The sequence below is a fragment of the Psychrobacillus sp. genome, from assembly GCF_032154225.1.
Lineage (GTDB): Bacteria > Bacillota > Bacilli > Bacillales_A > Planococcaceae > Psychrobacillus.
Genome location: NZ_JALDYF010000017.1, coordinates 1 through 57,671 on the forward strand (window position 1 = coordinate 1; position 57,671 = coordinate 57,671).

The 57,671-nt window shown below is 34.5% G+C and carries 57 protein-coding genes and 5 pseudogenes (1 of these 62 running past the window's edge); 18 read left to right on the plus strand and 44 right to left on the minus strand.

The window, feature by feature from the left end:
• Positions 1-190 precede the first annotated feature (190 nt).
• Genes RUH95_RS17060 through RUH95_RS17070 form a run of 3 tightly spaced genes read right to left on the minus strand, consistent with a single transcriptional unit; the run spans position 191 to position 3,009 of the window.
• Positions 191-925 (minus strand): urease accessory protein UreH domain-containing protein, encoded by a 735-nt coding sequence (locus RUH95_RS17060; protein WP_313894106.1) that lies wholly within the window; start codon positions 923-925, stop codon positions 191-193.
• Between the two features lie 30 nt (positions 926-955).
• Positions 956-1,633, minus strand: coding sequence for a response regulator transcription factor (locus tag RUH95_RS17065; protein ID WP_313894107.1), 678 nt, complete (start codon positions 1,631-1,633; stop codon positions 956-958).
• Between the two features lie 14 nt (positions 1,634-1,647).
• A complete protein-coding gene (locus RUH95_RS17070; protein WP_313894108.1) occupies positions 1,648-3,009 on the minus strand; it encodes a HAMP domain-containing sensor histidine kinase in 1,362 nt (453 codons plus the stop codon).
• Positions 3,010-3,191: 182 nt separating this feature from the next.
• Between RUH95_RS17070 and resA the strand changes: the two genes are divergently transcribed.
• Complete coding sequence (gene resA, locus RUH95_RS17075; protein ID WP_313894109.1) at positions 3,192-3,725, plus strand: thiol-disulfide oxidoreductase ResA; 534 nt, start codon at positions 3,192-3,194, stop codon at positions 3,723-3,725.
• Between the two features lie 741 nt (positions 3,726-4,466).
• Here resA and RUH95_RS17080 read toward each other — a convergent pair.
• Genes RUH95_RS17080 through RUH95_RS17090 form a run of 3 tightly spaced genes read right to left on the minus strand, consistent with a single transcriptional unit; the run spans position 4,467 to position 7,717 of the window.
• On the minus strand, positions 4,467-5,375 hold the full coding sequence (locus tag RUH95_RS17080; RefSeq protein ID WP_313894110.1) for an ABC transporter ATP-binding protein: 909 nt from the start codon (positions 5,373-5,375) through the stop codon (positions 4,467-4,469).
• A gap of 23 nt (positions 5,376-5,398) precedes the next feature.
• Positions 5,399-6,586, minus strand: a complete 1,188-nt coding sequence (locus RUH95_RS17085) for an ABC transporter permease (protein WP_313894111.1) — start codon at positions 6,584-6,586, stop codon at positions 5,399-5,401.
• A 12-nt stretch (positions 6,587-6,598) separates the two neighbouring features.
• Entirely contained in the window at positions 6,599-7,717 is a 1,119-nt protein-coding gene (locus RUH95_RS17090; protein WP_313894112.1) for an ABC transporter, read from the minus strand.
• Between the two features lie 308 nt (positions 7,718-8,025).
• On the opposite strand from RUH95_RS17090, the gene RUH95_RS17095 reads away from it, so the two are divergent.
• Positions 8,026-8,523, plus strand: coding sequence for a DUF2798 domain-containing protein (locus RUH95_RS17095; RefSeq protein WP_313894113.1), 498 nt, complete (start codon positions 8,026-8,028; stop codon positions 8,521-8,523).
• 56 nt (positions 8,524-8,579) lie between these two features.
• On the opposite strand, the pseudogene RUH95_RS17100 reads toward RUH95_RS17095, so the two are convergent.
• Positions 8,580-9,218, minus strand: a pseudogene (locus tag RUH95_RS17100) (O-methyltransferase).
• Positions 9,219-9,325: 107 nt separating this feature from the next.
• Positions 9,326-10,578 (minus strand): annotated as a pseudogene (locus RUH95_RS17105) (MFS transporter).
• Between the two features lie 146 nt (positions 10,579-10,724).
• On the opposite strand from RUH95_RS17105, the gene RUH95_RS17110 reads away from it, so the two are divergent.
• Positions 10,725-11,639, plus strand: coding sequence for a LysR family transcriptional regulator (locus RUH95_RS17110; RefSeq protein ID WP_313894114.1), 915 nt, complete (start codon positions 10,725-10,727; stop codon positions 11,637-11,639).
• A 50-nt stretch (positions 11,640-11,689) separates the two neighbouring features.
• On the opposite strand, the gene RUH95_RS17115 is transcribed toward RUH95_RS17110, so the two are convergent.
• From RUH95_RS17115 to RUH95_RS17165, 11 genes are all read right to left on the minus strand, one after another.
• Complete coding sequence (locus tag RUH95_RS17115) at positions 11,690-12,589, minus strand: NAD(P)/FAD-dependent oxidoreductase (protein WP_313894188.1); 900 nt, start codon at positions 12,587-12,589, stop codon at positions 11,690-11,692.
• Positions 12,590-12,746: 157 nt separating this feature from the next.
• Positions 12,747-13,376 carry a class I SAM-dependent methyltransferase gene (locus RUH95_RS17120; protein WP_313894115.1) on the minus strand — a complete coding sequence of 210 codons (630 nt, stop codon included), beginning with the start codon at positions 13,374-13,376 and terminating at the stop codon, positions 12,747-12,749.
• Positions 13,377-13,425: 49 nt separating this feature from the next.
• Complete coding sequence (locus tag RUH95_RS17125) at positions 13,426-13,848, minus strand: Rrf2 family transcriptional regulator (RefSeq protein ID WP_313894116.1); 423 nt, start codon at positions 13,846-13,848, stop codon at positions 13,426-13,428.
• Between the two features lie 93 nt (positions 13,849-13,941).
• Complete coding sequence (locus RUH95_RS17130; RefSeq protein ID WP_313894117.1) at positions 13,942-14,328, minus strand: hypothetical protein; 387 nt, start codon at positions 14,326-14,328, stop codon at positions 13,942-13,944.
• 217 nt (positions 14,329-14,545) lie between these two features.
• Entirely contained in the window at positions 14,546-15,676 is a 1,131-nt protein-coding gene (locus RUH95_RS17135; RefSeq protein WP_313894118.1) for a serine hydrolase domain-containing protein, read from the minus strand.
• Positions 15,663-16,265 carry a GNAT family N-acetyltransferase gene (locus RUH95_RS17140; protein WP_313894119.1) on the minus strand — a complete coding sequence of 201 codons (603 nt, stop codon included), beginning with the start codon at positions 16,263-16,265 and terminating at the stop codon, positions 15,663-15,665. Before RUH95_RS17140 ends, RUH95_RS17135 begins: the two co-directional genes overlap by 14 nt.
• 19 nt (positions 16,266-16,284) lie before the next feature.
• Entirely contained in the window at positions 16,285-16,713 is a 429-nt protein-coding gene (locus RUH95_RS17145; protein ID WP_313894189.1) for a GNAT family N-acetyltransferase, read from the minus strand.
• A gap of 129 nt (positions 16,714-16,842) precedes the next feature.
• Entirely contained in the window at positions 16,843-17,121 is a 279-nt protein-coding gene (locus RUH95_RS17150) for a CD3324 family protein (RefSeq protein ID WP_313894120.1), read from the minus strand.
• A 241-nt stretch (positions 17,122-17,362) separates the two neighbouring features.
• The gene (gene lpdA, locus RUH95_RS17155; protein WP_313894121.1) at positions 17,363-18,757 is read right to left on the minus strand and encodes a dihydrolipoyl dehydrogenase; all 1,395 of its coding nucleotides are present in this window, start codon (positions 18,755-18,757) and stop codon (positions 17,363-17,365) included.
• Positions 18,744-19,616: an alpha/beta hydrolase gene (locus tag RUH95_RS17160; protein ID WP_313894122.1), complete on the minus strand. Its 873-nt coding sequence runs from the start codon at positions 19,614-19,616 to the stop codon at positions 18,744-18,746. The genes lpdA and RUH95_RS17160 overlap by 14 nt, the downstream gene beginning before the upstream one ends.
• 55 nt (positions 19,617-19,671) lie before the next feature.
• Positions 19,672-20,274 carry a TetR/AcrR family transcriptional regulator gene (locus tag RUH95_RS17165; protein ID WP_313894123.1) on the minus strand — a complete coding sequence of 201 codons (603 nt, stop codon included), beginning with the start codon at positions 20,272-20,274 and terminating at the stop codon, positions 19,672-19,674.
• Positions 20,275-20,500: 226 nt separating this feature from the next.
• Between RUH95_RS17165 and RUH95_RS17170 the strand changes: the two genes are divergently transcribed.
• The 3 genes from RUH95_RS17170 (at position 20,501) to RUH95_RS17180 (ending at position 23,784) form a co-directional block, all read left to right on the plus strand.
• Entirely contained in the window at positions 20,501-21,175 is a 675-nt protein-coding gene (locus tag RUH95_RS17170) for a response regulator transcription factor (RefSeq protein ID WP_313894124.1), read from the plus strand.
• Positions 21,172-22,539 carry a sensor histidine kinase gene (locus RUH95_RS17175; protein ID WP_313894125.1) on the plus strand — a complete coding sequence of 456 codons (1,368 nt, stop codon included), beginning with the start codon at positions 21,172-21,174 and terminating at the stop codon, positions 22,537-22,539. Before RUH95_RS17170 ends, RUH95_RS17175 begins: the two co-directional genes overlap by 4 nt.
• A gap of 303 nt (positions 22,540-22,842) precedes the next feature.
• A complete protein-coding gene (locus RUH95_RS17180; RefSeq protein WP_313894126.1) occupies positions 22,843-23,784 on the plus strand; it encodes an alpha/beta fold hydrolase in 942 nt (313 codons plus the stop codon).
• A gap of 168 nt (positions 23,785-23,952) precedes the next feature.
• On the opposite strand, the pseudogene RUH95_RS17185 reads toward RUH95_RS17180, so the two are convergent.
• The 6 genes and pseudogenes from RUH95_RS17185 to RUH95_RS17210 all read right to left on the minus strand — a co-directional run.
• A pseudogene (locus RUH95_RS17185) lies at positions 23,953-24,350 on the minus strand (type 1 glutamine amidotransferase family protein).
• A 75-nt stretch (positions 24,351-24,425) separates the two neighbouring features.
• Positions 24,426-25,388 (minus strand): helix-turn-helix transcriptional regulator, encoded by a 963-nt coding sequence (locus tag RUH95_RS17190; protein WP_313894127.1) that lies wholly within the window; start codon positions 25,386-25,388, stop codon positions 24,426-24,428.
• Positions 25,389-25,593: 205 nt separating this feature from the next.
• Positions 25,594-25,926, minus strand: a complete 333-nt coding sequence (locus tag RUH95_RS17195) for a hypothetical protein (RefSeq protein ID WP_313894128.1) — start codon at positions 25,924-25,926, stop codon at positions 25,594-25,596.
• A 35-nt stretch (positions 25,927-25,961) separates the two neighbouring features.
• Positions 25,962-26,669, minus strand: a complete 708-nt coding sequence (locus RUH95_RS17200; protein WP_313894129.1) for a DNA alkylation repair protein — start codon at positions 26,667-26,669, stop codon at positions 25,962-25,964.
• Positions 26,670-26,741: 72 nt separating this feature from the next.
• On the minus strand, positions 26,742-27,779 hold the full coding sequence (locus RUH95_RS17205) for a serine hydrolase domain-containing protein (protein ID WP_313894130.1): 1,038 nt from the start codon (positions 27,777-27,779) through the stop codon (positions 26,742-26,744).
• Between the two features lie 82 nt (positions 27,780-27,861).
• A pseudogene (locus RUH95_RS17210) lies at positions 27,862-28,158 on the minus strand (GNAT family N-acetyltransferase); the annotation flags it as partial.
• A gap of 331 nt (positions 28,159-28,489) precedes the next feature.
• On the opposite strand from RUH95_RS17210, the gene RUH95_RS17215 reads away from it, so the two are divergent.
• Genes RUH95_RS17215 through RUH95_RS17225 form a run of 3 tightly spaced genes read left to right on the plus strand, consistent with a single transcriptional unit; the run spans position 28,490 to position 30,173 of the window.
• A complete protein-coding gene (locus tag RUH95_RS17215; RefSeq protein ID WP_313894131.1) occupies positions 28,490-28,807 on the plus strand; it encodes a PadR family transcriptional regulator in 318 nt (105 codons plus the stop codon).
• Positions 28,800-29,372, plus strand: a complete 573-nt coding sequence (locus RUH95_RS17220) for a DUF1700 domain-containing protein (RefSeq protein ID WP_313894132.1) — start codon at positions 28,800-28,802, stop codon at positions 29,370-29,372. The genes RUH95_RS17215 and RUH95_RS17220 overlap by 8 nt, the downstream gene beginning before the upstream one ends.
• A 3-nt stretch (positions 29,373-29,375) precedes the next feature.
• Positions 29,376-30,173 carry a DUF4097 family beta strand repeat-containing protein gene (locus RUH95_RS17225; protein ID WP_313894133.1) on the plus strand — a complete coding sequence of 266 codons (798 nt, stop codon included), beginning with the start codon at positions 29,376-29,378 and terminating at the stop codon, positions 30,171-30,173.
• A gap of 200 nt (positions 30,174-30,373) precedes the next feature.
• On the opposite strand, the gene RUH95_RS17230 is transcribed toward RUH95_RS17225, so the two are convergent.
• The 5 genes from RUH95_RS17230 to abc-f form a co-directional block, all read right to left on the minus strand.
• Positions 30,374-31,153, minus strand: a complete 780-nt coding sequence (locus tag RUH95_RS17230; protein WP_313894134.1) for a DUF7683 domain-containing protein — start codon at positions 31,151-31,153, stop codon at positions 30,374-30,376.
• 451 nt (positions 31,154-31,604) lie between these two features.
• Positions 31,605-31,976: an iron chaperone gene (locus RUH95_RS17235; protein WP_313894135.1), complete on the minus strand. Its 372-nt coding sequence runs from the start codon at positions 31,974-31,976 to the stop codon at positions 31,605-31,607.
• A gap of 156 nt (positions 31,977-32,132) precedes the next feature.
• Entirely contained in the window at positions 32,133-32,282 is a 150-nt protein-coding gene (locus RUH95_RS17240) for a hypothetical protein (protein ID WP_313894136.1), read from the minus strand.
• 216 nt (positions 32,283-32,498) lie between these two features.
• On the minus strand, positions 32,499-32,642 hold the full coding sequence (locus RUH95_RS17245; protein ID WP_313894137.1) for a hypothetical protein: 144 nt from the start codon (positions 32,640-32,642) through the stop codon (positions 32,499-32,501).
• Between the two features lie 405 nt (positions 32,643-33,047).
• Positions 33,048-34,514, minus strand: a complete 1,467-nt coding sequence (abc-f, locus tag RUH95_RS17250; RefSeq protein WP_397469522.1) for a ribosomal protection-like ABC-F family protein — start codon at positions 34,512-34,514, stop codon at positions 33,048-33,050.
• A gap of 370 nt (positions 34,515-34,884) precedes the next feature.
• On the opposite strand from abc-f, the gene pyrF reads away from it, so the two are divergent.
• The 3 genes from pyrF to RUH95_RS17265 all read left to right on the plus strand — a co-directional run bounded on the left by pyrF (position 34,885) and on the right by RUH95_RS17265 (position 37,249).
• Complete coding sequence (gene pyrF / locus RUH95_RS17255) at positions 34,885-35,808, plus strand: orotidine-5'-phosphate decarboxylase (RefSeq protein ID WP_313894139.1); 924 nt, start codon at positions 34,885-34,887, stop codon at positions 35,806-35,808.
• A gap of 105 nt (positions 35,809-35,913) precedes the next feature.
• Positions 35,914-36,462, plus strand: coding sequence for a sigma-70 family RNA polymerase sigma factor (locus RUH95_RS17260; RefSeq protein ID WP_313894140.1), 549 nt, complete (start codon positions 35,914-35,916; stop codon positions 36,460-36,462).
• Complete coding sequence (locus tag RUH95_RS17265; protein WP_313894141.1) at positions 36,446-37,249, plus strand: hypothetical protein; 804 nt, start codon at positions 36,446-36,448, stop codon at positions 37,247-37,249. Before RUH95_RS17260 ends, RUH95_RS17265 begins: the two co-directional genes overlap by 17 nt.
• A 456-nt stretch (positions 37,250-37,705) precedes the next feature.
• Here the strand turns inward: RUH95_RS17265 and RUH95_RS17270 are convergent, their stop codons facing one another.
• The 8 genes from RUH95_RS17270 to RUH95_RS17305 all read right to left on the minus strand — a co-directional run bounded on the left by RUH95_RS17270 (position 37,706) and on the right by RUH95_RS17305 (position 43,758).
• Positions 37,706-38,245 carry a PadR family transcriptional regulator gene (locus RUH95_RS17270; RefSeq protein WP_313894142.1) on the minus strand — a complete coding sequence of 180 codons (540 nt, stop codon included), beginning with the start codon at positions 38,243-38,245 and terminating at the stop codon, positions 37,706-37,708.
• A 66-nt stretch (positions 38,246-38,311) separates the two neighbouring features.
• Complete coding sequence (locus tag RUH95_RS17275) at positions 38,312-39,472, minus strand: YhgE/Pip domain-containing protein (protein ID WP_313894143.1); 1,161 nt, start codon at positions 39,470-39,472, stop codon at positions 38,312-38,314.
• A 541-nt stretch (positions 39,473-40,013) separates the two neighbouring features.
• Positions 40,014-40,166, minus strand: coding sequence for a DUF418 domain-containing protein (locus RUH95_RS17280; RefSeq protein WP_313894144.1), 153 nt, complete (start codon positions 40,164-40,166; stop codon positions 40,014-40,016).
• On the minus strand, positions 40,157-40,708 hold the full coding sequence (locus tag RUH95_RS17285) for a DUF418 domain-containing protein (protein ID WP_313894145.1): 552 nt from the start codon (positions 40,706-40,708) through the stop codon (positions 40,157-40,159). The genes RUH95_RS17280 and RUH95_RS17285 overlap by 10 nt, the downstream gene beginning before the upstream one ends.
• Positions 40,705-40,953: a hypothetical protein gene (locus RUH95_RS17290; RefSeq protein ID WP_313894146.1), complete on the minus strand. Its 249-nt coding sequence runs from the start codon at positions 40,951-40,953 to the stop codon at positions 40,705-40,707. The genes RUH95_RS17285 and RUH95_RS17290 overlap by 4 nt, the downstream gene beginning before the upstream one ends.
• Before the next feature lie 156 nt (positions 40,954-41,109).
• Positions 41,110-41,934, minus strand: a complete 825-nt coding sequence (locus RUH95_RS17295; RefSeq protein ID WP_313894147.1) for a pirin family protein — start codon at positions 41,932-41,934, stop codon at positions 41,110-41,112.
• A 154-nt stretch (positions 41,935-42,088) separates the two neighbouring features.
• Positions 42,089-42,529 (minus strand): cell wall hydrolase, encoded by a 441-nt coding sequence (locus tag RUH95_RS17300; protein WP_313894148.1) that lies wholly within the window; start codon positions 42,527-42,529, stop codon positions 42,089-42,091.
• Positions 42,530-42,600: 71 nt separating this feature from the next.
• On the minus strand, positions 42,601-43,758 hold the full coding sequence (locus RUH95_RS17305) for a DUF418 domain-containing protein (protein WP_313894149.1): 1,158 nt from the start codon (positions 43,756-43,758) through the stop codon (positions 42,601-42,603).
• A 714-nt stretch (positions 43,759-44,472) separates the two neighbouring features.
• Here RUH95_RS17305 and RUH95_RS17310 point away from each other — a divergent pair.
• Positions 44,473-44,685, plus strand: a complete 213-nt coding sequence (locus RUH95_RS17310; protein WP_397469521.1) for a DUF3955 domain-containing protein — start codon at positions 44,473-44,475, stop codon at positions 44,683-44,685.
• A 702-nt stretch (positions 44,686-45,387) separates the two neighbouring features.
• Here RUH95_RS17310 and RUH95_RS17315 read toward each other — a convergent pair.
• From RUH95_RS17315 to RUH95_RS17330, 4 genes are read right to left on the minus strand one after another with little or no spacing between them, the layout of a single operon-like run.
• Positions 45,388-46,521, minus strand: coding sequence for a GerAB/ArcD/ProY family transporter (locus RUH95_RS17315; RefSeq protein WP_313894150.1), 1,134 nt, complete (start codon positions 46,519-46,521; stop codon positions 45,388-45,390).
• A 24-nt stretch (positions 46,522-46,545) separates the two neighbouring features.
• Complete coding sequence (locus tag RUH95_RS17320) at positions 46,546-46,779, minus strand: hypothetical protein (protein WP_313894151.1); 234 nt, start codon at positions 46,777-46,779, stop codon at positions 46,546-46,548.
• A gap of 7 nt (positions 46,780-46,786) precedes the next feature.
• Positions 46,787-47,974, minus strand: coding sequence for a Ger(x)C family spore germination protein (locus RUH95_RS17325; RefSeq protein WP_313894152.1), 1,188 nt, complete (start codon positions 47,972-47,974; stop codon positions 46,787-46,789).
• A gap of 22 nt (positions 47,975-47,996) precedes the next feature.
• Entirely contained in the window at positions 47,997-49,547 is a 1,551-nt protein-coding gene (locus RUH95_RS17330; RefSeq protein WP_313894153.1) for a spore germination protein, read from the minus strand.
• A 500-nt stretch (positions 49,548-50,047) separates the two neighbouring features.
• On the opposite strand from RUH95_RS17330, the gene RUH95_RS17335 reads away from it, so the two are divergent.
• From RUH95_RS17335 to RUH95_RS17345, 3 genes and pseudogenes are all read left to right on the plus strand, one after another.
• Positions 50,048-50,431 (plus strand): BlaI/MecI/CopY family transcriptional regulator, encoded by a 384-nt coding sequence (locus RUH95_RS17335; protein WP_313894154.1) that lies wholly within the window; start codon positions 50,048-50,050, stop codon positions 50,429-50,431.
• The gene (locus RUH95_RS17340) at positions 50,428-52,041 is read left to right on the plus strand and encodes a M56 family metallopeptidase (protein ID WP_313894155.1); all 1,614 of its coding nucleotides are present in this window, start codon (positions 50,428-50,430) and stop codon (positions 52,039-52,041) included. The genes RUH95_RS17335 and RUH95_RS17340 overlap by 4 nt, the downstream gene beginning before the upstream one ends.
• 483 nt (positions 52,042-52,524) lie before the next feature.
• Positions 52,525-53,145, plus strand: a pseudogene (locus RUH95_RS17345) (polysaccharide deacetylase family protein); the annotation flags it as partial.
• A gap of 578 nt (positions 53,146-53,723) precedes the next feature.
• On the opposite strand, the gene RUH95_RS17350 reads toward RUH95_RS17345, so the two are convergent.
• Positions 53,724-54,200 carry a VOC family protein gene (locus RUH95_RS17350; RefSeq protein ID WP_313894156.1) on the minus strand — a complete coding sequence of 159 codons (477 nt, stop codon included), beginning with the start codon at positions 54,198-54,200 and terminating at the stop codon, positions 53,724-53,726.
• Between the two features lie 657 nt (positions 54,201-54,857).
• Between RUH95_RS17350 and RUH95_RS17355 the strand changes: the two genes are divergently transcribed.
• Both RUH95_RS17355 and RUH95_RS17360 read left to right on the plus strand, forming a co-directional pair.
• A complete protein-coding gene (locus tag RUH95_RS17355; protein ID WP_313894157.1) occupies positions 54,858-55,445 on the plus strand; it encodes a DUF6037 family protein in 588 nt (195 codons plus the stop codon).
• A 298-nt stretch (positions 55,446-55,743) separates the two neighbouring features.
• Positions 55,744-57,450, plus strand: coding sequence for an ATP-dependent nuclease (locus RUH95_RS17360; RefSeq protein WP_313894158.1), 1,707 nt, complete (start codon positions 55,744-55,746; stop codon positions 57,448-57,450).
• 117 nt (positions 57,451-57,567) lie between these two features.
• Here RUH95_RS17360 and RUH95_RS17365 read toward each other — a convergent pair whose 3' ends face one another.
• Positions 57,568-57,671 carry the 3' portion of a tyrosine-type recombinase/integrase gene (locus RUH95_RS17365; RefSeq protein ID WP_313894159.1) on the minus strand. The gene runs 1,021 nt beyond the window's last position, so 104 of the gene's 1,125 nt are visible here — the last part of the coding sequence; its start codon lies off the right edge, out of view — the gene reads right to left on this strand; the stop codon is at positions 57,568-57,570.

Consider the following 57,671-nt stretch of genomic DNA (forward strand, 5'->3'; position numbering starts at 1 on the left):
CTAGCGACCGAGGAGGCTCACCGCCCGCCCCACGGAAAGCGTCCTCCCTGTAGCGTAAATCCCTGCCGAAACTCTCTATTAAGACGCATTTTATGTAGAAAGCGAACGAAAATACATAATTGAATAAAAGGGTTAATCAACAGGCGTGATATTACAAAAAAACTTACTCCTTAGTGGAATAAGTTTTTAATTAGATCCCCCAATAAGTAATCGTGTCAAAAATTCCGATAAGGATAAGAATAACTCCTGCAATTCGTTGCGCAACTCTGCCCATCTTCACACTTTTTTTCATCAATAATTGCTTAATATCGAAAAACCACAATAATGCAAATAAAAGAATGAGTGGAATAGAGGTAGCAATACCAAAAACTGCTGGTAGGATAAAACCATAGGAAGTAGACACTACAGTTGGCATAAGCCAAGCAAAAAAGAGTATAAACATAGTTGGACAGAAAGCGAGAGAAAAACTAGCTCCCAACATAAAAGAACCGAGCTTCCCTTCCTTCAATACCATTGGAACATGCATCGTTAAACGATTAAGAAATCTTAACTTTAAGACACCTATTAATACAAATCCCGTAACAATCATTAAAGGACCAATCACTTGACGAAAGAAAGGAAAATACGCGGTCATTTTCGTTTCAAATGATTGACCAAATAACCAAGCAAACAATCCAATTAAACTAAACACAACAACCTTTCCAATGATGAAAAATAGAATTTCTCCGAAGTTATCTTTCATTTGAACAGTACGACTTCCGTAAAAAGTAATGGCACTCATATTTCCAGTAAGTTGACATGGTGCAACAGCCCCTATCAAACCAAGCAAGAGTGCAACGACAATTGGATAATGTTCAAAAGAGTTTAAAAAAAGAGTAACTGGCTCACTAATTGTTTGACTGATCTTCGACATCAAACTATACATCTATGAAACACCTTCCACTTTCTTATTTTATTAGCTCCACTTATAGCCAATTCCCCATACAGTCTTCAAAAATTCATCAATAGGAAATCCAGAACTTTTCAGCTTGTCTCTTAAATTACGAATATGCGAATCCACAGTCCTCGTATCTGTATATGTGCCATATTCCCACGCAGCATCTAATAGTTCCTCTCGCGTATACGTCTTTTTAGGACGAGATATTAAAGCTTCTATTATAAAAAATTCTTTTAAAGTAAGTTGGACATTCAAATCATGATAATGTAAAGAATACATTTCTTTATCTAACTTAAACTCATCGTAAATAATCTCTACCTGCTTCGTCTCATCGTCAGAGATTCTGCGTAAAATAGCATTTACTCTTGCTACTAACTCTTTTTCATCAAAAGGCTTCGTAATATAATCGTCCGCCCCTGTGTTTAACCCTTTTACTAAATCTTCCTTATTAGCCCTTGCAGTTAACATAATAATCGGTACATCAGAAAATTGTCGTATTTTTTCACATACCTCCCAACCGTCCATCTCGGGCATCATAACATCTAATAAAACAAGATTTATTTTCTCCTGCTTTAGTATTTCTAACGCTTTCTTTCCACTTGTTTCTTTCACACATTTATAGCCAAGCGGCAAAAGAAATAATTCGATTAAATTCAACATTCGTTGTTCATCATCTACTAATAAAATCGTCCGCATCTATTTTACCCCCATTAAATCGTTACAGTAAATGTGCTTCCTTCTCCTACAACACTTTTTACTTCAATACTTCCCCCATGCGCCTCCACTAACTCTTTCACGACTGCGAGACCAATTCCTGATCCCCCAAAAGAACGTGACCGTGACTTTTCCACTCGGTATAATTTCTCAAAGATAAAACCTAATTCATCTGCCGGAATACCAATTCCAAAGTCAATAACTGAAATAATTGTCTTCTCTTCTTTTTTATACACTTTCAAAGTAACCGTTGTGTTTTCTTTCGAATATTTCAATGAATTATCCAATAGATTAAGTACTATTTGCTCCAATCGTAAAGAATCCGCATACAGTTGAACATTTTCCTCACACACTAAATTTAGCTGAAGTCCCTTTAGTTCAAAAGAATGCTCTACAAGTTGGAAAATATCTTCTAAAAATGGGCGTGCACCAAAATAGTCTTTTGACACTGTGAACGTATTCTCGTCCATTTTTGCTAAATCTAATAAGTTTTTTACAAGTTCCTTCATTCGTTCTGACTCTTCTGCAATAATGGCAAGATAGTTTTCTCTTTCCTTTTCACTTACTTCTTTTCTCATAGCCACTTTCGTATATCCGATTAAATACGTCAAAGGTGTACTTAATTCGTGCGCAATCGAAGCCAAAAATTCATTTCTTTCCGTTTTTAAACGCTCCAGATCATTCGCTAACTTTTGAATCGAACCCGACAACTCGCCAAGTTCGTCTTTACCGATGAATGGGAGACTCACGTCGAAATCCCCTTCACTCAATTTCTCCGTTGCTTCTTTCATGCGAATTAAAGGTCGTGTCAGAATTTTAGATAAGCCAAAGTAGATGATAAAAAGCACGACAACACTTGTCCCTCCTGCCATTCCAAAATGCATGTTCAACTCACTAACTAACTGCTCAATGGAACGTGTGCTTTGAAACATAACGACATAACCTGTGTTTCCTGTATCTGATATATACGGATGTGCACTAACAATATAAGGATTTTCCTCCCAATCTGAAATTAATATTGTATCGGTTGTTGGATAGTTATCCTTGAGCAAAGAAAGTGTTTCTTTCAGCGATATAATCTCTTCGTCCGAGCTATTTGTAACATTCCCGTTACTATCCGTTATCACAACTTCTCTTTCTTCGCCCTTTTCCATCAATACAATATGCTTCATTGTTATGTCTGAATAATGCCCGATAAGTACATCTCGATGATTCGATCCACTCGCCAACAACTGGGAGAATTCTTCTTCTGTTCTTGTTTGAATGATATTTTGATGAAGATAAAAGATAAGAAATGATTCCATTATTAAAACGACTATAAAAAAATAAGCTGCTAACTTAGTCGATATTCGATTCATCCAAACACTCGCCTCTCTCCTCTAAAATAGTATAGAGAATAAATATGAAGAAAATATGCAGAAAACATTTTCCGAACATCTTTATGACACTTTAGTGTCTGCACACATTTTTGATATTTCTTTATTATAATATGAATGATGTCAATTACCTTTTGTTATTAAATTGGAAGGAGTAATTTTATATGAACAACAAGAAAGAAACACGTGCTAAAATACGATTCGCTATTTTAAGCATATTAACTATCGCCATCGTCTTTACTATATATAGCAGCTTAACGAAAGACAAAAACGAAGTACTACAAGTAGGCGACTTAGCACCCGATTTCGTTTTAACTGATTTAGAAGGTGTAAGCCATCAACTATCTGACTATAAAGGACAAGGGGTCTTTTTAAACTTTTGGGGAACATGGTGCAAACCATGTCAAAAAGAGATGCCTGCCATGGGAAGACAATACGAAGTTTATAAAGATCAAGGCGTTCAAATTTTAGCCGTCAATATTGCAGAATCTGACTTTAAAGTGAGATCTTTCGCCGAACAATACGGCATGACATTCCCAACTTTAATCGATTCTACAAAAAAAGTAATGCAAACGTACAATATCCGTCCATTACCTACAACTCTCCTCATAAATCCAAAAGGAAAAATTACTAAAATCATTACAGGTGAAATGAGTGAATCAGATATTCAAGGGTATATGGAGAGTATTAAGCCATGAATATAAAAAAAACGGGCAAAGTAACGCCCAGTCCTTTAAAAGCAAAGTGTACGGGAACACTACAGTTTCCTGCTCGCTTCAGGCTTTGCAAATAGGCTATAAGATGATTGGGAAAATTTTTAAAGCATGTTGAAAGTGGCTGCGCCTCTTCCGACATGCTTTTTAGTCGGTCATCGTATAGCAATTGTTCGCCTTCCGTTCTCTGGAAACTTCCGTGCCAAGTAGTTAAATACTTTTGGCAATAGAAGGATGCAGGTGACATTCTATCTACTTTGAAAGCAGCCAAAGATACAACTTTGGCTGCTCTTGTGTTTTTTGCACAGATACACTTCTATAATTTGATCCAGTGTATAGAAAGAATATGATTACATTCTTCTAAACTAGTTGAATGAAGTGGAAAGCGGCGACTCAGGCGAGAACAGCGCGAGCTGAAAACCCCGCAGGAACGTCTTTTTGCGACGAGGAGATTGAAACCGCGCCCGCCGAACGCGTCCGCTTGAAACGGAATCCATTCTTATACATTCACACACTTTCTTAGTCTTAAAATGACTCTAAACCCATTGTTCATAGTACATTTTCATATACTTTCTTATCTTTTAAGAAAAGCGTAAGCGCCTATGTCTGCCCCGAGGGGCTAGACGCTGAAGCTAGACAGTTACTAAGTAGGAAAGTTTATACTTTCTTATCTGTTAAAAAAATACGCCTTCTTTCTTAAGAAGAGCATCTAATTTTCGTATATCCTCAACCTTCTTGATAATACATTGAATACAAGTCATTTAATGTTACTTTCCCAAAACTAAACTCTGTTAGTTGATTTTCTTGAAGAAATTCAACAATACTTCCCAGTTTTTCTGCATCGTATCCGCGGACATCTATTAAAGTAGCACCATTTGCCAATGATTGTATGTTTGTTTTTGGAAACTCTTTTGAAAACTTTTCTTTTATCTCATCTGTCATTCTCGTTACTCGAACGGTTGTGATTTTCTTTTCTTCAAATCCCGGGGATAGATCATTAACAAGTATTAACTCGCCATTTTTTATAAAGAATATGCGATCCGCATATTTCTCTAGGTTTTCTAATAAATGCGAAGCTACAATAATCGTTTTTCCTTCAGACTTCTTTTTAACTAATATTTGTGAAATCAACTCGACATGAGTAGGGTCCAACCCATTCATCACTTCGTCCATTAACATCACTTGCGTATCCGATACAATTTGCATCGCAAAACAAAGTCTTTGGCGCATACCTAAAGAATACGTTCCTGTGTGCTTGTTTATATAGGACGTCATTCCAAGTTCTTTTATTGTGCGATCAATCAATTTTTGATTACTGCTCCACATAGAAGAATAAATTTTTAAATGCTCTTTTCCAGAAATCTGATTATATAAGTCACTTTGATCAGGCATCATGGATACTAGTTGATGGATTTTCACTTCATTCTTTTTATTTGTATATTCTAACTTCTGATTTAAAATGACTTTACCGCTTTTTGGATTGATATAATTCATGATGACATTCATAAGCGTTGACTTCCCAGTTCCGTTTGGGGCTACCAAACCAATAATTTCCCCTTGATTGAACATCTCAGAAACATCTTTTAAAATGACTTTACCCGAAAACTGGACGCCAATATTTTTTAACTCAATCATACCTTCCCTCCATCCGTATGAAACTAAAGTAGTTTAAATTTTCTATGGTTACTCATTAAGAAAATTAAAAACAGAAAAACACATGTACATAACCCCATTACGACAAGCCCACTTCTTAATGAGAGTGCATCGGAAACATAGAGATAATTCCGGTATCCCGAAATGATTTGCCCTACTTGAACGTAGCTTGTCGGGTACCACTGCGCATTCCATTCGATACCAATTCCTCTACTAAAGTAGATAAATTCAGCAAAAAGAAACACACAACCTACCAATAGATTTGCAAACTCGTTTTTTAGCATCACACTTACAAGTAGCAAAAGAGATATGATAAAGAAAAACCAAACGACTATGAATAACAGATTTTGAATTAAATATTCACCCATCGTTATCGTTGAGAACAGATCTTCACTAAAAGAGTAATTAGGAACAGGTAAATTAAAATGACCAAACCCATATTGACTACCAATTATTAACAGACCTACAAGGAGTGGAATAATTGCTAAAATACTACCTAGTAAAGAAACCCCTCCTTTAACGATCAACTTTCTCCAATCCGAAAGTGGTAAACCTTGCAACAGAGTTGGATTCTGTCGATCTTTCAACACGATATCCACTGTGAAGAGAATACAACTAACAAGAAGAATTAACGGCAAATAGGAGTGCAACAAACGCTGCAATGTTTGTAACGCTGTCCTTTCCTCGAAAACATTTACAGATAAATCCGATTTCCCTTCTGTATAGTCTTCGTAACGACTTGCAGAAGACAAATACGCATAATGTCCATCCATAACAGCGTAACTATTTCCATACGTATAATACCCGGGATTGTAGTATAGAACTTCACTTTCAAATGTGAATTTATCGGAGTACGTATACCACTTGGATGTAGCCTCTGCATACTCTTCTAAGTTGTTTTTTTCGATAGCATCCAATCTTGCTTTATCATATTCATTCCATTCTGGGAATATAGAAACTGCAAAAGCCGTTAAATAATGCATCCCTTCCCTAATCACCACATTATCTAAAAATTCCTCCCTCGTTAAGTATCTTGCCTCTATTTCAAGTACATCTACTTTTTCAATAGGATCATATTCCGGAGCTATTTTTAGGGCATAGTAACAAGATAAAAAAAGTAGAATGACATAAATGGCGATATTCTTTTTATTGCTCATAAATTGAAAAAATTCCATCTTAAAATACGCTCGCATTATCTCACTCTCCTATACTTTTTTTAGTTTCCCAGTAGTCAAAAATAACTTTACAGCGACTATCATTAGGGTAATGCTTACCCCAATTGAAATAAGTCCATATGTGCCATTTAAAACAACTGGGTTTGCAAGGTCGAGTGTCTGTCCGTTCAATATGCTAGCAAAATTCAAATAGTTAAATGGGTTAAATGGAATAACATTCATCATGCTTGGAAATAACAAAGGGAGAACATACAAGAACAACTGCGTAAACAACGTTAAATACATGTTCTTCAATAAAACATTCAAAATGACCGATAAAAGGATAGTGAAAATAGAAATAAAAACCATATAAAGAATCGATATACCTAAATATTTATAAATAGGATAAATAGCAAAATCACCGTTAAAAACAGCTATAGGATAAGATGAATCTCCCAATCCATACAAATAAATTAAAGGTAAACTGCATACAAATAACTCCAAAATAAATACACTTACTAGAAGCATGGAGGACATACACTTAGCGATAACGTACTTATCAAACGTTATAGGATATCCCTTAATAATGGACGTATGCTGGAATTCTTCTGTCATAATGCCACATGAATAAACACTCATGAAAATAAACCAAACCGAGCCTAACATACCAAATAAATAAATGAGAAATGGAAAGAAGGATAATGGATCTGATTCCAATGAGAGTCCCGTTTCCTTCATATATTGATAAAACATTCGATCCAACTGGTTTTCTCTTTTAGAAGGGAGATAATTCGCAACCATATCAAAACCTTCCATATCAAACGAGTTCGCCCTTAAAGTTGTAACTTCTATTGCTGTATCTAAATACAAGTCTGGTAGATTCATTTTCACTGCCATACGTTGCCTCACTACAAGCTGATGCTGAAGCGCTAAATTCTTATATAAATCACTGCCATTCCCATTTTCCGTGGCATCGACATTTTGAAATCTACCCAGTGCCGAAGCAAGGGATTGATACTCCCCTGATTTCTCTTTTACTTCATTTCCGAAATCCTCCGTTTTCACAAATAAAGCCAAGCCAAAAACAAATACCGCCACAATAATACAAGCAAAAATATTCTTTTTATTTGATTTCTCCAAGATAAAAAAGGTCTTTAAAATATTCCACATAGACATCCCCCAATAAAGAAATTCTTCTAAAAATACACAAACACCCTTTAACAATTTTAACATTAATTATAAAATTAGGTACTTATTTTTCTACCTATTCTGAATTTAAAGATAAATTCGCAACCAACACTATTTACAGCGGTCTTTCTCTCCTCTTAAACATTTTTTGTCTAAACTGTGAACACAACTTGTAGCAGAAAGTAAAAAAAGACTTACATCAGAGATTTTTTTTTTGCTACACTAACAAACAGACTAGGTAGTGCAGTATCGACATTATCTAAAATATATGTTTGGAAAGGAAGAAAGAAATGAAACAAGATATAAGACTACCAAGAAACGGGAAGGAGGGTGCTTTATACGGGGCAATTATTTGTACACTGACAGTTCTGTTTATGACATCATTAAATGTCTTTCTAGCTGTAGGGGAAATAAATAAATTCGCTATTTTATCAATTCTTAAGACACTACCAATCATTTGGATTATTGTCATGATTATTGAACCAGTTCTTATTGGTCGTATTGCTGAAAAGTTAGTTGGAAGATTTACGGAACCTACGGACAGTTTTAACGCCAAAATTTTGTTTCGCATCTTGTTCACTGTACTAGGAATGTCAGTTGTTATGACTCTTATCGGAGATATTATTGGAAACGGTTTTCATAGTGAAATCTTTAGCAACTTCTTTACGAATTGGCCAAGAAACTTCTTAATCGTCTTAATTGCTGAAAGCTTAGTAATTCAGCCAATCGCCCGTTTTGTAATGGTAAAGCTACATGCCTCTCAAGATAAAACGGCAATACAGCCTTAATAAACAAAGAAACTCACCGACAAATTGATTTTGTCGGTGAGTTTTTCAAATGAATATTATTTCTTTACTCTTGAAATCATCATTCCATCACCAATTGGAATAAGTAAAGATTCTAGTTGAGGGTGGCTCGCCACTGTTTCATTAAATTTTTTCATTAACTCGGTGTAATGTTTTCGCTTAATACTTTGATCTGCTACACTACCAGCTGCAAGCACATTATCCGTCACGATTAAATCTCCTCGGTTCGCAAGTTTAATACAATAGTTTAAGTAATTTTCATAGTTTTCTTTATCAGCATCGATAAAGAAAAAATCAAATTGCTTATTATTGCTCGCTAGTTTTTCAAGGTTTTGCGTAGCTACTCCAGTAAGATATGATACTTGATCGCCAAAGCCAGCTTTTGAAAGATTGTTATGCGCTAATGCTGCGTATTTTTCTTCTAATTCTAAAGAAGTTAGTTTTCCATCTCTGCCAAATCCTCATGCAAGGCAAATTCCACTATATCCCCCAAGAGCTCCTATTTCCAAAACATTTTTAGCTCCTGAAATAGATATAAGCATCGTTAAAAGCTTCCCAGATGAAGGAGATACCGATATAGAAGGCATTCCATTTTCTTTAATAGATGAAATAACCTCCTCTAACAAAACATCTGACTCGTTAAACACTGCATCTATATAATGATTGATTTGCTTCATTGAATAAAGCCCCCTTTGTATACTTATGTATACATTTATATTCACGTTGTATACAAATGCATACACAAAGTCAAAAAGAAAGATATGGTGCCAGGCACCCAAACAATTCAAGTTAATGGACTTGAATTTTGTTTTTTAATAACGATGACAAACAAACTTGCTAGTAAACAGAAGGCCCCTGCCAAAAAGAATGCCATGTATAAGAGTCAAAAAACTTGAAAATTAGCCCTCCTCCATAAGCTGCAGTTGCTGCTCCTGCCTGATGTGATGCAAAAATCCAACCATAAATCACTCCACTTTTCTTTATACCGAATATTTGTCTTGAGATACTAATAGTTGGTGGAACAGTTGCAATCCAATCTAATCCAAAAAATATAGTAAAGAGAACGAGCATCGTAACAGAACCTTCTTTTAACGCATAGGGAAGTAGCACTAAAGAAGCCCCTCTCAAACTGTAATACCAAAATAATAGCCATCGATTATCGAAACGATCCGATAACCAACCAGAAAGAGTTGTTCCTACTAGATTAAAAATTCCCATAAACGAAAGAATCGAAGCCGCTGTAATCAAAGGTATTCCAAAACTTATGCAATAAGAAACAAAATGTGTGCCTATTAAGCCACTAGTTGAAAGTCCACAAATATAGAAACTACCAGCTAACAACCAAAACTCTTTCACTTTCACCGCTTCGAATAAGCCTTTAAATGCAACAACAATAGGATTTTCCTTTTTCTCGTCATTGCTTTCTTGTAGTTCTTCTTCAAGCCCATATGGAAGTACACCAGCATCCTTAGGTGTATTTTTCATAAATAAAAGAATCATGATAAACATGATGATACTGAGCGTTAAAATTAAACCAATTGCCCAACGCCATGAATAACTTTCTATAATAGCCGCTAAAACGGGAAGTAAAATTAACTGACCTGTTGCTGTACTTGCAGTTAATATTCCTACTGCAAGACCCCTTCTTTTCACGAACCAATGATTCGCAACGTATGGGCTAAGTACCGTTAAAAAAAGACTGGATCCTAGTCCTATAATAATTCCCCAAATGATGATTAAATGCCATGACTGATTCATAATAAAAATTAATATAAGACCTGTCATCAAAGTTGCCATAGAAATGATCATCATTTTCTTTAAACCAATTGCATCAAGTAATGCTGCCATAAACGGACCCGATATGCCGTATAAAAACATGCTAATGGCAAAAGCCAATGTAATAACAGATCGATCCCAACCAAATTCTTTTTCAAAAGGATTTATAAAAACTCCTGTTGATGCAACCACAATTCCCGATACAATTATAGAGAAAAATGTTACGACAAGGATAAACCAGCTATAGTGTATACGTTTCAAAACTAAACCTTCTTTCTATCAATATTTTCATAACATTCACTTTTCTACATTAGCTCACGATTAACTATTAGTAAAATCGAAGTTTGTGAAGCTATCCATTGATTTTATTGATACTATAGAAACAAGAGATAAAAAAGGTTGGTGAAATGATGGAAATACGGCATTTTGTTACGTTTAAAAAAATCGTTGAAACAGGTAGCTTTACCCAAGCAGCAGAACATTTAGGCTACACGCAATCCACGGTGACATCTCATATTCAAGCACTTGAAGAACATTTAGGTGCCCCTCTATTTGACCGGATGGGTAGAAAAGTAAGATTGACTGATATCGGTAAAAATTTATTACCTTATACGCAAGAGATTTTAGATACCTACGGAAAGATAGAAAATATTACGAGTGATGGAGAAGAAACGAGAGGAGAGCTGAAGATTTCAGCGCCTGAATCCTTAACTGTATACCGCCTTGAACCAATATTAAGAGAATATCGAAAGAAGTTCCCTCACGTGCATATCAGTTTAAGCAATGCCACATGTGGAGATAACAAAAAAGCAATTCTTAATGGAAGTGCAGATATTGCATTTGTCCTGTTGCCCCAGTTACAGGATGCTGATTTAATCGTTCATTCATTATTAGAAGAACCCATTGTCCTTGTTGGATGCTATGACTGTTCGTTAAATATTTTAGATAAAAGCTACGAAAATCAAAAATTAAGTGTGTGTTTGATTACGAACGAGAAAGAATGCAGTTACCGAACAATTGTTGAAGAATACCTGGGTGAACGAAGAATCGTACCTTCCCAAACGATGGAGCTTTGGAGCGTAGAAGCGATGAAACGCTGTGTAATGAGTGGACTAGGTATTGCATGTTTACCTTTAATGACAGTAAATGATGAAGTAAAAAAAGGAAAGTTAAAAATTATTCCTTGCGATGGTGGCTTTGAGCAGATTTATTCCCAAATCGCTTATCATAAAAACAAGTGGGTCTCCCCAGCCTTATCTGCGTTTATCGATATTACTTTGAAACATGCAAAAGACTGGTCATTTGAGGAGACTACTTGTTGAGTGAACATAATTATGATGCCATGAACCCAAACCATTGTTGGGTCCTGGCATCAAAAATCTTCATCAATTAAATCACTTATTACTCCCATAGCTGCTTTAGTTCCTTCACTTGCAGCAATAATTAATTGAGAAGGTGTAGGTTTAGACGTATCACCAGCGGCATAAACTCCTTCGATATTCGTCCGTCCTAGCGTGTCTGTTTGAATACCACCATTCTCATTCATATGACATCCTAAAGATTCAGCTATTGAAGAAGCTTGCTTTAACCCTGTAGTGACTAACCCGCCTTCCCTTAATATTTCCTCTCCGTTTTTAAACAGAATCTTTTTTAATTGACCTTCGTTACCTAGTAGCTGTATTATTTCTTGCTCCATAACTTTTATATTTTTCTTAGCCAATAATTCTTTTTGTTCTGCTGAAAAGACTTGATTTCCATTTGTACAAACAACAAGATCTTTACTCCAATTAGAGAGCATTTTAGTCATATGAAAAGCTCGTTGATTTTCTGATATAACAACTAGAGGAAGATCTTTTAATTCCCATCCATCACAAAATGGGCAACTAAACAGACTTGTACCATAAAAGTTATGAATTCCTTCTATACGAGGCATTATATCTATAAGACCCGTAGATAATATTATTTTTTTAGATTGATACGAGTTCCCGTCTTCTGTGTGAATAAAAAATGAGTTATTTTCCCTTTTTACATCACTTACTCGCTCATTTCGAATAGATATATTCGGGTATTTCTTCAAATCTTCCATCGCAATACGTTTAAATTCCGATGGCTTAATGCCATCCCTTGTTATAAACCCATGAGATTCATGTGTCACAGCATTTCTAGGTCTATCTTCATCAAATAAAATAATCTCTTTTTTTGCCCTCCCAAGTACAAGAGAAGCATTCGCTCCTGCTGGTCCTCCGCCAATAACTACACAATCTAACAATATTATTTCCTCCTTTTTATAAGATCCATTACAGACACTTAATGTCCTTAATTAGATTAAAAAAATCGGCTATGATAATACTTAAGCACTTGAAGTTCTTAGTGAATAGGTCACTCATAAGCCTTATCAATGCACTATTTTTGATTTTATGGAATTGTAATTATAGTTCTTTTTGACATTTTACCACCGTAAATTTAAATGGAGGTTTATTTTCCGCATTCTTATGTGGCTCAACAATTTCCGAAACCTCTACTAGTCCATACTTTCCGAATTCTTGTTTTATCGAATCATAATCATAAAAGAACATTTTTACGCCTTCCATTATCTCGAAATAATCTTTACCCAGTTGTTTACCCTTTCCAAACATGGGCGCTTCCTTTGAAATAGTAGTAAAAATCATATATCCACCTGGTTTTAACTGATTATAGCAATCTTTCATAAGCTTATCTCTCTCGTTGTTATCCAATAAGTGAATAAGTGCATAACAAAAAATACCGTCATAAAGTTTATTATCAAAGGGCATGTCAGTTACTGAACCATGAAAAATACTACTATTAATGCCATTTTCCCTCGCCAATTCAATCGCAGTTTTTGAAATCTCAATACCTGATACATTTATTCCATTATCAATAAAAATCTTTGCATTTCTACCATATCCAATACCAGGAATTAATATATCCTTCACTTTTTTTTCAAGGAAAAAGTCCTTTGCCAAGATCGCGGAATCTGAAGGTTCAAATCCCCACATCATTTGATTTTCTATAAAACTTGATTCCCAAAACTCTGTCATGCCTCAATCTCCTTTATAAATAGTCCAAACTATTTAAACCAAATTCAATTTATTTATTTTTTTGCAATTGAATTTGGTTTGCAATATCAATAATATACTTACCACTTAGCTCTTTCTTCATATTTTCTTCCGCTTCAATCATCACGTTTTCGATAATACAATTGGGATCTCTAAATAATTCTTCATGCTCCAATGAACAATGAAATAAAGTAGTTTGTCCTTCAATAGCATGAATGACATCTAAAAAAGAAATCGTATCCGACTGTCTTGCTACACTATATCCACCATTAACACCAGGAGTTGACTTAATGAGCCCTGCTTTCACAAGCTTTGTTAAAATCTTAGAAAGATACGTTGGAGAAAGGTTTTGCATTGTCGCTAGCTGCTCCACTCCAACAGACTTTCCCTTTGGAGCTAGTGTCAAATACACCATTGTATGCAATGCATAATTTGTAGCCTTCGAATATTTCATTATTTCCGCCTCCACTTAAATCAATTAAAGACCTTTAATATCTGTAATTGATTCTAAATTAAGGCAGAATAAAAATCAAGCCATTCAACTTGTCTATTTAAATGTGGAAAAATGGGACTCATAACAACGTTGGCCATTGTCTTTGATAAGACAATCCATTTTCAGTAAATAATTCACAAGCGTTTGTTCTCCAAGAGGTGTCTTTTTTTCTGATTCATCATAAGGAAGATCATTTATACCTTTTGTCGGTATCAAATTAGGTAAGTGTAAACTATTTAGTCCTGTTGAAACCCTATCAATAATCGATTTCCTCCCGACTTCATTTGGTGAGTAATTCCGAATACTTGTCATCCATTGACTGTTTGTATTTTGTGGATTATAAAATTCAGTTTTATTGTTAATTACTGATTGTGGTTTTTCGAGGTTATTCGTCGTTGCTAATGGTTGGACCTTTATAAAATTATCTCCTTGAATTTTCATATGCTCATCCCCTTACTTATTTTTTATATCGGCTAAAAAAGAAGGAAAGGTACTAGATTTTAGAACACAATGCCTTTTATTTTTTACACTCAAAAGAATATTTAATTGTAAGATTGTTATGGATTTCTAGCGAAAGGTTCCAGGTTCTAAAACAATTCAGAAATAATTGAGTTCCCACCCCGGGGAGCAAAGTTTTTCCTGACATTTAACCAAAATGTCAGGAATCTATAAAGATATCTATAATTTTTCTACAAATATCATGATGCATGGTACTGTCAAAATTCAATAAGACCACTATACCTAAATTGAGTTCAGGTACCATTGTCATCAGTGACCTTACAGCTAATTGACCGCCTCCATGTTCTACAACTCTAAATCCTCTATAGTTATCTACAAACCATGCGAGTCCATAGCTTCTGTTATTACTTTCAAACCGCCATTCCTCACTGACAAGATGAACAGGATTTTGCATTTCATTAATTAAATCGGATCGTAAAATAGTTGATTCTTTATTTAAATGAAATTTAATATATTTTCCTAAATCATTTGCTGTCGAATACAAATAACCAATTGGAGCAGAAATCGAATTTTTAGGAAAAGGAATTTCTATCTTATCCTCGCCTAAATAGTATCTAGCACTGTTCGCATCTTTTTCCACTACATGTGAATCACTAGTTGTTCGGTTCATATTCAAAGGGATGAGGATTTCATCTCTAAGATGGGTTTCCCAATTGCAGCCCGTCACTTTTTCAAACAAATCAGCAAGAATCACATACGTATCTGTGCAATAATTCCAACCCATTCCTACTGGATACTCCAATTCTACTTTATTAAACCACTTGGTAATATCTTCTCGGGTTTGTATACTTGTAGTCTCTTCTTCTGTAAGGTTGTAATAGTCTAATGCTTCTTGATATTCTGTAGGTGTATCTGAAAAAATTTCTTTTACATTTGGAGCTATCATATTGGCAATCCCTAAATTTGAAGGAAACCCTGCCGTATGGGATAACAAATGCCGTATTGTGATAGTATCACTTTGCTGTTTATTTTTTGTTCTGAAGTACGGCAAATATTTAGCAACCGTATGATCCAATGAAATTACGCGTTTTTCAACAAGCTGCATAATAGAGAGTGCCATGAAATTCTTAGAAATACTTTGAATGCTCATCAATGTATCACCATCAATAGATTGGTTTTCAGGTTGAATCTGAGAGTACCCAAACCCTTTAGAATAGATAATGCCTGAGCCTTCAACTACCGCAACGCTCAATCCAACTATCTGCTGTTTATCAATAATTTCATTCATAAAATCTGTTATTTGGTTTAATTTGTCTTTAGATTGTTTCATACTTGTCTCCTTTAGTTGGAGAATTCAATAGACTTTTCCAGTCTTCCTTGTTAAGTGTGTAATGAGAATGCGTTTGGTCTTCAATTTCAATATCTCCATTAAAACGAAAGCCGGATTTTTGAATAACTTTATCAGAGCTTACATTTTGGGGCAGAACAACCGCATTTAGTTGTTCAACATCTGTATTCTCAAACAAATATTTTATCAATCCTTTTACTGCTCTTGTTGTGTAACCACGATTTCTGTAATGTTTTGAAATAGCATAAGCGATTTCTCGATTAGGTTCACTTAACTCTTCTTTTAATCCTGTATTGCAGAAGCCAATAAATTCACCAGTTTCCTTTAATATAATTCCTAGCTTCAAATAATTTGCTCCACCGATATTAGGTAATGCTGCCAAGAATTCTTTATTATCTGGAACCTCATAATTTGTAACCCAGTTTAATCGTTGTTCTCTCGTTGAACGCCAATCTGGCAAAAATTCATACACTTCAGGCTGTGAAGTAATTTCATAAATGCTATCTACATCTTCAGCTCTAAACTCTCGCAATAATACTTCACCACAATCTATTGAAAATAAATTATTCATATGTACCCTCCTTCCTGCCCTATATGATTAAATCTTTTTTTAAATAGTAATGCTTAAAATCTCTTCCTACATTATCTAAACTCCCAAACACTTCATATCCATTCTTTTCATAAAAACCTAACGCTTGAAAGCTCAATGTATCTACCTTGATGAAATCGCATTCTTTTTCTAACGCGATCTTTTCAATTTCTACTAATAATTTTGTGCCAAATCCGGACTTTCGTATATCTTCATCTATTATTAACATATGGATTTCCAACCAATTCCAACACACTTCAGCAAGTAATCCTCCTCGGACAGTTCCGTTCTCATCTTTAATAAATAAATTGATTTCCTCGTATCTACCTCTTAAATCTACTGGAAAATGCTTTAAATTAAATTTATAAAGTGCATCCTCGATGTTCTGTTTAGCCTGTTTATTTAATTCTTTCGTAATATGCAAACCCATCATTCATTTCTCCTTTTATATGTATATGAGTTAGTTAGATTATATCTGACTTACATTAGTTGAAAAAACCTCATACTTACTTCATAAAAAAAAATAAGCCAATGCGGCATAAAACCACATCGACTTATTTCATAAGTTTTTTCTTTTTTCTTTTAGTACAATTCGTTGAATACTCTTTGATGACAAATAATATTTTCCAACCAAAGTAGCCATATCCATTCCCGACAGATAATCATCATATATAGTTGAATTTCTTACATCCAATTCTCTTCTTGTAGTAGTGCTAGATCCCCAACTTTTTTTATTATCTTCTCTTCGCGGGATATAAATATATTCACCATCAACATATTTTTGTATTAACTCTACCAACTCAGTTGGTAAAAGATTCTCTGCTTTTTTATAGCTCATGTTTGCACTCCTAAATAGTAATATTTCTTTTAGGAAGAGCAAAGGCTATTTTTATATATTTTTATGCAATAGCCTTTGCTATGCAAAAATTGTATTTCTTCTCATACAACCAATCCTCCTAGCATTTTAGCTTATTTATTTTCATTATACATAGTAAACATGAAATATGGTATTAAAAATCCAATTTCAAACCATATATTATACATGCTTATACTATCCACACTGGAAGGTGGTGTATCCATTATGCTCTCACAATATGAATGGGTCTCCCTAGCATTACCTCAGCAGCCTCCATTGTCATCTCACCTAAAGTTGGGTGGGCGTGGATTGTTAATGCGATATCTTCTGCAGTCATTCCCGCTTCAATCGCAAGAGCCATTTCAGCGATCATATTAGATGCACCAGCACCTACGATTTGAGTACCGATTAATAAGTCATCTTCTTCACGTGCAACAAGTTTTACAAAACCTTCTGCTGCATTTAAAGCTAATGCACGACCGTTTGCAGCGAATGGGAATTTCGCTATTTTCACTTCGATACCCTCTGCTTTTGCTTGCTCTTCATTGTAACCAACAGTTGCAAGTTCAGGATCTGTGAAGCATACTGCTGGAATCGCTAAGTAATCTACGTTTGATTTTTCTCCAGCGATTGCTTCTGCCGCTACTTTACCTTCATACGATGCTTTATGTGCGAGTTGTGGACCAGATACGATATCACCAATTGCATAAATATTTGGTACCGAGGTACGGCATTGTTTGTCTACTTTTAATAAACCGCGTTCTGCAAATTCGATGCCTACTGCTTCAAGACCTATTTGATCTGTATTTGGACGACGACCTACCGTTACTAATACATAGTTAGCTTCAACTGTTTTTTCTTCTCCATCAACTTCATATGTTACAACTACGCCGTTTTCATTTTCTTCTACCCCTTTAGCTGATGCACCAACAACAACTTCCACGCCTTTTTTCTTTAAGCCTTTTTTCACAACTTGTGTCATTTGCTTCTCGAAGCCGGCTAAGATGTCTTTGCCACCTTCAATAATTGTTACTTGAGAACCTAAGTTAGCGTAAGCTGAACCTAGCTCAGTACCAATGTAACCACCACCGATGACAACTAGTTTTTCTGGTACTTCTGGTAAAGAAAGTGCACCTGTTGAGTTGATTACGCGTTCAGTGAATTGGAATGTTGGAATTTCAACCGGACGAGAACCCGTTGCTAAGATTGCATTTTTAAATGTGTACGTTTGTACATTATTGCCATCGATTACACGTACAGTGTTTGCATCTATGAAACATGCTTCACCGTTCACGATGTCGACTTTGTTACCTTTTAATAGACCTTCGACACCGCCTACTAATTTAGAAACTACGCCTTGTTTGAATTCTTGCACTTTTGCCCAGTCAAGCTTTGCTTCTCGTGCAACAATACCCATATCATCTGAATGCTTTACTTGCTCAAAACGATGACCTACTGAAATCAGCACTTTTGATGGGATACAACCGACATTTGAGCAAACTCCTCCTAAATACTCTCTCTCTACAATCGTTACGTCTTGCCCCATTTGAGAAGCGCGAATAGCCGCCACATATCCTCCTGGGCCTGCACCAATCACAAGCGTTTCAACATACTTCATCTACTTTATCCCCCTCGTTACTTTCTATAAAGTTAAAAACGTTATCCCAAAAACATTTATCTTTAACACAATTATGGTGACCTTTTGTTTCAACTTTAATGACTTGTTTAAAGTTACTATTATTTAATAGGACATCGACATTTGAAATCGGCACTTTTTTATCTTGAATAGAGTGTATAGCAAGAGCTGGGGACTGTTGACTTTTTAATATTTTCTCCAGACACCATTCTCTTCTAGCTTTTAAAAAGACACCTCCTCGTAATAAAAACCAACTGACAAATAACCAGCCAAATGGAATATAAGGGAGTATTACTTTTTCAGCCATTGATTTGCTAATACTTTTTAATGATGTAGGCATTGAATCTGTAATAAGTGCTTTTATCCTCAAATCTGTGGAATTCACAATACTTGCTGCTATCCCTCCCATTGAATGCCCTAAGACATAGATTGCTTCACTATTAATATCTGGCCTCTCGCACACATGATCAATCGTGGATGTTATACTTTGGACAAACGATTCAATACTAACTTGTTTTTGTGTATAATCACTTTGCCCATGACCAAGAACGTCCATAATTATTACGTCATAACCGCTAGCTAATAAGGGATTGGCATATCGTAACATGTCTGATTTATTAGAGCTCCATCCATGTACTAGTAGAAAGCTACCTCTTGCCCTCTCACTTTTAATAAGCCATCCTCGAATTGTCCCAATCCCCAGCTCCATTTCAATTTTTTCATAAGTTGAATTCGGTTGTTTTTTATCCTCTTTCCGTTTCGGTGTAAAAATATGACGAATGATATAGTTCCTCAAAAACAAAATAACTACTATGAAAGCAATGAATAATAAATATTTCATCCTAACCCTCCAAAAGGTACCGAATGGTCTCTTTCTTATTATAAAAAAGACGGCTTTATTGCCGCTCAATCGCAATCATGGAAATATATTGCCTCAATTGATTTATGATTATTTTCGTTATTTGCCCATCTTTCTTTAATCGGTCTAGTACTAGGCCACCTTCAAGTGTTGACACAATATATATCGCCGTGTCGTATGGCTGTAATGACTGCTCTAACTCCTGATGCCGAATACCATCTTCTATAATCTTCGCCATCCATTTTATCATCATATCCATTGCTTTATTAATAGATGGCAGTAACGCACTCCCTTCTAAATCATCCATTTCTATGGCTGCGTTAAAAATTGGACACCCACCTGCTATCGGTTCTCCTTCACTTAATTGTAAAAAAGCCTCCACAAATGCGACTAATTTGTCCGCTGCATGCTTGTGTTGAGAAATACTTGTCAGTAAATGTTTTTGCATGATTTCGGTAGAAAAATGAAAAGACTCGACCATCAGCTGTTCTTTATCCTTAAAGTGTCGGTATATCCCTCCTTTTTGAATATTCGTTTCCTGAATAATGTCACTCATCGTTGTTGTCATATAACCTTTTTGGTTAAAAATTGAAGTAGATTTCCTAATAATAGCACGCCTTGTTAATTCACCTTTTTTCATTTACACCCTCCAAAAGATACCTTTTAGTCTCTTTTAATATGACGCTCTTCGAATACAAAGTCAAGAAATTTTTAGCAGAAGTTAAATTCAAGCTGTATCGTGATCGACGAAGGAACATCTAACGCTATTCCTATTCTTAATTGATAGGAAGAACAAGGGTAATTCATTTTTTGTAGTATAATGATTACTTCAATATGAGTTGTAAAAACAAGGAAAGAGGGATCGGATGCCTACTATACTAGTTGCTGACGACGATTCGAACATTCGCGAACTCGTCTGTTTATTTCTACGTAACGACGGATTCACAGCAGTTCAAGCCGCGGACGGCAAGGAAGCACTAATCGTCTACGCCTCAACGGATGTCGATCTTGTCGTACTCGATATTATGATGCCGAATATGGATGGTTGGACGTTATGCAAGGAGCTCCGAAGGGCAAATCCTGATCTTCCGCTACTTATGCTGACTGCGAGGGGCGAAACATGGGAAAAAGTGAAAGGGTTCGAACTTGGGGCGGATGATTATTTGACGAAACCATTCGATCCATTGGAATTGACAGCTCGTGTTAGAGCATTACTAAAACGATACCGGATTGGCTCCACGCAGACGATCCAGTTCGGCAACATCATCCTTGATCGGCAAACATATAAGGTGATGAGAGGTAAGGAATCGCTGACTTTGCCACTCAAAGAGTTCGAATTACTATATAAGCTCGCTGATACACCTGGACAAGTATATACTCGCGGGCAGTTGATCGATCAGATTTGGGGGATCGATTACGCTGGAGATGACCGAACGATAGATGTACATATTAAACGCCTTCGCGAACGGTTCGCGACTACACCCGATTTTCGTATCGAAACAGTACGCGGGCTTGGCTATCGACTTGAGGTATACGAATGATCAGATCATTATATACACGTGTAGTCCTTATATTTATAGTCTCCGTAATCGGAGGTACGATTATTGCTTTTTTTCTGTCAACTTGGTTATTTAAAGAGCAATTGAACGAAAACTTGCAGATCCCTTTACTTCACTTCGGTCAAGATATCGTCCGGATTTACGAAATACTTCCGTTACGTGAAGCGGACACATTTGTAAGTGGAATGGATCAGCTCAAATCCTATTATATTCGAATTTACGGAGATACTGGTCAATTTCAGTCTTATGGAACACTTAATGGAGACGAACCTGTCACTGTGACGATGGAACAAGTGAAAAAAGTAATGGCTGGAGAAGTAGTTCAAGTCAATCCGAATGGTATTGCAACTACTCTCTTAGGGTTGCCATTGACAACTGAAATGGGAATAAATGCAATGTTTATTGAACCAATTGCCCCCCCTTCCAGCTCTTTTATAAAAAAATGGATTTTGAACTTCACAACCTATTCTTTAATAGCAGGAAGCCTTTTGGTTTTGGCCGCCGCTTTGTTCCTAGTCAGACCAATCAAGAAAATGACAAAGGCAACTAGGCATATAGCTGGTGGAGATTTCAACGTCAAGCTGGATATTAAGCAAAAGGGCGAGTTAGGTACTTTGGCTCGTAGCTTCGAAGAAATGACACATGAATTGCAGCAACTTGAGCAGATGAGGAGGGAATTCGTATCCAATGTGTCTCACGAAGTTCAATCGCCACTTACCTCGATATCTGGTTATGCTCTAGCGCTAAAGCAAAAAGACATCGAAGATAACGAGCGAAACCGTTATCTCGATATAATTATTGCCGAAGCAGATCGGATGTCCAAGATGAGCGATAGTCTATTAAAGCTGAGTTTGCTTGAATCGCATTCACAGCAACTTCAGCTGGTCACGTTTAGTCTTGATGAACAGATCAGACGAGTCATCGTCGCAATCCAGCCGCAATGGTCGGCTCGAAACATTCGTTTCGATCTTGATTTGGAAGCCGTTAGTCTAATGGCTGATTACGAACAATTAAACCAGGTATGGACTAACATACTTGGAAATAGCATCAAATTTTCTATGAATAACAGCGTTATTAAGGTCAGCATCAAAAAAAATACTAAAAATGTAAAAATCCAAATATCTGACACCGGTATTGGTATCTCCCTCGAAGACCAGAAGCGTATATTTGAGCGTTTTTTTAAGGCCGATCGCTCCCACAGTCGCAAGTATGCTGGTAGTGGTATGGGGCTCGCCATCGTTAAAAAGATCGTAACACTTCATCAAGGTGACATCCGAGTGGAAAGCCAACCTGGTCGAGGAACAACCTTCATTGTCACCTTGTCAATCACAACACCGACAGAGTAATAAGATTCATATCGTACAATTCGGACAGTCTAAACGCTATCTTCCTTTTCTCCACGTTACGTTACCCTAAACAATATTCCTTGCTTAGGGTAACGTAACATTTTTTATTTGTTCATACTCCGTTCATAATGTCGTCATAAGGAGTACATCTTCATCGTATATGCTTTCATTAATGGGCTGTGGAGGCAGCCGGAATACACTTATTAGTGTAGAAGAAGATACGACTAGATACTAAAAAGGAGGGTAGGCACGAGTACAGGTAGAAAGCGAGCTTCAATTGTCACACTACACCCTCGTGCATAAATGATGAAAAAAATGTTTAACATTATGCTTAAAATAATAGGTGTTTTAGCTATAGTAATGGTGCTTTTTCTAGCTATTGTTTTTATAGTTAATATGATCAGCAGTAAATCGGAGCAAAAAAAAATAGAACCCTATGGACAGTCTGTAACCGTCGATGGGAAAAATATGAATGTTACAATTCAAGGAAATGGAAAAGAAACAGTCGTTTTACTACCGGGTTTTGGAACAGCGACACCAGCACTTGATTTTAAGCTGCTTGTAGATGAACTATCCCCATTTTACAAAGTTGTCACGATTGAGCCTTTCGGTTATGGATTAAGTGATGAAACAGAAAAAGAGAGAAGCACGGAGAATATTGTAAGTGAAATTCATGAAGCACTGCAGGAGCTTAATATTAACAGGTACACTCTAATGGGCCATTCCATCGCAGGCATTTACGGACTGGATTATGTGAACAAATATCCAAACGAAGTGAATGCTTTTGTCGGAATCGATAGTAGTGTTCCAACACAACCTGGTATGGATGTTAAATTCCCATTAAAAACGTATAAATTTCTCAATCAATCTGGTCTCTTAAGATTGATCATAAAAGTAAGTGATGACCCATATGCTTCCCTATCATTTGATGACAAAACAAAAGAGCAAATGAGAATGATTACGAATAAAAACATGAATAATGACACTACCTTGAATGAAATGAAAAATATTTCTTCTAATTTTAAAGGAGCTCAGCATTTAACATTTCCAAAAAACCTCCCTATTATTCTCTTTATACAAGAGAATAATGTAGATTTTGAAGACTGGACACCATTGCATGAAGGGCAAATCAAAGATTCTATACATGGGAAAGTGATGGCACTTGAAGGAGGGCATTATCTACACCATACAAAATCAAAAGAAATCGCTGAAAGTTTCAGAGAATTTATGAAAGAAATTAAATAAGTGCACTGAAAAGTTCTACTCACTTTCTGGTAAATGTAAAAAACCGCCCTTTAGGACGGTTTTTTCACTTTTTGTTCGTTTGAAATGCACGGGCTTTTTTAGGATAGATTTAGTTTTTATAAAAAAGAATGTTCCATCTTTATTATCTAAGGAAAATTCCATGCAGAATCATCCATTAATTGAATCCATTAACTGGAAGAAGTATTCAGGTTTATGAGTCTTATTTAGGTTATACCATGAATCCAATGTATCTGGTGCAAATACATCTAATTTTTTCATTACTTCCATCGCAAATTCTAGAGGAGCTACTCCTGATGCAGTAACCAAATTTTCATCAGCTACTGCAAGGCCTATCTCATAAAATGCTTCATCAAGGGTAATAGCTGGTTTTATACTCAGCCCCCCATTGTAGTAATAATTTCTTTAGTATTTCCTACTGTAACTAATTTTAAAGGCTCTAAATTTTTTTTGAAATATCTTCCTGAGTTTAGTTCAGCAATTAAATATCCGTATTCCCAGTCTGACATTGTATTAAATACATAAAGATAAACTTTTCCTGGTTGCATCCAATAACACCCCAATTACATTTGATACAGCCTATTGTAATATAACTTCCCTGACAGCTAACGTCAGTGAAGTTATCATATTTGATGAAATTGAATTAATTCCGACAGAACTTCAATGTATCTTTTCTTAAGACTTATTGGCTCAATAATTTGAATAGATTTATTGTACGGTAAAAGTAAGTGAGGTACATACGTATGTATTATATCTTTTTCAAGAAGGAATACTGCTTGATCTGAATTCCGTTCCTGTAGGTAATTCGCTAAAAACCAGTGTTGACAAACATCATCCAACGCACTTTTATTTCCTTTAATAACTAAGGAAATAATTCCTTCCTCATCTTCCATAGTGGGGAGAAGATTTTTCAAAAAAAGGTCCTGCGCCGAAAATTTTTCTATCCGTTTAAATTTATTTCCAGTTAGCATTAGACTTTCAATTCGCTCCACTCTAAAACTGCGTATATCATTCCTAAGATGACAAAACCCAATCACATACCACTTATTATTCCAATAAATAATTCTGTATGGATCAACCACTCTATACTTTGATTGTTCTTCTCCACTTTTATAGTATCGAATTTTTACAGAGCATCCGTCAGCTGTGGCCCGCTCCAACTCCTTCAAGAATGGTCCCAGCGAAAGTGATCCCATTCGACTTATCACTTCAAGACTGGCCAAATGTTGGTTTACCTTTTTTCCCTGCTCTTTGTTACAGTATTTGCTTAACTTTGAAACAGCCCTATTTAGTGCTTCTCCTCCATAATATCCTGCTTCTTCTGCAAAAACAGCAGCATGAAATAGTGATGTTTGCTCCTCAAAATCAAAAAAAAGAGGGGCTTCAATAAAATTATTCAATAAAGTATATCCACCGTTATGTCCTGCGTCTGAAATTATTGGTACACCACTTATTGAAAGTGTATCAATATAACGATACACAGTCCTTATATTCATCTCTAACTTTTCAGAAATTTGTTTCGCAGTAATTTTTTCACCTGAACTAAGCATCCATAAAATCGCTAGCATATTGTCAATTTTCGGCATATTAAACCGCCCCTATAAAGGATTTATTGTCTATTGAATCGTCAACAGACCTTTTATTCTTTAGTTAATTTCCTCTGGTCCATATTGCCACCAACCATCAAAACCTCTATATTCATACTTTAAAAATCCTAGGGGATCTACTACTTCATGTATATCTAAAATAACAACGACTTTTGTCGGTTCACTAATATTAAAATAAGCTATACTATCCTCTTTTTTTTCCACCATTTTCAATGTAATAGTTCAAATATAAACTTATATCACTTCCTTTTATTTCTTTGCTGTTTCCTGTTATTTTTGCAGTTCCCCCAGGTTCTAGACTTTTTACTGTTCCTACCTCTGTAGAGTTGCTATATAGAAACTTGAGATCAGGTAGCGCTTTATTACTTAAGTTATTTACCTCAATAGTAACTCCTGAATCATATTTTCTATATTCTCCTTGTACTTTCATTTCGAGAAAGTAAAAAAATAAATATATAGTTATTAGGAAGAAAAATACCGCTAGAGATATAAAAATAAATATTTTGAGTTTCTTCATTAAAAAAGCCCCTTCCAGCGCTGGCACAAAAAGTTTTAACACCTTACATGCCTGCGTTTAAAACCAATCCTTCCTCTATCGACTTCCTTTTGAATACTTTCGTAAGCGTTTAGGAAACCGCTTTTTTTCTCTTCCTTTTTGACTTCTACTATACCTATTGCCTTTGCAGTTTCGACTGCCTTTTCATGGAGCGGTAAATAAGAAGTCCCCACAGTGTATACAAAATTATTCATAGCGGATTTCGCTCGTTCTGGCGAATCATGAATCGTATTTTGTACCATATCAAGCATATTGGAAATCTTACTTTCTGAAAACTCAACGTCTTTCCGATTCCCTAAAAGCCAACAGTAACAACTCCAGCCCGCTGACATTCTCAGCTCTTCTCCGCTTGCAATCCATTTATCACCAACTTCTTGTGCAATATCTGACTCCGATAACGTTACGGCCACTACATAATCGGACAGCATATAAAAATACGCTGCATCAATCCAACGGTCATAATCTGACTCCGTCATAGCTTTTGGGTCTGCAATAATGCCTGCAAAGTACATCGCATCGTAGTTACCTGTGGCATAAAGCTCTTCAGCTAAAGGCTGATTAATTTTTATTTTTTTAAAGATTGGTTTCATTGCACCTGTAGCCACACCAAAAAGTGGCTCATGCGCACCATTGGATATATACATTTTTTTACTTCGTTCCTTGCCAAGCTCTTCAAGCTCCTGCATAACCATTTCTAAATTCATCGATTAGCACTTCCTTCTTTTTGGATTTTTCCTCTTAATGTTTTACTTCAACATTAAGAAAACTAACGTTTTTTAAGACATAAGGGATTTATATATTTCTCCTATAATCCCCTCCATTTGATGAACACCTAACTCTGCATTTGTCATTATGACTGCGCCTTTCTCTAAATTTGGAAAAGCCACCATCATACATTGAAAGCCTACTCCCCAACCTAATGATGTGATTTCAAGTTCTTTTTCCGAACCCTCTAAAAACACACCAAGACCAGTCCACTCCTTTCCTAACTGAGGTGTAATCATTTCTTTTGCTAAATTTGCAGAAATTCCAATCCTACTTTTCCCTTTTAGTGCGTTCATTAATTCAATGACCAACTGAGCTAGATCTAAAGAAGTTGTCCAAAGTCCAGAAGCAGCTGGGTAGGGATATATAGGATATTTTCCTTCTACTAAATCTCCGTGTTTGTTATGACCACAAGAGAAATCATCTTTTTTCGTTTCTGAGGTTATTGTATCTAATGTGCTGTTTTCCATATTTAATGGTTTAAATATTCGTTCGTGCATAACCTGCCTAAACGGTTTTTCCGTGACGTCTTCTACTAGTTGCTGAATGATACAAAATCCTGCATCTGAATAGTGAAATTCACTATCAGGTTCATACTTCACTTCAATTGGGTATTTACAATAAGATGTTTTCCCATTTAATAATTCAACCATTGAGGGTATGCCTAACAGCGAATTAAGATCAGTGAAGCTATTTTCTGGGTCTATAATTCCAGATTGATGACTAAGTAGGTTTCGTAGTGTAATTCTTTTATTTTTCGTTAATTTATTATCAGGTACTTTCCACGATACAAGCCTTTCGTTTACATCCTCATCTAAATCAAGAAGACCTTGTTCCGTTAATTCCACAACTAGCATTCCAGTTAAGAATTTACTGATAGAACAAGCACTAAAACTAGAATTTCTATTTACATTTTTAGTGCTTCCTGTCTCTAACAAACCATCGTTTACTGTATTTTTTATTTGACCCTTTTCAATTAATGTAACACTTAAACCCGGCACTTTATAATGCTCCATACGCGCTTTAATGTTTATATTCTTCAATTCCATATTAATCCTCCTATTCAAGTTTCCATAAGAGTACATTAACACGAACACACGTTCCTTGTATATATTTGGAGAGGTAATAATTTCATATTGCGCCCTTACAGAACTTTTTCAAAATAACCATATGTTTTAGTTGTTCTCCGTTTTCAAAAATAGGATGGTCATAATTTTCAGTGAAAAAATTTTCTATTTGATGAGAGATAACAAAGCCACAAGATTTACAAAAAGGAATTGTTAAAGGACTGTCACCAGTTCCTACATACATCGTATGTCCTTTGCTTTGATAATGTTTAAAAATATATTGGACCATTTTCTTGCCATAACCTTTTCCTTGATATAAAGGATCAGTGGCAAGGTTTTTTATTTCAAAATTGCCTTCTCCTTCATCAGTTACGACACATACTACTTTAACTCAACCATCATCCAAAACGTACATTTCTCCTCTATTCAAGTAAAGATCGATCATACTTTCCTGTTCATCTGCAGGTAACAACAATTCTAAAAACTGTTTCTTTTTATCAATAAGTTTGCCTTATAATAATCATTTTTAACTCCTTAAAATGCCCTTTTGTTAACTGTTTAAACACTCTTTTTTATTATACAAAAGAAACAGGAAAAGATGTTTTTAAACAAATTATTCGCTATACTATGCGTTGCGTAGTATGATGTATCAACAAGTACTACTATTGGAACTTCTAGCAAAGGGTGATGATATGGATATACAATTAAAACGTGGATTGCTTGAAGTTTGCGTGTTAACCGTTCTTGCAAAAGAGGACTCATATGGATACAAAATAGTTAAAGATTTATCGGAACATATTGAGATTGCGGAATCCACACTATATCCAATTTTAAAGCGGTTGGAGGCTCAGGATTGTGTTTCAGTTTATATGGTTGAACACAATAGCCGATTGCGAAAGTATTACAAAATAAAGCAACAAGGTAAAGAAAAAATTCATGACTTTCTAAATGATTGGGAGTCTGTTTTAGCACTACATAAATTTGTAAAGGAGGGAGCAGAATATGAATAAATCAGAATTCTTGGCAGAACTCGCCACTAAACTTAATGCACTACCTCAAAGTGAAATGAACAAATCTCTTGCGTATTACTCAGAAATAATTGACGATCGTATGGAAGATGGAATGAGTGAAGTAGATGCGGTATGTGGCCTTGGAAACGTTGAAGAAATTGCACAAGAAGAAATGATTGAAGCTACACCTCTACCTAAGCTCATAATTCCTAGTCGACCACTTTCTAAATTAGAAATTGTACTCTTATTTATCTGTTCACCATTAATCATTACTTTATTGGCACTAATATTGGCATTTTATGCGACTGTTTGGTTAGTGATTATCTCGTTATTTTTGCTCGATTTTTCCTTTGCCTTGGCAGGTGTAGCTGGAATTATTGCTTCGATCGTTGATTTCCGTAGTAATATTCCAATTAGTTTACTTATGTTTATTTGCAGTTTGATTTCTATTGGTATTGGTATAGTTGCATTTAAACCAATTAAAATCGTTTCTAATAAAATATTGGGACTGACTACATGGGTTGTTAAAAATATCAAATTAAAATTAATAAGAAAGAGGTTATAATTTATGAAAAATACTTTTAAGAAAGCTGCCGCTGTTTGTGTTACTCTTGGCTTAGTATTCTTTATTTCCGCTTGTGCCACGCAAAAAGAGTCAATTTCTTACGAAGAGAAAAGTTATTCGATAGACGCGGACAAGGTTACGCAAATATCTCTGTCTGATAGAGATCGTAAGGTTGAACTGGTAGAATCAATGGACAGTAAGATTCATATTACTTATTTTGAGAGTGATAAGGAATCCTATGAAGTTAATATTACCGAAGAAAACGAATTAGTAATGAAATTGGTTACTGACAAGGATTGGAAAGACTATGTGGGGCTGGACACAGATAAAGCTTATCGCTTAGTACAGATAGCTGTTCCAAGTGGTATTTCTAGCGGGGTAAACATAATTACATCTAAAGCTAATATTATTCTATCTGATGTAAACATTGATGGTTCGGTTGAAGCAACAACTTCAGACGGTAGTATAGAAATTACTAATGCTTCGGTTAGCGATAATTTGAAACTGAAAAACAAAAATGATGATATTATTTTGTCCGGTGTAAATGCAGTAGGTTCCATCGATGCAACCATTTCAAATGGTAATATAGAAGTGACAAAAGTTGCGGTGGACAAGGCACTTAAATTGAAAACAAAAAATGGAGATATTACTGGAACTATTATAGGCTCATATGATGCATTTAATATTACTAGCGATGCTTCCAAAGGTAAAAATAATCTGCCCGAAAATAAAAGCAGTGGTGATAAGACGTTAGAAGTCAGCGCAAATAATGGTGATATAAATCTCGAATTTGTGGATTAATCGTTTACAGTGAGTTTTGAGATAAATAAATTACCCCCTTTGTATAACTATATCCAAAGGGGGTATTTATTCGCAACTTTTTATAAATGGTACGACTCTTCTACAAATCTACAACAATTAGGGCTTTAAAATAAACATGGTTAAAATTTTGATTAATAGAATCGAATAAGAACATAATACTTGACTATACAAAAGATTATTTAGTTACCGCCCCAAAATCCATATTCATATTTAGAAAAGTCTATCTTATGATTCAAGAATTTTTGAATGAATACAGCTTGCTTATTAGTTATTTCAAATGAACCAATTACCGGATGGTCTTTTGATAGATTAAATATTTTACGAAATTCATCTATATGAATATCAGTAATTTCCTCCTCACCTACAACCAATTTATGCTCATCTTTTTGTTCATTCCATTGAACCGTTCTAGTTGTTTCTTCCTCAGAGAAATAATATGGTGACTTTGTTTCCTCTACGAATAGTCCACTTTCGTTTGCAAATTTTATGGATGATGGACACTTTGTACTTGAACCAATATACATATAATAATCCCAACCAAAATCTACAAAAAATGCACCTTTTGAATACAACTGGCAGCTTACAAAATTCCTTAAAATCATTTTGCAAATAATACGAATTTCATTTTCATTCAGCTCTTTGTCTTCCTGTAAATCCATTTCATCAAATTCTGTTTCATACAAGATGGAAACCTTATCTTCCTTGGAAACATCCATTTTAGTTAATTGTAAAATTCTCAAAGAACTAAGTCCATATTCACTTAAAAAAGTCATTACGGTATTTACATAGGCCGTCTCAACACCGAGATATTCAACTAAAGTGAATTCTTTTCCATCTATTACTTTTCCAATTTCAGAAGGACACGTCCACTCTTTTTGTAGGGTGTAGTATCCATCTTCATCTCTGAAAGCAGGGTTGTATTTCGTTATTCTCCACTGATAATTTATTAGATTTGACATTGTACTAGAGCATCCTCCCAAACAAAACTGCGACTTAATAATCTACTAACTAAAAAGAGACCAAAAAATATAAGTTATTTTTGGTCTTGGATTAAGTATAAGAAAAATACTTTATCGGTAAAATTGTCCACTAATTCGTGAAATTATCGATATTACCAGCGTCGTGTGCCCTCATATCCCTTTTTATATCTTCCAATTCCTGCATTTCTTTTTGGCTTCTCACCGGCTTCTTATTGCTTTTTTCTTCACGCATTTCTAACAATACGCTTAATGCTACTAATATCACCACTATAGCTACAAGAAATACCCAAATCAGCTTCCACTCCCCCTTTTAATGTGCTTGTTAATACATTATACGGTTCTTACTGAAATTAGTTTCACATCGAGTAGCTCCTGACCTGTACGTTCTGCGGTGCAATTAACCTGGCATTAAACACTAATCGCCCATTTTTTATTTCCGCCAAAAAGTTGGGCAGCCTGCCTTATCCAAAATATTAAACTCAATCATTTTTTCAAGTAATGAAAAATCAACTGGACCGTCCCATGGGATACGTACCAACTGCTTGGTGTGATCATAACCCGCCTGCACAATTTCTTCTGTAAAATGAATAATTCCCGCATTTTCAGGGGCAACAGCCAAATGTTTTTTAGAAATGCTAAAACCTATAATATATGTTTCGTGATCGGTAAACATAGGCTGATTCCACGCAATTTTTGGTTTTAAGTTTGGAAATTCCCTAGTAACCCAAGACAAAACTTCTTTCGTTCGTTCCATATGTTGTGGATTATCAATTTGCGATAAATATTCTGCAAAAGCTTCCATGTCATTCTCCCCTAAGGTAAAGTTTATTTTAATACGATGTAAATTTTAGTGCCATAATTTACGGCGCAAGGCACCCAAACTATTCAATGTGCTTGTTAATATATTATAAGGTTCTTACTAAAATTAGTTTCACAAATGCGGTGACTGGCACGCAAACTAATCCTCCCAATAAAAAATAGCATCCTTGACTAAATAATTTCTAGGTTCACTATATATCGTTGAAATTTTCGTTGAAAAAGACAAAGGTTGATTCACTTTTTCAGCCTCTAACAGTTCATAATCAAACTCTTTTAAAACTTGTTTCAATTCTCTTTCAATTGTTTGGAATTTCTCACTTAAATTTAATAGATTTGGACCTCCAAGTAAAGAACAATATGCCCCACCAACTACTTCATTCGTTTCAATACGAATTGTTTTATTCCTGCCATCTTCGCCAATGATTGCTACAGGCGCTAAACGACAAATATCAATAATAAACCCCTTCTGCCTTTACCGTTCTCTGACCGTGCTTCTCTTCTACGACTACAACATCTTCTTTTTGATAACAAAAAAATTCAACAAAAGATGCATATCCACTGCCAAAATGATTCCACTCTGCTTCACATTCCAAATTACGAATACGATTTCCCCTTCAATTAAGTCTTGTAATTGTTCATTAGAAAACATACAGAGCCTCCCCTTTTATCTTTTATTTTAGTAGCTAGTTAAGTCAAAAGTACTTCGGAAAATCCAAAGTGGATGTTTTAATTGGAAACTAATTGAGAAGCTAATTTTGGATTATATCAAATAATAGTAAACTGACCCGAATATTACTACACAGACAACAATAATCAAGTAAAGCATCTTTCTGTTTCTCATAAACTTTTCTCCTTACAGCTTTCTTGATTTTGTTTTCAATTTACGGTGCCAGGTACCCACACTATTTGCAACTTATCAATTAATATATTAAACAAAAATACAAAAACGAGAACAATTGTAAAAGATCCGATAAAATTCTTAGAGTAAACCTGTTGTATATCCATACCTATACCTCTTTCTGTTTATATTTCTATTTACAGGCACCCAAACTATTCAATTTAAAAATGGAATAATCTCTACTATTTTTGATGCAATATTCGAAAGAAACACCTGATCATGTTCTACAAACAAAAGTGTAGGTTTATATTCCAATATCATTGTTTCTATTTGCTTTTGATTGAACACATCTAAATAATTTAAAGGCTCATCCCAAATGTATAATTCAGCAGGTATTCCTAGCGACTTTGCAAATTCTACTTTTTTCTTCTGACCGTTACTTATATATTCAATAGGCACATTAAATACATCTCGTTCAAATCCTAGAATTCTAAGGTTGTTCAACAAATGAGTGTAATCCAAATTATTTCCAACAGCGAAATCCTTTAACGAGCCACCATTGTCCTCGTGATTTTGTCGAACAATACTTTTCATCACACCTAGAGGGAGAAAAAGCTCTCCACTTACTACTCCTGAGAAAGATTGCTGGATTAAATAATTCAATAATGCTGTTTTGCCACTGCCATTTGGTCCAACTAGTGCTACTTGCTCACCTTGATAGATGTCAAATGTGACAGGTTGAAAAAGCAACTTGTCTCCATAGCCTAATGATAAATTTTTAATGCGTAATACCGGGTCTCGATGGCTAAAAATGCAATTTGCTGTAAGAGCACTTACGTTTTCAATATCTTTTAGTAGCTTCATTTTATCTTCAATTTTTGACTGCATTCGTTTTTCTATCACTTTTGATTTTTTCATCATTCGAGCTGCTCGTGCATTAGCAAATGCATCATCTCCGGAATCTTTTTCTCGCTGATGTGCCCAGTCTGCCTTTTCTTTTGATGTTTGTTTCAACCGATCAATTTCTGCTTTTAAGCTACTATTTTGTTCTAGCTCGTACTGATCTCTTAACTCTTTTTGCTTTTCATACGTTGTAAAATTCCCTTTAAATAAATTTATCCGACTCTTTTCAATAACTAAAATATGATCCACTACTCCATCTATAAAGTTTCGGTCATGACTTACAACAATATAGCCTTTCTTTTTCTTCAAATATTCCGATACGATATTTCTAGAGCTTATATCAAGATGATTTGTCGGTTCATCTAAAAGTAGAAATCTTGATTCTTCACAAAAAAGCGCTGCCAATAAAACCTTCGTCTGTTCACCGCCTGACAGTTGCTCAAATGGTCTCCACAAAATCTCTTTATCCAAAGATAATAATTGACATTCTCGCTCTAGCTTCCACAACTCAACTGGCATTATTTCTTCCAATGCATAATAAGTTAAGTTTTCTTTATTCGAAATATGTTGTGGAAAATAAACAAAATCTACATTTCCGATTATTTCACCTTCATAAGCATATTTCTGCATAAGTAAGTTTAATAATGTTGTTTTCCCACGACCATTTCTTCCGATTAAACCAAGTCGCCATTTAGCATCTATGTTCAAATGAACATGTTGAAATATCGGTTCATTCAGATAATCAAACCCAAAACTCAAATCCCTAATCTCTATGTGCATACAATCATTCCAATCTATTTGGTTTGAATGTATTCGCATCAACATATAAAAAATCCCTCTGAATATTACGTCAGAAGGATTAGATTTATTCATTATCAAACAAGCCTAGGAATAGGCAATGTTACAAGTATAATAAATGGACAGACTAATCCTATTTTAAGTGAAAATGCGTATACATTTTACGTGTAAAATAGAATTATTTGCTCATGTTCCACCCATCATCCCTTCAAATATATTACAATTATCATAGCACTAATATTTGAATTTCCAATCATTTATTGATTAAAAAACTACCAAATAACATGATGTAAAACTCGGTTATTGATGATAAGGTAAATATATACCACATCATCCGAAGGAGCCTATACATATGAAAAACTTCGCAGACATATTGATTGAACACAGTGTTAGAAAAAATACAGCTTTAGTAGTTGGATTAGATCCTGATATCGCGTATTTCCCAGATTTTTTATTAAATAAGGATACACAAACAACAGAAGAAATATGTAATGCCATAGTAAACTTTAACAAGTTTGTTATTGATGAAGTTTGTGATCATGTAGTTGCGGTAAAGCCCCAGCTTGCTTACTACGAAGTATACGGTAGTGCAGGAATTAAAGCTTTAGAAGAAACAATTCAGTACGCTCGTTCAAAAAACGTGATTGTCATTAACGATGCAAAAAGAGGAGATATCGGTTCCACTTCCAAAGCATATGCACAAGCATTTTTAAGCAATGGACCTATGTCAGGTGATATGGTCACTGTAAATCCATTCTTAGGAAGTGACGGCTACACCCCTTTTATTGAAGTTGCACAAGAAAACAATAAAGGGCTATTTTTGTTACTAAAAACATCCAATCCTTCTTCATTCGAAATTCAGGATTTAAAGCTACAAAATGGAGAAATCCTATACATGCAAATGGCTCAAGACATAAGTGTTCTAGCGGCAGCAACTAAAGGCGAAAATAACTACTCATTTATCGGCGCCGTCGTAGGAGCAACCTATCCATCAGATGCAAAAAAGATAAGAGAACTGTTACCACACTCCATCTTTTTAGTTCCTGGGTTAGGAGCACAAGGGGGACAAGCAGAAGATTTGGCTGTCTTCTTCGATGAAAAAGGTCTAGGAGCTGTTATCTCTTCATCCAGAGGAATTACATATAGCTATTGTTCTAATAAAAGCGATGAAAACTGGAGAAACATTTCAAAAGAACAAATGACTAAATCTATTGCAAATGCAACCATTACAGCAAAAGACCAGATCAATGAAGTTCGATTTCGCACGAACGCTTAATATTGTTGAACATCATGGGTTGCTTAGGCAACTCTTTTTTTAATAAAATTTTATGAGTCAATATCAATTCGAGGCTCGTCTAATTTATGAAAGGAGGGGAAATGAGTGATAGATCTTGAAGGAGATTATTCAGAAGTTTCCTCAGATATGATTCTAGATCAACTGATGGAAGACTATGCAACCGATTTAAAAAGAATTGCTTTCTTATATGTAAATGATATATCCGAATGTGAGGATATTATTCAAGAAGTCTATATATCCTGCTATCAAAAGTTATCTAGCTTCCGACATGAATCTAGCTATAAGACCTGGTTAATTCGTATTACTATTAATAAATGCAAGGATTATAAAAAACGTTGGAGCATAAAAAAACTGATTTATACACCGATTATTTCATCTATTTTCACAGCACCATCTGCTGAAGAACAATTTATTAATGAACAGACTTCAAGAACTATGATAGAGCAAATAGCCAATTTACCAACAAAATATAAAGAGGTACTCATCCTTTATTATTATCAGCAAATGAGTATGACTGAAATTAGTGAAATCCTCCATGTAAATATTAATACGATTAAATCCAGATTACTTCGTGGAAAGAAAATTCTTCAAAACAAATTGGAAAGGAGTAATGCTTATGGACCAGTTCGATAAACATGTGAAAGAAGAGGTACAGGGATACTTGAATAAACATGTACACTTTTCACCAGAAGAAAGTCAGCAAATTCGGAGAAAAGTAGCAAATAAACGTGCAACAAAAAAGATTGACCGAGTGTATTACACCGTTTTGGCTTCCGCAATTGCTTTGTTTATCATACTAAGCTTACCGTTATTAAAAACTTTAAACTTTAATAGTAGCTCCCAATCCAATTACTCTGCTGTGGCAGAAAATGAAACAGAGGGCTATAATTCTTTAGATAATATAGTGAATGGGAAGGCCAATAACAGTAGTCGGAAAATGTTTTCTAATGAAGCAATAAATGATTTACAACTATCTATAACTAACAATCCAGAAAAGTATAAACTGAAGAAAGCTAGTTTAAATTACTGGTCAAAAAGCGGTGAATACAATGATTCCGCTTCTTCAAAGGAAATTACCTTAGCCTTAAGTTTTCAAAGTGAACATAATTCTTACTTCACACAAATTTTTAAAGGTGAAGTTAACCTTGAAGACAACCATGATGTAATTGAAAAAGTAGGGAACTGTAGTCTCATTCCAGCCTCTGAAACATCTAGTGACATGCAAGAAAATAAATACATCATAGCTGTTTCGGAAATATTAATTAATGATGAAAAGTATACAATAATTGTTCAAACTTATGATCTTCATAATGATATTGATGCCAATCCTTATTCTAAAACCAATATTCTAGATTTCTTAGAATCTTTACAACCAGAATTAGCAGTACAGAATTTATTAGAGATAATTCCCGAAGACTAGAATATATTTTTTGATATAAAATAGGATAAATACTAAAAAACTCGCTGCTGTAGGCGAGTTTTTTCATTTTAGAATTTAATTGTTTAGGAATTACTTAGAAGCTACTGAACAACCCAATATTGCCTGTACCTAAAAGGTTTTTTTGCCTCTCTTGTCGAATAAAGATGCAAAGAGAAAAAGACAAACAATCTCAAAATATAGACTTGGATGGCTTGGCCTTATTCAAGCACGTTTAAAGAAGACGGGTGAGACCGTCATTGCCCTTCAATTCCTAATCATGAACATAGAAAAGATCCCTCGGGACTCTTTTTTGCCTATTTTCCAAAAGTGGATTCAACATGGATTATCTGATCTACAATACAGGGTTGCGTAAAAAGAGTTGTTCAGTACTCCCTAATTAAAGAGTGTTTTATACGAGTCTCATATCGCTAGGTCAGTTCATACACAGCCTTTTTCCTATATTTCCTCTTTTTGAATATGGTTAATTAATCTCTCAAAATACTGTATTGAAGAGTTTATTCTATAGTTTGCATAATCCCCAATAAAGTCTGCTAATACTTCTTGCCCTGGTTCCATAAAATGTCGTCTCTCATATTTTGACATCTTGTCCCAAGTCTTTTTTATCTCGTATACTTTTTTTTCTAGTATACTGATGACTTTATCACGCTCCACATATTTCATATTTGCTAAACCAATGACCATATTCCCGATTGTATCTGCATTTTCAAAGAGTTTATAAATCTTTTTCGGTAAGACTTCTCGGCCTTTTTCAGTGATTGCAAATACTTGCTTATCTGGACGATGCTCTTCTTTAATGATTTCTTTTGCCTCAATGAACCCTTGCTTCGCCAATGCCTCAAAATGGTAATATAACTTGCTTTCAGTTAGGCCATTTATCGTATCAAGTGGCTGTAACTCTGAGATTTGTTTTTTTAGTTTATAAGGGTAATTATTTTCTTCCATAAGCTTAGTCAGAATGAAAATTTGAATTGCCATCATTTCAGCTCCTTAGGCAAATATTAGCTCTATTGTATCAAAACTAATCATTTACTTCAGCACAATTTAAACTTTTACAGATTCTCTCGAATCCTCTACTGGCAATGGCTTGTGTAAGATCCAAACGATAACAATGTTAATTAACATCGCTACTAAACCAACCAGAGCTAACCCTAACAAATAAGGGCTTACACTTGTACTACCAAAAATATTCGCAAAGTAAGCTTGCACCGAATAATACATCGGTGTAATATGGCTCGCCCACTCATAAGGTGCATACATCATATCTCGTGAAATCGTTGCCCCATTAGCAAGCGTTTGAACTAATAAAATTGGGATATTTAAGATCATACCTGCTTCACCAATTAAGAATACTACAATTGCTGTGAAGTTAAAGCATACCCAATAGTTCAGAATTTGTTGTCCCCAAATTTGAAAGAATAAATCTCCGCTTAAATCATTAATACCAAATGCTATACCCGTTGAAGCTAAACCTGCAATAACACCAATGAGGACTGCTGTTAATTGTACATAAATGAATAAACGTGTTTTCGTAGCTTTCCCGCGGTTTACTTTAAACGCACCAACTAATTGCATCGCTCCAATCATCGCCCCTACATATAAGGCCATAGTTAAGAACATTGGTAACATATTGTTATGCATGCCATCTGGAATGTCATTAATTGTAACAACATTACCTACATAACTGTTTTCAATCAAATCTGCCATTTCTTTTGATCGCTCTTTAGGTACATTAAAGTTCATTAAAATACCTTGTGCTGTTTGTTGTGAGAATTGCCCACTTAATTGATCGTTAATTTGAGAAACAACTTGTGTCATAGAAGATGATACAACTGTAGCTCCTGCTTCATTTAGAGTGAAATCTATACTTGATGATACATCACTATTTTGTAAATCAGCTGAAAATGTTTCTGGAATATGGATAACTAATGCTAATTCGTTATCTTCTAAATCTTCTAAAGCCGCTTTATTCGAAATGTTTGTATTTATTTTCTCAAATGGGAGTTGTTCTATTAAGCTCTCTGTAATTTGAGCTCCAGATTCTCCTATATCATCATTAATAATGGCAATCGGTAATTGATCAATATTCCCAGGAATTGCTGTATAACCTGACAAAAAGATTCCTAACATACACACTGCATAAAAAACACCCATAAATATAGAACCTATGGCACCTTTACTCTTCAAAAACTCTGTAAATTTCATATATTAATTCCTTTCTAAACATCTATTCGTTAATTCATTCATAATTAAGTTAAAGTACTTTAATTAAACCACTTTAAATAAACTATGTTATGTATCTTATAAAATTTAAGATTCAATTGCAAACAAAAAAGTATAGTATGGCCAATTCTGTTTTTATTTTTTGTCCAAATTATGAATAAGAGAGGATCGTTACAAACCCTTAAGTGATATAAACTTATAAAAAAATAACAGCATACCTCCTATAAATGAGGTATGCCGTTATTAAGCTTATATAACAATTGAGAACAGTTAACAAAGTTGCTTGATGTCGCATAATTTATTAGTTAAAGGAAAAAATGGTTGATGTGATCACAACTAGCCTGCAAAATTTCTTAGGAGAATGAATAATCCCTACATATTCAGGAGCAACAACCAAATGTTTTTTTAGCAATGCTAAAACCAATAATATATGTGTCGTAATTAGTAAAAATCCATACCGTTCTCTCCTACAATATATTATAAACACCAATTTAATGTGTAAAAGAGTGTAGAAATAATACGCTCAGTTACACTTGATTATAAATTGCAGTGAATACTCAACAACTGCAATCACAAGTCCAAGAGCCGCACCTAATTCTCCGAAGAATTCTAACCCGTAGTCATAAAAAATCGTCGTACAAATAATCGACTGCATTAAATAATTTGTTAACGACAAGCGACAAAGTGATCCCAGTCTAATAATGCTTTACCTACTAAGCCTACAGGAATAAGCAAAGACACTCGTTTTAACAGATTTACTTTTTCTCCAATGTCCTTAAAGAAATCTACTTTAGCAGCAGCCATCCCCATCAGTACTAAAAGACCCATAGCGAAAAATGAAATAATAGCCATGAATCCAAGTACAATTGGCAATCCAATTATCACAAAGATTATAGAGAGGTCTTCCGATATACCAACACGTTGCTTCACAACCTCTAAAGATGTACCATTCTTAAGAACATCCAATGTTGCCTTCATATCTGTAAAAACCATCTCCAGAAAATCTGTTTTCACTAATAAAAATGGCGTTGTACAAAGTGTTAAAACTACCGCGCATATGAGCATTGTTTTCTCCTTACGCTTTATAAACAATATTAAAATAAGTAGCCCATAGCCATATAATAATAAAATATAGCCATCCCAAACAAGGGTAATATGTAAACCACCTAATATCACTAAGCCAAATGCGCGTCTCCATAAAGGACCTCTTGTATTCAATTCACGTTTTTCCAATGCACGTACAAATAAAATAATGCCATAACCAAATAAAAACCCAAAATCGGGATAAATGATCCTTCTACAAATATTTTAGTAAAATAATATGCTATCTTATCCCACCAAGTATCTGGTTGAATTGCTTCTAGTGTGGCATTACCATATTGAAAGTACAGCATATTAGCTATTAATATACCAAGAAATGAAAATCCTCTAAGTGCATCTAATATTTCAATTCTTTTCTTCATCGTGTACTTCCTCTTGCTAAATGAAGGAATTAAACCCTCACTTCTTTAATTTACACCTAAATTACCATAAAACCTAAAAACAACTTGGTAGAATAAGGATATTATACCAAGTTGTTTTATCAAGTTTTGTTTTGAGGATTTAAATAAGTTATATTTTCAGTATGATTTCCCTTGTAAAAAGGTTCCATTTCTATAACTATCAAATGCTTCATTGATTTCTTCTTCAGTATTCATTACAAATGGACCGCTTGCAACAATCGGCTGTTTAATCGGTTTCCCTGAAAAAATGAGAAACTTTGTTTTTTCAGTTGAGGAAAGAGAGATTATGTCGGCAGACTCATTTTGTTCAAAGTGCACGACATCAAATGTATTAATCTGCTGTCCGCTTACGTTAGCCTTTCCTTCTAGCATATATAAATAACTATTGTAGCCAGCTGGAATCGGGAAATCATAACTTGCATTATCTTCAAGTGAAACTACAGCATAAAGGAATGGCGTAAATAGTTTTAATGGTGATGCAACACCACTTACTTCACCTGCATACACTTCAATCTTGCCACCTTCAATAGGAAGAACGGGTACTTCTCTATGTGGTAAATCTACATATTGACCAGATGCCTTTTTGTCTTCACTTGATAAGTTTACCCACAGTTGCAATACTCGAACTTCTTCACCTGGCTTTGGATTTTCATTATGAATAATGCCGCTCCCTGCAGTCATAATTTGAAAATCTCCTTCGTATAATCTTCTACCACCGCCCGTCTCGCTATCAAAATGTTCTAAATTCCCCTCAAGTACATACGTCACAGTCTGAATACCCTTATGCGGATGATCAGCAAATGTGTTATGTACAAATTTATCGTCAGCTAAAATAATGAAGGGATCATTATCCATTAAATCGCGAGTCTGCACCACATAGCGTAAATGGCGACCCTCACCTTGTTGTAGCGGAATAGCTTGTACGGTACGAATAGCTAACATAATATAGACACTCCTCATTATTTTAATAGTTTTTATACATCAATCTAATTTAGATTTTAGCATTTTATATCTTACTAACAAAAACATGGGCTCGCTTATTATGATAATAAGCGAGCCCATGTAAGTTATACAATTATTCACAGTGCTAGGAAGCCTAACCCCTATAAACACTTTCGCATGATCCAGCTGCTGGTTCATAAAAACAATGTTGTTTATATTGGCCAGAAAAAGGTTGACCGTACCATGTTGGAGGGCATGGAGCATATGGATTAAAGTACCAAAGTGCATATTTCGCAGGGTGGTCTCTCCAATGATCCAACGCCTTTTTTGCTAATTTTTTTTCAACAGATCTCGCTCTTTCATAAAATAAATTACCTTTCTGAACAGCTTCAAAAGAATAATTTCCTCCTTGTACCTGAAAAATGACATCTTCGATTGTTCTTACATCTTGAAAGTCTAAACAATCTGCATTAGCACGGTTAACAATTACATTTCCAACATATAACATTCCTTGCTGCCCTTCAGCTTCGGCTTCTGCCCTCATCATCCTTGCCATTAAGTCAACGTCCGAACTTTTGTATTTTACTCTTGGCATTTATTCACCCCAACAATATTATATGAAGAAAGCGTACAAAAATGACCTAATTACGGTGCCAGTAACCCAAACTATTCCGAATTATGTTCGTTCCTGGCACCAAAGTTTTTTCTATATACAAACTTTCGAAGCGCCCATTCTACTGGACCCATCGAAAAACGTTGTCCATACCAATTTGCCAGTAACAATTGCAGCGAATACACAACAACTGCAATCACAAGTCCAAGGGCAACACCTAATTCTCCAAAGAAGCCTAAACCGTAGCCATAAAAAATTGTCGTACAAATAATCGACTGCATTAAATAATTTGTTAACGACAAGCGACCAAGATTTACGAACGCTTGCGAGATTTTGTTTTCTTTCACGGAAATAAAAACTAACGTAAAGGCTGCGATATAACCTATCGCTAACATATATGTCCCCACAGAATAAAGTAATTCCCCGACAAAATGATCCATGTCTAATAATGCTTTGCATAATAAGCCTACAGGAATAAGCAATGAAAGTCGTTTTAACAGATCCATTTTTTCTCCAATGCGTTTAAAGAAATCTACTTTAGCAGCAGCCATCCCTAACAATACTAGCGGACCCATAGCAAAAAACGAAAAAATAGCCATGAATCCAAGCATTATTGGTAATACAATTACCATAAAGATTATAGATAGATCATCCGATATGCTAACACGTTGCTTCACAACCTCTAAATATGTACCATTCTTAAGAACATCCACCGTTTCCTTCATATCTGTTAAAATTATCGCCAGAAAATCTGTTTTCACTAATAAAATTGGCATCATACAAAGTGTCAAAACCACCGCCCATATGAGCATCGTTTTTACCTTACGTTTTATAAACAACATGAAAATAAGTAGCCCAGAGCCATATGATAATAAAATATCACCATCCCAAACAAAGGTAATATGTAAACAACCTAATATTACTAAGCCAATTGCACGTCTCCACAAGGGACCTCTTGTACTCAATTCACGATTTTCCAATGAACGTGCAAATAAAATAATGCCATAACCAAATAAAAAGCCGAAAATCGGAACAAATGACCCTTCTACAAATATTTTGGTGAAATAATATGCCACCTTATCCCACCATATATCTGGTTGAACTGCATCCAACGAGACAAAATCATATTGAAAATACAGCATATTAGCTATTAAAATACCAAGCAACGAAAATCCTCTAAGTGCATCTAATATGTCAATTCTTTTCTTCATCGTGTACCCCCTCTTGCTAAATGAAGGGATTAAACCCTCACTTCTTTAGTTTATAATTAAATTTCCATAAAACCCAAAAACAACCTGATAGAATAAGAGTATTCTACCAGGTTGTTTTTATCAAGTTTTATTGAAGCTTTGAAATAAAGCTTCATCACAACTATCTCAAAACCCATATTCTACGATAAATAAAAAGAATTGGTCCGAGATTTTTCCTATACAACTTGTCCAGTTACATTATAGTTGGTAACCACATGTTTCTCGTACTATTGTGGTTTTAACTTTATAATACGAAGTAATTTTATATTGATGATTAATTATTTCGGAAAGTGAATAATCAAATATGTCACCTGTTTGATGAGTAAGAAAGATATGTTGTTAAAAAATCGCGCCCGTTTGCAGTATAAAGTTCCTGAAAGTGAAGCCCCAACACATCAATAATTATCCAGCATTAAGCCTATTGAGATTTCAGTTCAATCTGAGCACGACTAAAGAATTTCTCTAATGAAATGTGTACAAACGTTCCTTCCTTTTTATCTAATATATAAAAACGTCTATTTTATGTGCAACTAGAATAAAATGGTTATTTCCAGACAACTAAAAACTTTCATATGTGTAAGGCTACTGAAACTTATTCCGATGGTATGAAGATGAGAATTTGATATCATTTATCAAGTATTAAAAAAACAAATAAAAAGAAAATGGAGGAAAATCATGAAGAAACACATATTGGCTGTGACATCTGTAATTATAGGTTTACTTTGTTTGATCATTTCTAATATTATTGGAGCAAAAGTTGAACCAGATGGCACTTTGACAGAACCATTCTTTTTACTGCCCATTGGTTATCTATTCATTTTTAGTGGTTTTATTTTATTAATAACAAGCATTATCAAAAAATCAATAAGAACCGTAAATCCGAATTAAAAGGTAAGATAGTAAGCGACCAACTCTTGAGAAGGTCGCTTTACTACCTTAGACTAAAATACCTCACTGCTTCAACAGAAAAGGCGTAATTTCATGAGATTCTGCGAAGGGATCTCACAACTATAAAATCCCCTTTTAAATGTAAATTTAAACTAGTAATATTTTCTTCGCAAATGTCGTAAATTATATTATATTTCACTTTAATTCCCCTAATTTCCTAGCAAGTGACAATAATGCACTCTACACATAGTACCAAATTACTTCTCTAAATGGATTCTTACTGTCCATAATTCCAAGAGCGATTGCTTCTTGACGAGCTTTTCCTATTTCAATTGCAAGACTAGCCGACCCTACATAAAAAGATAAATTTTAAATAATCTCTCTCTGTAACCCCCTCTCTTTCTTGCTTCTATATTCGACTGAATATTTACCACATCTTCTCTGTACAAATCTCCACTGATTTATCTTTTGCTTATCATAAATGTATAGCCTAATCCACATAATCCTAGAAACAGAAACCATCGTGAGGGCGGTAAAGTGTCTTAAATATAAGTTGTTGTTTATTGGTTATTTATACAATTTAGTCTCTTGACGATCGTACCTTTTCATTAAGTATGGACTATTTGAATACGCCAAAGCCTTCGTTAATTTATCTTTAATTGCGAGTTTACCCTAAAACTGTACCCACAATGGGTCTGCAGTTCAAGTTTGAACTTTTTCATCATTATATATATTATTTTTTTCCGAATTTTTGATTTTACGTAATTTCGCAATAAAAAGTAATAGTAAGGGCAGAAAAATTGCAAATACTGATATATACAATGGCCAAGTCTCCTGATTGTATTTATCTGAGTGCACTATATTAGGATGGACAATTTGAGAAAGTGCACTTGTAATCATCCCTAGAGGTAGAATTAACGGCCTGTGATCTTTGATTTTAAATATTTGTCCTAAAGCCTTTACAGTTGCGTAAAAATAAATAAATGCTCTTACAAAAATTGTGACCATCCACATAAAAGCCATAATAATTTCAATGCGTTGCAAGAAATCACCAATTGAAATTCCTTGAGCTAAAGTATAAGTAGGGAAAATTCTTAATGAAGTACTCGTTACTCCTAATACTAAAATAGATAATGCAATAATAATAGTTATAATTAATCCTCCTACTAGTGTGCCAATATATAATCCTTTTTGACCTGATTTAAGCACATTTATAGCAGATGGAAAAATCATTAATAATACAACTAATGGAAATGAAAATAAACCCATGAAATGTATAACGCTGTATAGAAATGGTTGTGTTGAGACTTCTAGGACTGGTTGTATATGTTTAATATCTATTTGTGGAGATACAAATAAGACAAAGATAATAAATATTAACAAAAAAACAGGAAATAGTATCTCTAATGTACGCGCAAAAACCTCTAGTCCTAAATATGTTGCAAAAAGGATAACAAGGTTAAACAATACTGCGAATACAACTGAAGGCGTCTCTGGCATTACTTCTGTCTGTAGAAAATTACCAATAAAATATAGTAATTCCCCTGACGATAGCAATGTTAAGATCACAAATCCAATAGAAGCAAGTTTACCTATAAAACTCCCTAAGATTTTTTCTGTAACCTCTACAAAAGACAATGTAGACATCTTTTTCCCTAAAGTGATAAATAACTTTATTAATAGTAAGCTTAATAGCATACCTATAATAGCTACTATCCAGGCATCCTGTTTTACTTCTAGTGCTATGCTTGCTGGAATAATTAAGATACCTGTCCCTACAGTATAAAGAATTACAATTATTGTGAATTGACGTGAACTTATTAATTCTTTTTCCATATTTCATCCTCTTTTTGGAGTTTTTTATTTCAATAATGTTGTTTTTAAAAAGTCACTAACTGGTTGAAAAATATACATTATTGCATCCAACGGGCTAACAATAAGAGCATCTAAACCTACAGCAATGTTTAAAGATATCCCAAATACTAATACAATCGAAAACGTCCAAATTAGTTTAGTGCCCCCTTGCTTTAATTTTGGTAGTTCTATTAAAACTATTAAAAATGCAATAATTAATACACATAAAGTGATGAACATTTTCAAATTACTCCCTTAATTTTGAGTTTTGCAAAGTTCCTAATCCCTGTGTTTTTACATTAACCTTAACATTTACCTCTATTTCAGGATAAATGGTTTCCCAAGCACCCTTTATTTCCTTCCACTCTTTAGGATCAGCTCGGTGGATTGCTTCACCGAAACCAAGTACATCTGCTTTGTAATTTTTTTGAATTGTATTCAGCACCTGTTTTATATTCTTTTCAATTAATTCTTCCGTCTGATTATCAATCCATTCAATAGTCTTTGTTTCGGTTAAATCAATATCACATTTGACCTCAGCAACATTTTGAACAACATCAATGCTAACATTTATGATAGGTTTGCCGTCGTTTGTAAGTCCTTTTATTTTAGTTTTTGACTGAGTTACTTCCGTAGACAACTGGCCTTCTGATGGACATGAGATAATTTCAATTGTAGATTTAATTTTATTGTTTAGATAATTAAAACTTTTACTTTCATATTCATTGAGATAGCCTAATAGTTTGTCTTCTTGAAAAATAGCTAGCCCAGTAAACTTTAATATTACTGGGGTTTCTATTCTTTCAACGTTTGTCGGATCAATCCCTAATCTTTTATCTCCGTTAATTTCTATTGCTGATAGAACATAATACTGGCCTTTAGCACTTAACTTTGTAAGTAATTCTTCAATACCAACTTCTAAAGTGGAACCCCACGCTTCTTGCATAGCTTTTAAAGAATTCAACATTTTATTTGCAGGAATTTTTTCTATAGGAGTTAATACATTTAATACATCTTTTGCAGTTGCTTGCTGAGATACGATAAAAGTAAAATCATTACGTATCTCTTGATCTCTTGCTAGAAAATCAACGGTATCTTTTAATCCGTTACTTGCCAATTCTTCTCCAATAACAATCAGTTGTAAATGTGCAAAATATAGCTTTCTTGGAGATGATGCTAATATTTTTCTAACAGCTTCAAAAACGGTTTTTCCTTTAGCATGATAAGTGACAACTGGTGCTTGTCCATCTGCAGATTGTTTGGACGAAATTTGACTAGGATTAATTACTTGTACAGAAATGGCGTATTCACCATCAATTAAGTCTATACCTAGTGCTGCAACAAGCGCTAATTCATTTAACTCCCGTTTACTCCAACATCCGCTTAAAATTTGAATCAAAAAGATGATTAAAATAACAGTTATTATTTTTTTCATATAGATACCTCATTTTTAACAGTTATTGAGCATGTCTTTTTTTATTTGTTAAATGTTTTTGTCCTCTCACATTATTTATTTGACTGATTAATCGTGGACGAGTTAACAAAGATCCACGAGGAAATAAAAGGAGCGCATCTTTTTGATCCTCTGGAATTAACGGTGCGAAAGGACTCATATAAGGGACGCCAAAGGAGCGCAAACTACATAAATGCAGGACAAGAAACATTAGTCCTATAAATACACCAAATAAACCAAACATAGCAGCTAATATCATTAGTGGAAATCGTAAAATACGTATTGAATTAGATAAACCATATGCCGGAAAAAGAAAGCTACAAATTGCTGTTAGTGCTACAATAATGACCATTGCTGCTGAAACAATACCTGCTTCGACAGCAGCCTGCCCAACTATCAATGTACCTACAATTGAAATGGCTGGCCCAATCATTCTTGGCATCCGAAGTCCAGCTTCTCTTAGCACCTCAAATGCAACCTCCATAATCAGTGCCTCAATAAATGCTGGAAATGGTACACCTTCACGCTGTGCATAAATACTAATGAGTAGCGCTGTTGGTATCATCTCATGATGAAAAGTTGTGAGTGAAATATAGAGAGCAGGTGCAACTAAAGCAAGGCTTATCCCTAAAAACCTAATGATGCGAATAAACGAACTGACAATAGCATTTTGGTAGTAATCTTCTGCAGATTGCAAAAAAGAAGTAAATAGTGCAGGGACAATTAAAACAAAAGGGGTACCATCTACTAAAATAGCGATTTTGCCTTCTAATAATTCTCCTGCAATAACATCAGGACGTTCTGAATTATAAACTGTAGGGAATAATGAAAATCCTGTGTCTTGAATCATTTGCTCGATGTAGCCACTTTCCAAAATGCCATCAATGTCAATGAGATCTAATCGATCAAATACTTCTTGAACAATCTTCTCATTTGCTATGCCATTGATATACATAACTGCTATATCTGTTTGTGTCACTTCACCAACTATTCGCGACTTTACCCAAAGATTTGGACTTTTAATCTTACGTCGAATTAAAGCAGTATTGGTACGCAAAGTCTCCGTAAAAGATTCCCTTGGTCCTCTAATAACAGATTCCGTTGCAGGTTCTGTAATTGCTCTGTCTTTAGAACTTTTTGTACTTGTGGCAATTCCTTTTGCTAGGCCATCTAGCAATATTATGGTATCCCCGTTTAAAACAGCACTATACAAGGAGGTGAAATCTCCTATATCTTTAACATGACCAACCGTTAGACAGTAATCTTTTAAATATTGATTTATTTCAAATATTGTCGTTTCAGGTGTCTCCTTTAAGTCTGATATAAGAGGTTCTACGATAAAGTCTGAAATGGCCGTACTATCTGCTAAACCGTCAGTGTGAATAATTGCAATAGACCGTTTCTTTAACTTTCCAATTAAAGTCTCCCGTATAATAATGTCATTACTGTTTCCAAAAGCTTCTTTTATGGTAATAAGACTTTTTGACAGTGATGTGTTTAGAAGTATTTTTTGAACATCCTGCTGAGGTGTATTATTACTCTCTAAATCATTCACTCTAGTTTCCTCCTCCGTAAGTTTCTTAAACTATTAAGAGGATGTACAATTATATAAGAAACTAAACATAATATTTATTTAAGAGGAAAAAGTCTTTCATTATATTGATAGTATTGCAAGAAGGACTGTTAAAACTGAATAAAATATTTCAGATATATTCAAGAATGGTTATTTGTAGAGGCTGTTTGGGGATTAGATAAATAAAAATTTACTAATTATAAGTAGTCGTTCAATAAGTTCGACGTGAGATTGAGGTTATTTAGATCACACGTGAATAATTCAAGTTTATAATTAATTCATGGAAAAGAAACAGGTGTCTTCCAATTGAAGATGCCTGTTTAACGTGTTAAAGTACGTGATATTTAATGATTAAACTACTGATTTTGAAACAAGCAGAAAATGAAACCAAATATTTTTTGAAATAGGATTGACTTTTCATTCTGCAAATGTAGAATGAAAATATATAAATTCTACAAATGTAGAATGAAAGGAGGAACACGATGAAAAGATTACCAGATTCAGAGTTGGAAATCATGTTAATTATTTGGGAGGCAAATGAGGGGGTAACACGCAGCTATATCCAAGAGCAACTAGAAGGATCCAAAGTCCTTGCACCTACAACGATTCTTTCATTTCTTTCAAGATTAACAACGAAAGGGTTTTTGAGGATTGAAAAAGAGGGGAAAACCAATCTTTACTACCACCTTGTCAGTCAAGAAAACTATGCAAACAAGGAAAGTAAGAAGATCTTGGAGAGATTCTTTGGGAATTCCGTGAAAGATTTTGTTGTTCAATTGAATGATAGTAAGGCTGTAGATGAAGAAGAAATTCAAGAATTAAGAGAGTTTCTAGACAGCTTATCCACGGAGAATCAAAAACAATGATTCAAAAAATGTTTGTGAATATGTTGGAGGTATCCATAATTGTCTCAGCTATCATTTTAGCCGTCTGCATATTATCACCACTTTTGGATAAAAAGTATATTGCTAAATGGAAGTATATTGTATGGCTCGGAATAACAGTTCGTCTATTAGTTCCGATACCGATTACATTTCCAGATGCTCCTATACAAATTGACCCTGCACAAGTCATACAAAAGTCCAGTAACTGGCAAGCGAATTTATTCTCAAACCAGCTAATGAATGAGGAATTCACAACGGGAAGCGTAGTTGCAAAACAGGATAGTTTCTTTTCAGATCTATCAGTGTTCAACGCAGCAGTTGGAATTTGGCTAGTTGGAACTGTTGTATTTTCTGTGTACCACTTATTCGGCTATTTTAATTTTACGAGAAACAGTAAACGGTGGTCATTGGCGCGGACTCCAGATCAAGAAAAATTGTTTGCCCAAGTAAAGGCTGAAATGGGGATACAGAGAAATGTCTCATTACGCCGTTCAAAGATCGTGAAAAGTCCGATGATGTATGGAATTATTCACCCAACAGTAATTATCCCGCATACTGAGTACTCGGAAACGGATTTATACTTAATTTTAAAGCATGAATTGACACACTATAAACGACACGATATTGAATTAAAATTCGTATTGTTTTTAGTAAGGTCGTTCTATTGGTTTAATCCGTTTGTACACCTAATGTCAAAGAAATTCAATGAGACCATTGAGCTGATTTGTGACGAGTATGTAATAAGAGGAAAAGATAGTAGTTATAAAAAAAGATATATGGAAACCATTTTACATTCAGTTGAGCAACAAACAGGTAGATCGAGCATCTTCACATCAAATTATAGTGGGGGGTTAAAAGTAGTGAAAAAAAGATTTCAGAACATCTCATTTAATGGAAGTAAAAAGAAAGGCATTGTCGCATTGGCAGCATTTACAATTGTTTGCGTAGCATCAAGTTCTCTCGTAGTATTCGGAGCTAGTGCAGGGGATGGGAATGCGAAAAAAGTGATTGAAGAAACTCAAACAACTCCTCATAAAGAAGTCATGGACTCGATGTCCGGAGTAGTTGGAACACAAGTTCCATCAGAAAAAATTGTCGGTGTTCTGGCAGAATCGGAGCGGAATACGAAGTTAGAAAAAATAATTATCGAATACTTCGAAATTCCATTGGAATACTTGAAAACGACGAAATACTACTATAACTACGTAGATTTAGATGAGGATGGGAAAGACGAAATCCTTACCGTTGTAATGGGACCTTATTCAAGTGGATCTGGAGGAAGTACTGCACTATATGTAACAAAAACTGATAGCGGTGATCTGCTAGTGAACCAGGCACTTACGCTCATTCAAACTCCAGTTATTATAAGTGATAACGTCACAAACGGATACAAGGAAATCGTAGTGATGAATAGCGGCGGTGGAGCGTCTGGAAACTATATTACGCTTACTGTAAGCGAAGGAAAGTATAACAGTGTAAATGATGGTACTCCAATCGATGGGTTAGAAGGTATTTCCGGAAAGGCAATCATTAACAATGATATAGCGAAAGAAATGGAAGAAGGCAAAGCATTGTACCTGCAAGACAAGTAACTATATTGGTGAATTTCATAATTCTCTGCTTGTTACACGAGAAGGTCACATTTGAGCTCCCTTTGGTTATTTTGAGTCATGTTTTAATATGTGATGCATAATACTTCACTTACTATTTTCTATCAGCAGCAGATATCTGAAACTGTCTGCTGCTGCCCTTACCCTAACTGAGAGTCACTTTACTTACATAAGAACACTACCTATACTTTCATACTTGACGTTCATACAACATGACAGGAGGATTAGTTTCGCATGAAAACACCAAAATTTGAAACTCGGAAAAAAAGAAAAAGATTAAAAATGCGCTATTTAGTCATTCTGTTCGTCTTTCTCTTTGCTGCTGGATTTTTTGTGGGAAAAACACATTCTGCTTCTGTACCCCCAAGCACGCCTGAACCAACGGAAAAAGGTGATATCCTCATTCCTAAACTCGGGCCACCGATTGCTATAGATCCTGTTGTAGAAGAACCCATTACAGAAGAGAAGTCGGAAGGAAAGGTCGTCTATTTAACATTCGATGATGGTCCAAGCGAGTTAACCGGCCAATTTCTAGATACCTTGAGTGAAACTGATGTATTAGCCACGTTCTTTATGCAAGGAAGCAATTTAAAGAAAGAACACCTTCAAGAAAATGTGAAACGGGCTGTAAAAGAAGGCCATTACGTCGGTGGCCATAGCATGACGCACAATTTCAAAAGCTTATATAGTGACCGTCAATTCGTCCCCGAGATGAAAGAAACACTTGCCTTGATAAATGAAATTACAGGTACGAATCCTCATTTAGTGCGCCCCCCTTATGGATCTGCACCCGGTTTGAAAAACGAGAAAATTCGACATCAACTTGCAGAAGCAGGGATAAAGGTTTGGGATTGGACCATCGATTCGAATGATTGGAAGCTACCTGGAAATCCTACTCAAATCATCGAAAACATAAATCGTGGTACAACTACCGATCGAGAAATCGTACTGATGCACGAAAAACCGCAAACCTTGGCGGCACTACCAGAAATCATTCAATTCTACAGGGAGCAAGGATTCGAATTCGCCGTCTATAACGATGTACATCACTTTGTTCTCAATTTCCAGAACGACGTTGACCTTTAAACGTTTATTGGTTAACCCTTAGTGATTGGACATCCTACTATAAAAGCAGAAGTTTACAAATGGAAGCCACTGAAAAAGACCATTCAAATCAAATTAAAATAAGGCGATGTTGATTCACTCTTCAGGCGGACGCTTCTTACCTCAAGTCCAGGAGTTTTTTATCTTGTACGTTTAAATCACTGGTTACTTTATTAACACCACTTCAAAGAGTATTTTTAGATAGAGACCCCATTTGATTAGCATCTCTAGCAACAATGCAATATATGGATTCATTTTCATATGGAATACGGGAAATATCCCAACATGTATGAACCTCCTTTATTAATTAAAATCTTTATTTATCAGAATAATAATAAAAAGTATTCAAGAGAAAGACACTCTTAAATACGATTTACGCAACTTCCGAAGTTAGTATACACCTTTATTGTTATTTCACAGTTTTTTGTAAGTTTGAATAAAGTTTAAGTAAAAATATTGGCCCCCCCCTATTTAGCAGCTAAAGAAAAGAAACCACTTTGAAAAAGATTGATCAAAGTGGTTTCTTTTTTTATCAACGAGTTTGCTGTTGATTGGATACTTTATTTGACTTCCTCAGCCAGCTCCAAAATAATTCCTTCTGGCCCACGAACGAAGCATAATTTATAAGCATTTTCGTAGTTTTGTATCTCACCAATAAGTTCTGCACCCTTCTTTGTCAATTTCGTAACTAGGGCTTCAATATCTTCAACAGCAAAAGCAATATGCTGGACACTCTGAGTATTTGCTAAAGGACCCTGTATGCCATTTCCATCTGATGTCGTGTGAAATTTTACTAGTTCTATATTTGTGTCACCGTCCGCAGTTCGCAACATTACTATTTCTATATTTGCATCACCATCTATTGCAACTTCCTCTTTAACGTCTTGAATCCCTATTAACGGCTTCATCCGCTCTACCCACTCGCCTTCCACTTTTCCTTCCCCCAGCATTTCAAGACCAAAATCAAGAAAAAATGCTTTCACGGAAGGAAGATCATTGACGATTATACCCACATGATCTATTCGACGAATTTTCATATCACATACCACCTTTTTCCTAATTTTATCACATATGTCTGCTAAAAATTGATTAATGGTTTTTCCTTCATTATAAAAATGCCCCTTTAGATATAAAATATCCAAAGGGGGAAACATTGCAATTTTATTTCAACTACCTCGCAAACCCATAATTTACGATAAATAAAGAGAATCCGTTTTGAAAAATGTTTGATCAAAATGGATTCTTTTTCAGCAGATTTAAGTTTGGTGCATATTTTGATTAAACTTTTTTACAAATGATCAATCTTTATTTCAAAACCACAACACATGTCTTCAGACAACTTAGTCGTGACGTAAAAGTCTACAAACAGTTATTCTTACGTTGCTTTATATTTTTTTAATACAACTAAATCGTGACCTAAATTTTCAGATGACTAGTTTGGTAAGACAACTACTCGTGACGTAAATATTATCAATTATAAGTTTCTCTTTAAAATGTTTAAAAAGCAAGCCCTTACCAATTCCAATATATGTTAAGATATAGTTAGTTTTTTAACATTAGCTACTTATAGAAATGCTTAATTATTGTACAACGACAAAAGTATGTACAAAAAGACCAAGAAATTATTTACATTGATAACGGAGAGCTGTACTTGTAGCTTTTCGTAAGTATTTACTAAAGGAGAGAACAGAAAAATGGAGTTAATAGGATTAAAACCTTTATATAGTAGTATGATTATGCAAAATTTAAAGCGAACAAAATTCAGTGTTACTATAAATAATGCTATTTTTGAGCTTATATACTTTATTGATTCAGTTCCCCATACTTTAGCAATCGGGGTACGCAATGAAAATCTCTTCTTTATGGTTGAAGTGAAAAAAGGCTTTATCATCAATCCTTATCTGGGGAAAAAGTTCGGGTTGATCTATAAAATTTTAGGTTTATCACCAAACGGAGCATCTTCTTTTAGTCCAAAAAACTTTTACGATGAGATAAACAAAGGTATTCCATCTACTACAAGTCCAAAAAATACCCCTAAACCTTATGACATCGCCGCTTATAGACCAAAAGTTGAGGAATCACATAAAATTTATTTCTGCGGTTGGTTAGACAACAACGTGCGCAATGAAAAAGTTCGGCCCAAAAATCTTATTAAAACTCAACAATGGTTAGATCAAGAAGCCTATGAGATGTGTAAAAAATATAATATAAGCAGTTGTTGGTCGCCACATAAATCAAAGGAAAAATCCATTACAAAACCTACTAGTATATTAAAAAAATGATGTTTAATTAAGATGGATGTTAATTTTTTCAAAAGAAATATTTCAAATAAAAATTAGGATAAAATGAATGCTTGAATCAAGCCTGATTTTTTTGGGTCTTTTCACTGAATTTCTCTTTTTACAAAGTACATTTTTTGTCTTAGGTATGTAATATACTTGCTTTCCTGTATTAAAAGAAGGACAAAAAAGTGTCTACATCGACAATGAAGAATTGTATTTACAGCTACTCTCTTGTACATACTTTCCTGTCCTTTTACAATTATTTGATATTAGAAAACAGTGGAGGTTGGTTTGAACAATGAAGTTATTGAATATGAGATTGCTTAACTATAAAAGCATTGAGGACTCTGGAGTAATAGATCTAAGTAATGGAATAAATATCTTTTCAGGAAAAAATAACTCTGGAAAAACTGCATTAATTGAGTCCCTATATTATATTGCAAATATGGAAGTAAAAGATTTGTTACCAAGCTTTTCGAATAAAACAAACTTGTATTTAGAAATATCCATTGATGAAATAGATATAAACCTTCTTAATAAAGGAACTGCCCCGGAGTACTTTATTGGTGATGCAAAAAAATTAAAAATTAATATTTCTTTTATTAATGATACTATGAGTGACTCATGTATAAATACAGTGGATGTTCTTTATGAGGACAATTATGTTCCCCTATATAAAAATAGAAGTAATGAAAAGGAAGGTAGAGCTGGTTATATTTTTAATAATAAAACGGGTGGGACTACAAACTTTGGCGGTAGACCGCAAGCTATTGATAATTTTATGAGTCTTTTAAAAGACAGATTAGTTTTTATAAATGGCGCAAGATACGTTCCAAAAGAAGACCCAGCTAATGTTCATACTAATTTAAGTATTGATGGAACTAATCTAAATGCATTTTTGTTTACTTTACATAATAATAATGAACAAGCTTTCGATGAGATCATAGATATGTTTAAAATAATATTTAATGATATTACCTCTATTAGTACTCCAATAGAAGGAGGTAATACATATATTAGTCTATATTTTGAAGGGAATCTTCAACCTATTCCTTTATCTAATTGTGGAAGTGGATTTACTCATGTCCTAATAATATTATGTGTACTTTTTACCAAGGAAAGTAGAATAATTTTATACGATGAACCTCATGTATTTTTACATCCATCAGCAGAAAAAGCGATATATGATCTTATATCTGCCAAGAAAAATAATCAATATTTATTAACAACACATTCGCCATTACTAATTAATTATCCATTTTCTAAAAATATTTATCTTGTACAAAAGAAAATGGGGAAAAGTATTTATACAAAATTAGATAATATACAGGAAATATTATCTGATATTGGGCTAAATAATAGTGATTTTGCTTTAGCAGATAGAGTTATATTCGTTGAAGGAGAAACAGAAGAAGCAGTAATCCCATTAATTTTAGAACACTTTGGATTTAAGCAGATTGGATATAATTATAGAATATTAAAAATGAATGGCACAGGGAATGAATTTAGCAAAAAGTCTGCAATGACAAGAAATAAAGAAAAATTAGATTTAGTTTTAGGGGGTATAAATACAAGTCCTATACCCTACAGGATTTTAATTGATTCTGATGAGAAACCTGAAGGTAAGATTCTTGAAATCAAAGAGAAATATGAAGATAATGTTGTAATTCTTGAGAGAAGAGAAATCGAAAATTATTTTCTCGATTGTCCAAAAGAATTATCTCTAATAATAAATAATGAGGCTGGCAGTGATACTAATCATGAGGATATTGAGCACTTCATAAATCAAACTTTCTTAGATACAGATAATAAAAAAATTTTCCCTAGAGAAGAAACTAATCCATTTAAAAATTCAGTGGGAAGTGAAGTCTTAGAACGATTGTTTTCTAACTATGATTTAACATATAACAAAATAATACATGGAACTCAACTAACAAAATTGATATTAGAAGAACAACCAGTAAAGCTAAAATTTTTGATTGATGAATTAGGAGATTTTATATGATATTTTTACCCCGTCCTGGAAACAGAACGGGGTTTAATTTGTAAAAAGTCTCTCAACATTATTTTTAATTCCTACATGTACTGAAAACTATTTACATGATTTAATTAAGAATAATATTCAGATATATCTTCCAAATGATTCAGAGTTCCATTTAAAAATAGGATGACTTTCTATCGGGAAAATCTTCTCCATGTAATTACATGTCGTTCTAATACTATCGT

Coding starts and splice junctions, on each gene's coding strand:
- RUH95_RS17225 (WP_313894133.1), top strand. CDS start 29,376: ATGAAAAATACTTTTAAGAAAGCTGCCGCTGTTTGTGTTACTCTTGGC.
- RUH95_RS17120 (WP_313894115.1), bottom strand. CDS start 13,376: ATGACAGAGTTTTGGGAATCAAGTTTTATAGAAAATCAAATGATGTGG.
- RUH95_RS17150 (WP_313894120.1), bottom strand. CDS start 17,121: ATGAGCTATAAAAAAGCAGAGAATCTTTTACCAACTGAGTTGGTAGAG.
- RUH95_RS17295 (WP_313894147.1), bottom strand. CDS start 41,934: ATGTTAGCTATTCGTACCGTACAAGCTATTCCGCTACAACAAGGTGAG.
- RUH95_RS17340 (WP_313894155.1), top strand. CDS start 50,428: ATGATTCAAAAAATGTTTGTGAATATGTTGGAGGTATCCATAATTGTC.
- RUH95_RS17095 (WP_313894113.1), top strand. CDS start 8,026: ATGAAACAAGATATAAGACTACCAAGAAACGGGAAGGAGGGTGCTTTA.
- RUH95_RS17360 (WP_313894158.1), top strand. CDS start 55,744: ATGAAGTTATTGAATATGAGATTGCTTAACTATAAAAGCATTGAGGAC.
- RUH95_RS17140 (WP_313894119.1), bottom strand. CDS start 16,265: ATGAATAATTTATTTTCAATAGATTGTGGTGAAGTATTATTGCGAGAG.
- RUH95_RS17205 (WP_313894130.1), bottom strand. CDS start 27,779: ATGGAATTGAAGAATATAAACATTAAAGCGCGTATGGAGCATTATAAA.
- RUH95_RS17165 (WP_313894123.1), bottom strand. CDS start 20,274: ATGAAAAAAGGTGAATTAACAAGGCGTGCTATTATTAGGAAATCTACT.
- RUH95_RS17080 (WP_313894110.1), bottom strand. CDS start 5,375: ATGATTGAGTTAAAAAATATTGGCGTCCAGTTTTCGGGTAAAGTCATT.
- RUH95_RS17355 (WP_313894157.1), top strand. CDS start 54,858: ATGGAGTTAATAGGATTAAAACCTTTATATAGTAGTATGATTATGCAA.
- RUH95_RS17270 (WP_313894142.1), bottom strand. CDS start 38,245: ATGGCAATTCAAATTTTCATTCTGACTAAGCTTATGGAAGAAAATAAT.
- RUH95_RS17145 (WP_313894189.1), bottom strand. CDS start 16,713: ATGGGTTTGCATATTACGAAAGAATTAAATAAACAGGCTAAACAGAAC.
- RUH95_RS17085 (WP_313894111.1), bottom strand. CDS start 6,586: ATGCGAGCGTATTTTAAGATGGAATTTTTTCAATTTATGAGCAATAAA.
- RUH95_RS17350 (WP_313894156.1), bottom strand. CDS start 54,200: ATGAAAATTCGTCGAATAGATCATGTGGGTATAATCGTCAATGATCTT.
- RUH95_RS17310 (WP_397469521.1), top strand. CDS start 44,473: ATGAAGAAACACATATTGGCTGTGACATCTGTAATTATAGGTTTACTT.
- RUH95_RS17245 (WP_313894137.1), bottom strand. CDS start 32,642: ATGTTTTCTAATGAACAATTACAAGACTTAATTGAAGGGGAAATCGTA.
- resA (WP_313894109.1), top strand. CDS start 3,192: ATGAACAACAAGAAAGAAACACGTGCTAAAATACGATTCGCTATTTTA.
- RUH95_RS17300 (WP_313894148.1), bottom strand. CDS start 42,529: ATGCCAAGAGTAAAATACAAAAGTTCGGACGTTGACTTAATGGCAAGG.
- RUH95_RS17305 (WP_313894149.1), bottom strand. CDS start 43,758: ATGAAGAAAAGAATTGACATATTAGATGCACTTAGAGGATTTTCGTTG.
- RUH95_RS17060 (WP_313894106.1), bottom strand. CDS start 925: ATGTATAGTTTGATGTCGAAGATCAGTCAAACAATTAGTGAGCCAGTT.
- pyrF (WP_313894139.1), top strand. CDS start 34,885: ATGAAAAACTTCGCAGACATATTGATTGAACACAGTGTTAGAAAAAAT.
- RUH95_RS17070 (WP_313894108.1), bottom strand. CDS start 3,009: ATGAATCGAATATCGACTAAGTTAGCAGCTTATTTTTTTATAGTCGTT.
- RUH95_RS17215 (WP_313894131.1), top strand. CDS start 28,490: ATGGATATACAATTAAAACGTGGATTGCTTGAAGTTTGCGTGTTAACC.
- RUH95_RS17265 (WP_313894141.1), top strand. CDS start 36,446: ATGGACCAGTTCGATAAACATGTGAAAGAAGAGGTACAGGGATACTTG.
- RUH95_RS17130 (WP_313894117.1), bottom strand. CDS start 14,328: ATGAAAATTCAAGGAGATAATTTTATAAAGGTCCAACCATTAGCAACG.
- abc-f (WP_397469522.1), bottom strand. CDS start 34,514: ATGCACATAGAGATTAGGGATTTGAGTTTTGGGTTTGATTATCTGAAT.
- RUH95_RS17325 (WP_313894152.1), bottom strand. CDS start 47,974: ATGAAAAAAATAATAACTGTTATTTTAATCATCTTTTTGATTCAAATT.
- RUH95_RS17195 (WP_313894128.1), bottom strand. CDS start 25,926: ATGAAGAAACTCAAAATATTTATTTTTATATCTCTAGCGGTATTTTTC.
- RUH95_RS17065 (WP_313894107.1), bottom strand. CDS start 1,633: ATGCGGACGATTTTATTAGTAGATGATGAACAACGAATGTTGAATTTA.
- RUH95_RS17125 (WP_313894116.1), bottom strand. CDS start 13,848: ATGAAATATTCGAAGGCTACAAATTATGCATTGCATACAATGGTGTAT.
- RUH95_RS17335 (WP_313894154.1), top strand. CDS start 50,048: ATGAAAAGATTACCAGATTCAGAGTTGGAAATCATGTTAATTATTTGG.
- RUH95_RS17175 (WP_313894125.1), top strand. CDS start 21,172: ATGATCAGATCATTATATACACGTGTAGTCCTTATATTTATAGTCTCC.
- RUH95_RS17200 (WP_313894129.1), bottom strand. CDS start 26,669: ATGAATTTAGAAATGGTTATGCAGGAGCTTGAAGAGCTTGGCAAGGAA.
- RUH95_RS17180 (WP_313894126.1), top strand. CDS start 22,843: ATGATGAAAAAAATGTTTAACATTATGCTTAAAATAATAGGTGTTTTA.
- lpdA (WP_313894121.1), bottom strand. CDS start 18,757: ATGAAGTATGTTGAAACGCTTGTGATTGGTGCAGGCCCAGGAGGATAT.
- RUH95_RS17090 (WP_313894112.1), bottom strand. CDS start 7,717: ATGTGGAATATTTTAAAGACCTTTTTTATCTTGGAGAAATCAAATAAA.
- RUH95_RS17230 (WP_313894134.1), bottom strand. CDS start 31,153: ATGTCAAATCTAATAAATTATCAGTGGAGAATAACGAAATACAACCCT.
- RUH95_RS17275 (WP_313894143.1), bottom strand. CDS start 39,472: ATGAAATTTACAGAGTTTTTGAAGAGTAAAGGTGCCATAGGTTCTATA.
- RUH95_RS17170 (WP_313894124.1), top strand. CDS start 20,501: ATGCCTACTATACTAGTTGCTGACGACGATTCGAACATTCGCGAACTC.
- RUH95_RS17220 (WP_313894132.1), top strand. CDS start 28,800: ATGAATAAATCAGAATTCTTGGCAGAACTCGCCACTAAACTTAATGCA.
- RUH95_RS17320 (WP_313894151.1), bottom strand. CDS start 46,779: ATGTTCATCACTTTATGTGTATTAATTATTGCATTTTTAATAGTTTTA.
- RUH95_RS17135 (WP_313894118.1), bottom strand. CDS start 15,676: ATGAAACAATCTAAAGACAAATTAAACCAAATAACAGATTTTATGAAT.
- RUH95_RS17160 (WP_313894122.1), bottom strand. CDS start 19,616: ATGAAATATTTATTATTCATTGCTTTCATAGTAGTTATTTTGTTTTTG.
- RUH95_RS17235 (WP_313894135.1), bottom strand. CDS start 31,976: ATGGAAGCTTTTGCAGAATATTTATCGCAAATTGATAATCCACAACAT.
- RUH95_RS17290 (WP_313894146.1), bottom strand. CDS start 40,953: ATGAAGAAAAGAATTGAAATATTAGATGCACTTAGAGGATTTTCATTT.
- RUH95_RS17110 (WP_313894114.1), top strand. CDS start 10,725: ATGATGGAAATACGGCATTTTGTTACGTTTAAAAAAATCGTTGAAACA.
- RUH95_RS17315 (WP_313894150.1), bottom strand. CDS start 46,521: ATGGAAAAAGAATTAATAAGTTCACGTCAATTCACAATAATTGTAATT.
- RUH95_RS17190 (WP_313894127.1), bottom strand. CDS start 25,388: ATGCCGAAAATTGACAATATGCTAGCGATTTTATGGATGCTTAGTTCA.